General features: G+C 61.0%; 38 protein-coding genes. 10 read left to right on the top strand and 28 right to left on the bottom strand.

Annotated features, from left to right (window positions below):
• Nucleotides 1-489: 489 nt before the first annotated feature.
• Nucleotides 490-1431 (bottom strand): transporter, encoded by a 942-nt coding sequence (locus QMX97_RS18165; RefSeq protein WP_106803421.1) that lies wholly within the window; start codon nucleotides 1429-1431, stop codon nucleotides 490-492.
• 204 nt (nucleotides 1432-1635) lie between these two features.
• Here QMX97_RS18165 and QMX97_RS18160 point away from each other — a divergent pair, with 204 nt between their 5' ends.
• Nucleotides 1636-2673: an AraC family transcriptional regulator gene (locus tag QMX97_RS18160; RefSeq protein ID WP_282397346.1), complete on the top strand. Its 1038-nt coding sequence runs from the start codon at nucleotides 1636-1638 to the stop codon at nucleotides 2671-2673.
• 90 nt (nucleotides 2674-2763) lie between these two features.
• Here the strand turns inward: QMX97_RS18160 and nuoN are convergent, their stop codons facing one another.
• The 23 genes from nuoN to QMX97_RS18045 form a co-directional block, all read right to left on the bottom strand.
• Entirely contained in the window at nucleotides 2764-4227 is a 1464-nt protein-coding gene (gene nuoN, locus QMX97_RS18155; RefSeq protein WP_003192122.1) for an NADH-quinone oxidoreductase subunit NuoN, read from the bottom strand.
• Between the two features lie 7 nt (nucleotides 4228-4234).
• Complete coding sequence (gene nuoM, locus QMX97_RS18150) at nucleotides 4235-5767, bottom strand: NADH-quinone oxidoreductase subunit M (protein WP_065907529.1); 1533 nt, start codon at nucleotides 5765-5767, stop codon at nucleotides 4235-4237.
• A gap of 39 nt (nucleotides 5768-5806) precedes the next feature.
• Nucleotides 5807-7660, bottom strand: a complete 1854-nt coding sequence (nuoL, locus tag QMX97_RS18145; protein ID WP_065907528.1) for an NADH-quinone oxidoreductase subunit L — start codon at nucleotides 7658-7660, stop codon at nucleotides 5807-5809.
• On the bottom strand, nucleotides 7657-7965 hold the full coding sequence (nuoK, locus tag QMX97_RS18140) for an NADH-quinone oxidoreductase subunit NuoK (protein ID WP_003219560.1): 309 nt from the start codon (nucleotides 7963-7965) through the stop codon (nucleotides 7657-7659). The genes nuoL and nuoK overlap by 4 nt, the downstream gene beginning before the upstream one ends.
• A 2-nt stretch (nucleotides 7966-7967) precedes the next feature.
• A complete protein-coding gene (nuoJ, locus tag QMX97_RS18135; protein ID WP_065907526.1) occupies nucleotides 7968-8471 on the bottom strand; it encodes an NADH-quinone oxidoreductase subunit J in 504 nt (167 codons plus the stop codon).
• A gap of 9 nt (nucleotides 8472-8480) precedes the next feature.
• Nucleotides 8481-9029, bottom strand: a complete 549-nt coding sequence (nuoI, locus tag QMX97_RS18130) for an NADH-quinone oxidoreductase subunit NuoI (protein ID WP_003174725.1) — start codon at nucleotides 9027-9029, stop codon at nucleotides 8481-8483.
• A gap of 11 nt (nucleotides 9030-9040) precedes the next feature.
• Nucleotides 9041-10048 carry an NADH-quinone oxidoreductase subunit NuoH gene (gene nuoH, locus QMX97_RS18125; protein WP_003219563.1) on the bottom strand — a complete coding sequence of 336 codons (1008 nt, stop codon included), beginning with the start codon at nucleotides 10046-10048 and terminating at the stop codon, nucleotides 9041-9043.
• Nucleotides 10045-12759 (bottom strand): NADH-quinone oxidoreductase subunit NuoG, encoded by a 2715-nt coding sequence (nuoG, locus tag QMX97_RS18120; RefSeq protein WP_213553244.1) that lies wholly within the window; start codon nucleotides 12757-12759, stop codon nucleotides 10045-10047. The genes nuoH and nuoG overlap by 4 nt, the downstream gene beginning before the upstream one ends.
• Nucleotides 12760-12893: 134 nt before the next feature.
• Nucleotides 12894-14249, bottom strand: a complete 1356-nt coding sequence (gene nuoF / locus QMX97_RS18115; RefSeq protein WP_099587018.1) for an NADH-quinone oxidoreductase subunit NuoF — start codon at nucleotides 14247-14249, stop codon at nucleotides 12894-12896.
• Nucleotides 14246-14743 carry an NADH-quinone oxidoreductase subunit NuoE gene (gene nuoE / locus QMX97_RS18110; protein WP_003174721.1) on the bottom strand — a complete coding sequence of 166 codons (498 nt, stop codon included), beginning with the start codon at nucleotides 14741-14743 and terminating at the stop codon, nucleotides 14246-14248. The genes nuoF and nuoE overlap by 4 nt, the downstream gene beginning before the upstream one ends.
• 2 nt (nucleotides 14744-14745) lie before the next feature.
• Nucleotides 14746-16530 (bottom strand): NADH-quinone oxidoreductase subunit C/D, encoded by a 1785-nt coding sequence (nuoC, locus tag QMX97_RS18105; protein ID WP_025858969.1) that lies wholly within the window; start codon nucleotides 16528-16530, stop codon nucleotides 14746-14748.
• 72 nt (nucleotides 16531-16602) lie between these two features.
• A complete protein-coding gene (locus QMX97_RS18100) occupies nucleotides 16603-17277 on the bottom strand; it encodes an NADH-quinone oxidoreductase subunit B (protein WP_003174719.1) in 675 nt (224 codons plus the stop codon).
• Between the two features lie 10 nt (nucleotides 17278-17287).
• Entirely contained in the window at nucleotides 17288-17701 is a 414-nt protein-coding gene (locus tag QMX97_RS18095; RefSeq protein WP_003219575.1) for an NADH-quinone oxidoreductase subunit A, read from the bottom strand.
• Nucleotides 17702-18677: 976 nt separating this feature from the next.
• A complete protein-coding gene (aceA, locus tag QMX97_RS18090; RefSeq protein WP_025858968.1) occupies nucleotides 18678-20003 on the bottom strand; it encodes an isocitrate lyase in 1326 nt (441 codons plus the stop codon).
• 491 nt (nucleotides 20004-20494) lie between these two features.
• A complete protein-coding gene (locus QMX97_RS18085; protein ID WP_120448970.1) occupies nucleotides 20495-21232 on the bottom strand; it encodes a secretin N-terminal domain-containing protein in 738 nt (245 codons plus the stop codon).
• A gap of 230 nt (nucleotides 21233-21462) precedes the next feature.
• Nucleotides 21463-21885 carry a GNAT family N-acetyltransferase gene (locus QMX97_RS18080; RefSeq protein WP_065907519.1) on the bottom strand — a complete coding sequence of 141 codons (423 nt, stop codon included), beginning with the start codon at nucleotides 21883-21885 and terminating at the stop codon, nucleotides 21463-21465.
• Nucleotides 21878-23044: a cupin domain-containing protein gene (locus tag QMX97_RS18075; protein ID WP_065907517.1), complete on the bottom strand. Its 1167-nt coding sequence runs from the start codon at nucleotides 23042-23044 to the stop codon at nucleotides 21878-21880. The genes QMX97_RS18080 and QMX97_RS18075 overlap by 8 nt, the downstream gene beginning before the upstream one ends.
• Nucleotides 23045-23128: 84 nt before the next feature.
• Nucleotides 23129-24499 (bottom strand): adenylosuccinate lyase, encoded by a 1371-nt coding sequence (gene purB, locus QMX97_RS18070; protein WP_106803427.1) that lies wholly within the window; start codon nucleotides 24497-24499, stop codon nucleotides 23129-23131.
• Between the two features lie 124 nt (nucleotides 24500-24623).
• The gene (gene hflD, locus QMX97_RS18065) at nucleotides 24624-25247 is read right to left on the bottom strand and encodes a high frequency lysogenization protein HflD (protein WP_058425015.1); all 624 of its coding nucleotides are present in this window, start codon (nucleotides 25245-25247) and stop codon (nucleotides 24624-24626) included.
• Nucleotides 25244-26368: a tRNA 2-thiouridine(34) synthase MnmA gene (gene mnmA, locus QMX97_RS18060; protein WP_106803428.1), complete on the bottom strand. Its 1125-nt coding sequence runs from the start codon at nucleotides 26366-26368 to the stop codon at nucleotides 25244-25246. The genes hflD and mnmA overlap by 4 nt, the downstream gene beginning before the upstream one ends.
• Before the next feature lie 59 nt (nucleotides 26369-26427).
• Nucleotides 26428-26874 (bottom strand): NUDIX hydrolase, encoded by a 447-nt coding sequence (locus QMX97_RS18055; protein WP_065907512.1) that lies wholly within the window; start codon nucleotides 26872-26874, stop codon nucleotides 26428-26430.
• Between the two features lie 70 nt (nucleotides 26875-26944).
• Nucleotides 26945-28162, bottom strand: coding sequence for a serine hydrolase domain-containing protein (locus QMX97_RS18050; protein ID WP_282397345.1), 1218 nt, complete (start codon nucleotides 28160-28162; stop codon nucleotides 26945-26947).
• Between the two features lie 162 nt (nucleotides 28163-28324).
• Nucleotides 28325-30550 (bottom strand): NADP-dependent isocitrate dehydrogenase, encoded by a 2226-nt coding sequence (locus QMX97_RS18045; protein ID WP_262132162.1) that lies wholly within the window; start codon nucleotides 30548-30550, stop codon nucleotides 28325-28327.
• 493 nt (nucleotides 30551-31043) lie between these two features.
• On the opposite strand from QMX97_RS18045, the gene icd reads away from it, so the two are divergent.
• The gene (gene icd, locus QMX97_RS18040) at nucleotides 31044-32300 is read left to right on the top strand and encodes an NADP-dependent isocitrate dehydrogenase (protein WP_106805637.1); all 1257 of its coding nucleotides are present in this window, start codon (nucleotides 31044-31046) and stop codon (nucleotides 32298-32300) included.
• Nucleotides 32301-32381: 81 nt separating this feature from the next.
• Here icd and cspD read toward each other — a convergent pair whose 3' ends face one another.
• The gene (gene cspD / locus QMX97_RS18035) at nucleotides 32382-32645 is read right to left on the bottom strand and encodes a cold shock domain-containing protein CspD (protein ID WP_282397344.1); all 264 of its coding nucleotides are present in this window, start codon (nucleotides 32643-32645) and stop codon (nucleotides 32382-32384) included.
• Nucleotides 32646-32864: 219 nt separating this feature from the next.
• On the opposite strand from cspD, the gene clpS reads away from it, so the two are divergent.
• Both clpS and clpA read left to right on the top strand, forming a co-directional pair.
• On the top strand, nucleotides 32865-33233 hold the full coding sequence (gene clpS, locus QMX97_RS18030; RefSeq protein WP_010567912.1) for an ATP-dependent Clp protease adapter ClpS: 369 nt from the start codon (nucleotides 32865-32867) through the stop codon (nucleotides 33231-33233).
• A 29-nt stretch (nucleotides 33234-33262) separates the two neighbouring features.
• Nucleotides 33263-35533, top strand: a complete 2271-nt coding sequence (gene clpA, locus QMX97_RS18025) for an ATP-dependent Clp protease ATP-binding subunit ClpA (protein ID WP_065907505.1) — start codon at nucleotides 33263-33265, stop codon at nucleotides 35531-35533.
• A gap of 772 nt (nucleotides 35534-36305) precedes the next feature.
• Here the strand turns inward: clpA and infA are convergent.
• From infA to aat, 3 genes are all read right to left on the bottom strand, one after another.
• Nucleotides 36306-36524, bottom strand: a complete 219-nt coding sequence (infA, locus tag QMX97_RS18020) for a translation initiation factor IF-1 (RefSeq protein WP_002553999.1) — start codon at nucleotides 36522-36524, stop codon at nucleotides 36306-36308.
• Between the two features lie 100 nt (nucleotides 36525-36624).
• A complete protein-coding gene (locus QMX97_RS18015; RefSeq protein WP_065907503.1) occupies nucleotides 36625-37332 on the bottom strand; it encodes an arginyltransferase in 708 nt (235 codons plus the stop codon).
• Between the two features lie 55 nt (nucleotides 37333-37387).
• Nucleotides 37388-38068, bottom strand: a complete 681-nt coding sequence (gene aat, locus QMX97_RS18010; protein ID WP_065907502.1) for a leucyl/phenylalanyl-tRNA--protein transferase — start codon at nucleotides 38066-38068, stop codon at nucleotides 37388-37390.
• 496 nt (nucleotides 38069-38564) lie between these two features.
• Here aat and QMX97_RS18005 point away from each other — a divergent pair, with 496 nt between their 5' ends.
• Genes QMX97_RS18005 through cysG form a run of 6 tightly spaced genes read left to right on the top strand, consistent with a single transcriptional unit; the run spans nucleotide 38565 to nucleotide 46067 of the window.
• Nucleotides 38565-40973 (top strand): DNA translocase FtsK, encoded by a 2409-nt coding sequence (locus tag QMX97_RS18005; protein ID WP_065907501.1) that lies wholly within the window; start codon nucleotides 38565-38567, stop codon nucleotides 40971-40973.
• Between the two features lie 54 nt (nucleotides 40974-41027).
• On the top strand, nucleotides 41028-41651 hold the full coding sequence (lolA, locus tag QMX97_RS18000; protein ID WP_065907498.1) for an outer membrane lipoprotein chaperone LolA: 624 nt from the start codon (nucleotides 41028-41030) through the stop codon (nucleotides 41649-41651).
• A gap of 27 nt (nucleotides 41652-41678) precedes the next feature.
• Nucleotides 41679-43001 (top strand): replication-associated recombination protein A, encoded by a 1323-nt coding sequence (locus QMX97_RS17995; RefSeq protein WP_065907495.1) that lies wholly within the window; start codon nucleotides 41679-41681, stop codon nucleotides 42999-43001.
• Nucleotides 43001-43375, top strand: coding sequence for a fluoride efflux transporter CrcB (gene crcB, locus QMX97_RS17990; protein WP_065907493.1), 375 nt, complete (start codon nucleotides 43001-43003; stop codon nucleotides 43373-43375). Before QMX97_RS17995 ends, crcB begins: the two co-directional genes overlap by 1 nt.
• A 16-nt stretch (nucleotides 43376-43391) precedes the next feature.
• The gene (gene serS, locus QMX97_RS17985; protein ID WP_065907488.1) at nucleotides 43392-44672 is read left to right on the top strand and encodes a serine--tRNA ligase; all 1281 of its coding nucleotides are present in this window, start codon (nucleotides 43392-43394) and stop codon (nucleotides 44670-44672) included.
• Complete coding sequence (cysG, locus tag QMX97_RS17980) at nucleotides 44673-46067, top strand: siroheme synthase CysG (RefSeq protein ID WP_065907487.1); 1395 nt, start codon at nucleotides 44673-44675, stop codon at nucleotides 46065-46067.
• The last annotated feature ends 368 nt before the right edge of the window (nucleotides 46068-46435 follow it).

Raw genomic sequence — 46435 nt, 5'->3', positions numbered from 1 at the left:
GCGGCCTTAAAGCCGACCTGAGTGGTTAGATCAAAAGCGGATACGTGTGGGAGCTGGCTTGCCTGCGATGGTCGTTAACGATGACGCGGAAACATCAGAATGTACGCGGCGCACACGCGTTTTTCGCGTTCAAGCCGGCTCCTACAGAGATCAAAAAGCGTACCTACGATGCGAAGCGAGTCGCTTTTGACTTTGATCTTGATCTAGGCGCCCCATTAAACACGCTGGCCGAACGCAGGTTTGAATCCGTGGGTAACCCGGCAGGACGCCGGGTTAGCCGCACTGGGCCAAGGATGGCCCATTGCGGCGGCCCACGGATTCAAGCCGGAGTGAGGGCACACCGAGCCTAGGCGAGGTGCCGAGTGTTGGGGCAAGAGCGTTTTGGTTACTTTTGCGCTGTTCAAAAGTGACCCGCTGTAAGAGCGGAACCATACGCAGCCATTACCCAAATAACGGATATGTACACCACCACCCCCCCCAAAAAAAGCCTCACAAAGCAAACGGAATCGTCACCTTGGCCCACAACATATCCCCCTCCGGCCGATTCTCCACATCAAACTCCTTGGCCCACCGCACCTCTGCGCTGGCGTACTTGAGAAAGGTGAAATACACCGCCGGGCCGATCGCAAAAACCTGTCCGCGCACCCCGTCGTTCACCTCCTCGCCAAAGATATTCACCACAGTGTGCCCGTACTGCTTATCGTCGGTAGTCTGCTTGAGGTAGTAACCATTCACCCCCAGGCTCAGGTTGTCAGTGACCTTGTAGCTGGCCGAATAATCGAAGTGAAAAATCTGCCCGGAGCGGTAGTCGGTGTCGTGATTTTCCTTGTTGAAGCTGTAAGTAGCCTTGATCGACAGTTCAGTGCGGTCGTCAGGCATCCAGGTCGCCGAGACCAACGGTTTATAGGTGTAGAAATTGTTGCTGGTGTTGGCCAAACGCGAGGCGTCGTATTCGCCGGTGGGCAGGGTGATCTCCACGGCGGTGGCCAAGGTCAGGCGGGGGCCCATGTCCCACAGGATGATCGGCGCCACGGTGGTGTCGCCCATGCTTTCGCGCTGGTCCGACATACCGAACAGCGCCACCTGTTGCTTGAGGTAGGGCTGGGCAATGTAGCCGCCCAGGCGCCCGCCGAAAATGCGCACCGGGCTCAGGTAGTCCAGGCGCGGGATGATCGCGTCGGACTTGATGCGCACGTCCGGCACCTTGCCGCCCAGGGAGCTGATGTCCAATTTCCGCGCTTCGTAGTGGTTGTAGTACAGGTTGAAGGCGAACATATGGTCCGGCAGGTTGTTCACATCCAGGGGCAGGATGTAGAAGCCGTCAGTGCCGGGGCCGATGTTGTCGACGCCGCCTTCGGTGGCCAGGGCCGGCAGGCTGATCAGGCTCAACAGGGCGAACGGCAGTGGGTGAAACGCACGGGTGGGGTTCATGTCTGGCCTCTTTATTATTGTTAGGGCACCGCTGGCCCATAGAAATAAGCCCTGGACGCCCGGCAGGGCAGGGTTTTGGCGGCCAGATAGGGGGACTTTGCCGGACAGTTTTCACTCATGGTGCAGCGGCTCTTGCAAGCGCCTATGATTAACAGGATGTTTCCAAAACAAGAACTGAAGCACTCAGTCAGGAACCCGTGAGCCATGCAAAGGAAAGCCGTAGACCCGCACTTTGAGTTGGCGCTTGTGTCGCCGTTCCTGTTGCAGACGCTCGGGCAGGTGGTGGCGCAGAAAGGCGCCAATGCCGAGGCCCTGTGCCGTGGCCTGGGGTTCACCCTGGCCGACCTGGATGACCCGGCCCAACGCATTTCCTATCGCCAGGCCGTGGCGATGATCCAGCGTGCGCTGAGGGTGTTGCCCGACCAGGGCCTGGGGTTGTGGGTGGGCCATCAGAATGTGCTCGGCACCCTCGGCTTGCTCGGCCACGTGATTTCCCTGTGCAAGACCTTGCGCGATGCGTTTGCCATCGGCGAGCGCCATCAGCACACCTCCGGGGGCATCGCCACCACCCGCACGCATGAAGGGCCCCACGAGGTGTTTATCGACGTCGAGTGCCTGCTGCCGTATGCCGAGGTCCAGGTGTTTGCCGCCGAGGAATTCTTCGCCAGCCTGATGGTGTATGGCCGCGCACTCGTGGGGGCTGAATTCATGCCGCTGCGCGTGGAGTTCGTGCATGCCGCACCGCCTTATGCGGCGCAGTACCCGCAGCTGTTTGGCGCCGATGTGCGTTTCGGCTGCCTGCACAACCGCATGGTGCTGGCGCCCCATTGGCTGGATGTGCGCTTGCCCAATCACCATGCCCTGGCGCTGCGCCAGGCCCTGGAGTTGCTGGAGTTGGAGAGTGCCCAGCTGCACCAGAAGATGGACCTTATCCAGGCGGTGGAGCGCGCAATTTCCCGCGACTTGCAGGGCAGCCACTTGGAGAAGGTTGCGAGTGACCTGAACATGAGCGGGCGCACCCTGCGTCGGCGCCTGACCGAACACGGGCTGACCTTCGAGGCCTTGCTGGAGCAGGTTCGTCGCGCCCGGACCATGGGGCTGCTGGGCAATCCGGGATTGTCTATCGAGCGCATCACCGAGGAAGTCGGCTACAGCGATGTGCGCAGTTTTCGGCGGGCGTTCAAGCGCTGGACGGGGGTGAGCCCCAGTGCGTTTCGCGGTGAAGGGGGAGGGGCGGCGTAGTCGGTCGCGTAAGCTTTGCCTGGTGATTGCCCAGAACGCAAAAACGGCACCCGAAGGTGCCGTTTCTGTTGACTGCATCCTGCTAAGCGATCAAACGCCCAGTACCGCGTGCTGCACCAGGGTGAGCAACGGTTGTGGGTACACGCCCAGGAAGAACGCGAGCAGGGCGATGGCCAGCAGCATCACGCCGCCTGCCTTCTGTTCCCAATGCAGCTCGGCGTCCACGCGGCGCAGGTTTGGCTCGATCAGGTACAGGGTGACCATCACGCGCAGGTAGTAGAACACGCCGATGGCGCTGCCCAGCACCAGCGAGGCAACCAGCCACCATTCGTGGGCTTCGACACCGGTAGCGACAATGTAGAACTTGCCGATGAAACCTGCAGTCAGCGGGATACCGGCCAGGGACAACATCATCACAGTCAGTACGGCGGTCAGGTACGGACGGCGCCAGAACAGGCCGCGGTATTCGTACAGGGCGTCGGCGTCACGGCCTTTGTACGGCGAGGACATCAGGGTAATCACGCCGAACGCGCCGAGGCTGGTGATCACGTAGGTGACCAGGTACACGCCGATGGCTTCCACGGCCAGGCCTTTGCTCGCCACCAGGGCGATCAGCAGGTAGCCGAAGTGGGCGATGGACGAGTAACCGAGCAGACGCTTGAGGTTATTCTGGGTCAGGGCCAGCAGGTTACCGAACAGGATCGACGCGATGGCGATCACGGTCAGCACGTTGCTCAGCACCCCGGTGTTGGCCGCTGGCGAGATCTGGAACAGACGCACCATCACCGCAAACACCGCCACTTTCGACGCGGTCGCCAGGAACGCGGCCACCGGCGCCGGGGCGCCTTCGTACACGTCCGGGGTCCACAGGTGGAACGGCACCAGCGACAGCTTGAACGCCAGGCCGATCAGCATCATCGCCAGGCCCAACTGGGCAATCGGCGCCGGGCTGTTGGTGGCGGCCAGGGCGTGGCCGATACCGGTGAAGCTCAGGCTGCCGGCTTCGGCGTAGAGCAGGGCCATGCCGAACAACAGGAACGCGGAACCGGCCGCCGACAGCACCATGTACTTGATGCCGGCTTCCAGGGAGCGCTTGTTGAAGAAGGCGTAGGCCACCAGGCCGTAGGTCGGGATCGACAGCAGTTCCAGGCCGATGAACAAGCCAGCCAGGTGCTGCGCGCTGACCAGCACGATACCGCCGGCCGCAGCCAGCAGGATCAGCAGGTACAGCTCTTCCTTGTTGCCTGGGTAGCCGGTGCCGCCCTCGCCGAGGTAGGCGTGGGCGAGGGTGACGCAGGCCAGTGTCGCCACCAGGATCAACGCGATATACAGCAGCGCGAAGTCATCGACCATCATCAGCGGGGTGACCGCCAGTGGCGCGACCTTGAGGGCCGGGATGATCGACAGCAGGGCCAGGTTCAAACCGGCACAGGACAGCAGGAACGTTTGCGAGTGATTGCGGCGCCAGGCGATCGCCAGCATCACCACCACGATGGTGAGGCTGGTGATCAGCAGCGGCGCAAGCGCGATAAAGTGTTGGATCGTGAATTCCATAGCGCTCTTACCGGGCCGAAGCGAGTTGAGAGAAGGCGGTGCCGAACCACTGCTGCACGCCATGCATCGTTGCGGCAGAAGTGTCCAGGAACGGTTGCGGGTACACGCCGATGTAGATCAGCAATACCGCAAGGCCGAGCACCATGATCAGTTCGCGAGCATCCATCCCTTGCAGGACGGTGTCGGACTTGGCCGGGCCGAAGTACGCGCGGTGGATCATGATCAGCGAGTAGACCGAACCGAACACCAGGCCGGACGTCGCGATGGCACTGATCCAAGGCGTCTGGACGAACGACCCCATCAGGATCAGGAACTCGCCGATGAAGTTACCGGTACCCGGCAAGCCCAGGGACGCGGCGGCGAAGAACAGGCTGATCGCCGGCAGGTATGCGATGCGCGACCACACGCCACCCATTTCACGCATGTCACGGGTGTGCAGGCGCTCGTACAGCTGGCCACTCAGGATAAACAGGGCAGCGGCAGAAACACCGTGGGCCAACATCTGGATCACCGCGCCTTGCAGCGCCAGTTGGCTGCCGGAGTAGATGCCGATCAGTACGAAGCCCATGTGGGAAACGGACGAGAAGGCAATCAGGCGCTTGATGTCGGTTTGTGCGAAGGCCAGGAAGGCACCGTAGAAGATCCCGATCAGACCCAGGGTCATGGCGATCGGCGCAAACTCGGCCGAGGCATTCGGGAACAGCGGCAGGGCGAAACGCAGCAGGCCATAAGCAGCGGTCTTCAGCAGGATACCGGCCAAGTCCACAGAACCTGCGGTTGGCGCCTGGGCGTGCGCATCCGGCAGCCAGGAGTGGAACGGCACCACCGGCAGCTTCACCGCGAACGCGATGAAGAAGCCCAGCATCAGGATGTACTCGGTGGTCAGCGACATCTTGGTTTTCAACAGGTCGGCGTAGTTGAAGGTAATCACGCCGGTGTTGTTGAAGTTGACCAGTACCAGGCCCAGGATCGCCACCAACATGATCAGGCCGGAAGCCTGGGTGAAGATGAAGAACTTGGTCGCCGCGTAGATCCGGGTTTTCTTGCCGTCCGAAGAACTGTGACCCCAGAGCGCGATGAGGAAGTACATCGGCACCAGCATCATTTCCCAGAAGAAGAAGAACATGAACAGGTCGAGGGCGAGGAACACGCCAACCACACCGCCCAGGATCCACATCAGGTTCAGGTGGAAGAAGCCCACGTGACGCTGAATCTCTTTCCAGGAGCAGAGTACCGAGAGGATACCCAGCAGGCCGGTCAGCAGGATCATCAACAGCGACAGGCCGTCGAGGGCCAGGTGCACGTTGATGCCGAAGCGCTGGATCCAGACGTGCTTGAACTCAAGCGCCCAGGTCGGATCGGCGCCAGGCGCCGGAGCAAATGAATAGTCGCCGTGGGCCCACAGCCAGAGGCCGAGAGCGAGTTCCAGGGACATGGTCAGCAACGCAATCCAGCGGGGGAGGGTGGCGCCGAAGCGTTCACCCATCCAGCAGAGCAGGCCGCCGATAAAGGGGATCAGGATTAGCCAGGGCAGAATCATGACGGGCTCGTTTCCTTTCGCAAGTTCGCAAAGTTCATATCAGACCGCTACCACAACAATGGCGCCGATCACCAGGACGGCACCAGCCGCCATGGAAGCTGCATACCAACGCAATTGGCCAGTCTCGCTGCGGCTCAGGGCAGTGTGACCACCCTTGGCGGCGCGCGGGATCAAACCGATGGTCTGGTCGAGCGGGTCTTTGCGCAGTACATGGCTGATGGCGAGGTAGGGCTTGACGAACAGTTTGTCGTAGATCCAGTCGAAGCCCCAGGCGGCGAACCACCAGGCCGAAAGGAAGCGGCCAATGCCACTGTTGGCAACGGCCGTGACGAAGCGGCGCTTGCCGAGGAACAGCAGGGCCGCCAGCAGGATACCGGCGATGGCGATGGCGCCCGAGGCGATCTCCAGGCTGTGCTTGGCGGCACCGCCGGCATGGCCAGCGCTTTCCGGCAGGACGCCGGCCAGTGGCGGAGTGATCATGGCGCCGATGAAGGTCGACAGGATGATCAGCACCGACAGTGGCAACCAGTGGGAGATGCCGTGGCCTGCGTGTGCTTCGGTCTTGGCTTCACCGTGGAAGGTGATGAAGATCAGGCGGAAGGTGTACAGCGAGGTCATGAAGGCACCGACCAGGCCTGCGTACAGCAGGTTCTGGTTACCGCTGGCAAAGGCTTCCCAGAGGATTTCGTCTTTCGAGTAGAAACCTGCGGTCACCAGTGGCAGGGCTGCGAGTGCGGCACCACCGACGATGAAGCTGGCGTAGGCCAGTGGCAGTTTCTTCCACAGGCCGCCCATCTTGAAGATGTTCTGCTCGTGGTGGCAGGCAACGATCACCGCACCGGAAGCAAGGAACAGCAGGGCTTTAAAGAAGGCGTGGGTCATCAGGTGGAAGATCGCCGCGTCCCAGGCGCCGACGCCCAGGGCCAGGAACATGTAGCCGATCTGGCTCATGGTCGAGTAGGCGAGGATCCGCTTGATGTCGGTCTGCACCAGCGCGGCGAAGCCGGCCAGTACCAGGGTCACGCCGCCGACCAGGCCCACCAGGTGCAGGATTTCCGGCGCCAGGGTGAACAGGCCATGGGTACGTGCGATCAGGTAGACACCGGCGGTCACCATGGTTGCCGCGTGAATCAGTGCGGAAACCGGGGTAGGACCGGCCATGGCATCCGCCAGCCAGGTTTGCAGCGGCAGTTGCGCCGATTTACCCACGGCGCCGCCCAGCAGCATCAGGGTCGCCAGGGTGATCCAGAAGTCGCCGACCTGGAATTTCTGCGGTGCCAGCACCAGCAGTTCCTGGATGTTCAGCGTGCCCACTTGTTGGAACAGGATGAACAGGCCGATGGCCATGAACACGTCGCCGATCCGGGTCACGATAAAGGCCTTGAGTGCCGCGTTACCGTTGTTGCGGTTGCTGTAGTAGAAACCGATCAACAGGTACGAGCACAGGCCCACGCCTTCCCAGCCGAAGTACAGGAACAACAGGTTATCGCCGAGCACCAGGAACAGCATGCTGGCGATAAACAGGTTGGTGTACGAGAAGAAGCGCGAGTAACCGGCTTCACCGCGCATGTACCAGGACGCGAACAGGTGGATCAGGAAGCCCACGCCGACGACCACGCCGAGCATGGTGATCGACAGGCCATCGATGTAGAGGGCGAAGTTGGGCTTGAAGCCCTCCACCGACATCCACTGCCACAGCACCAGGGTGTAGTGGCCGCCTTCCGGCGGTGCCACGTTGAATTGCCAGATGACGTAGGCGGCGACAATCGCCGACAGGCCAATGGAACCCACGCCGATCAGGGCAGACAGGTTTTCCGACCAGCGTCCACGGGAGAACGACAGCAGCAGGAAACCGATCAGGGGAAATACGAAAGTCAGAAAGATCATGTTCATCCGCGCATCTCACTGGCAGCGTCGATATCAAGCGTGTGGAAGCGACGATACAGCTGCAGCAGGATCGCCAGGCCGATACTGGCCTCGGCGGCTGCCAGGCTGATCACCAGGATGAACATCACTTGTCCATCCGGCTGGCCCCAACGGCTACCGGCCACGATGAATGCCAGTGCAGCGGCGTTCATCATGATTTCCAGGCTCATCAACACGAACAGAATGTTACGGCGGACCATCAGGCCGACCAGGCCAAGGCAGAACAGGATGCCGGCGACCGCCAGACCATGCTCCAAAGGGATAGCAGGCATCGTCATTGCTCCTTGGCTTCGTTGCGGCCCAAGTGGAAGGCAGTGATGGCTGCAGCGAGCAGCAGCATCGAAGCCAGTTCGACCACCAGCAGGTACGGGCCGAACAGGCTGACGCCCACGGCTTTCGCGTCCACGGTGGTGTGGCCGATGGCCTGGCCGCTCTGGTGAGCGAACAGCACATACAGCAGTTCAGCCAGCAGCAGGGCTGCCAGGATCACCGGGCCGAGCCAGATGCCGGGCTTGAGCCAGACGCGCTCCTGGGCGACCGAGGCCGGCCCCAGGTTGAGCATCATCACCACAAACACGAACAGCACCATGATGGCGCCGGCGTAGGCAATCACTTCCAGTACACCGGCGAACGGTGCGCCGAGGCTGAAGAAGGTCATGGCCACGGCAATCAGCGAAATGATCAGGTAGAGCAGGGCGTGCACGGGGTTGGTGTTGGTGATCACGCGAAGCGTGGACACCACTGCAATACCCGATGCGAAATAGAAAGCGAATTCCATCTTTCTTCCTTAAGGCAGCAAGCTCTTCACGTTGATCGGCTCGGCTTCGTTTTGTGCGGCGCCTTTCGGCTTACCGGCAACGGCCATACCCGCAACACGATAGAAGTTGTAATCAGGGTTTTTACCGGGACCAGAGATCAGCAGATCTTCTTTCTCGTACACCAGGTCCTGACGTTTGAACTCGGCCATCTCGAAATCCGGTGTCAGCTGGATTGCGGTGGTCGGGCAAGCTTCCTCGCAGAGGCCGCAGAAAATGCAGCGCGAGAAGTTGATGCGGAAGAAGTCCGGGTACCAGCGACCGTCTTCGGTTTCAGCTTTCTGCAGGGAGATGCAACCCACCGGGCACGCCACGGCGCACAGGTTGCAGGCTACGCAACGCTCCTCGCCATCGGGGTCACGGGTCAGCACGATGCGGCCGCGATAGCGCGGCGGCAGGTACACCGCTTCTTCCGGGTATTGCAGGGTGTCGCGTTTGCGGAAGCCATGGCCGAAAACCATCACCAGGCTTCGCAACTGGGTACCGGTACCCTTAACGATGTCGCCAATATATTTGAACATGGGTCAAATCCTCACTGAACCGCGCCGGCTGGCGTGTTCAACAACACAACGGCAGCCGTCACCAGCAAATTGATCAGGGTCAGCGGCAGGCAGAAACGCCAGCTGAAATCCATCACCTGGTCATACCGTGGACGCGGGATGGAAGCGCGCAGCAGGATAAACAACATGATGAAGAACGCGGTCTTCAGGAAGAACCAGAAGAACGCCAACTGCGGCAGGATGCCGAACGGACCGTGCCAGCCGCCGAAGAACAGCGTGACCAGCAGGGCCGAGATCAAGATGATGCCGATGTATTCACCGACGAAGAACATGCCCCATTTCATGCCGGCGTATTCAATGTGGTAACCGTCGGCCAGTTCCTGTTCCGCTTCCGGCTGGTCGAACGGGTGACGGTGAGTCACGGCCACACCAGCGATGAAGAAAGTACAGAAGCCGAAGAACTGCGGAATGATGAACCACAGGTTCTGCGCCTGGTACTCGACGATGTCGCGCATGTTGAACGAGCCGACCTGCACCACGATGCCCATCAGCGCGAGGCCCATGAACACTTCGTAGGAGACGGTCTGGGCCGAGGCCCGCAAGCTGCCCAGCAGGGCGAACTTGTTGTTGCTCGACCAACCGGCGAACAGCACCGCGTAGACCGACAGGCCGGCCATGGCGAAGAAGAACAGCAAGCCGATGTTCAGGTCCGCGACGCCCCAGGTCGGGGTGATCGGGATGATCGCGAAGGCGATCAGCAAGGCGCTCATGGCCACGACGGGTGCCAGGGTGAAGATCACCTTGTCGGCAAACGGCGGGGTCCAGTCTTCCTTGAAGAACATTTTCAGCATGTCGGCGGCGATCTGGAACATACCGAACGGGCCAACGCGGTTCGGACCATAACGGTCCTGCCACCAGCCCAACAGGCGACGTTCGACGAAGCTGAGCAGGGCGCCCGCGACGACCACGGCCAACAGGATCACGATGGCCTTGACGACCGCGATGATCACGTCGATCACTTCAGGGGTGAACCAGGTCATTGCGCTGCCTCCTGCAGACCGTCAACGGTTTTGCCAAAGATCGCCGCTGGAATACCGGCGAAGCCTTTGGGCAGTGCAACCAGGCCGGCACCCAACTCTTCGTTGATGCGCAGCGGCAGGCGCAGGGTCTGGCCAGCCACGTTGAGGCTGAGCAGGGCGCCGTCGTTGACGCCCAGGCGGTCGGCTTCGGACTTGGCCACGGACACATAGGCGGCTGGAATGCGTTCTTGTACCGGCGCGGCTTTGGAAGAGGTTTCTTCACTGCCGAACAGGTGGAAGAACGGCACAACCTGCCAGGTGCCCTGGGCCGGGTTGAACGGACGCGGTACCGCGGCGAACCAGTTCAGCGAATCACCTGTGCTTTCGATCAGGCGGGTGCCCGGGTCGCCAGCACGGATGTGACCACCGACTTCGTCCTGGAACTTGTTCCAGGCCTGCGGCGAGTTCCAGCCCGGCGACCAGGCAAATGGCACTTGCTGACGCGGCTCGACCGAACCCGAGTAACCTTCCATGGAGAAGGCAAACGCGGTGTCCGGGTCTTGCGGGGTACGCGGCTCGTGCACGCTGATATCAGCACGCATGGCGGTACGACCGGAGTAACGCAGCGGTTCGCGGGCCAGTTTCAAGCCCTTGATGCGGAACGAGGCGGACGGTGCAGCATCGACGATACGTGCCAGCTGCGGTGCGCTTGCGGCGGCGGCAGCGGTGACGTGGTCGAGCTGGGTCCAGTCGATCGGCTGGTTCAGCAGGGTCGCGCGCAGGGCATGCAGCCAGCGCCAGCCTTCGTGAACCAGGATGCTGGCGTCCATGTACTTCGGATCGAACACCTGGAAGAAGCGCTGGGCGCGGCCTTCCTGGCTGACCAGGGTACCGTCGCCTTCGGCGAAGGTGGCGGCTGGCAGGACCAGGTCGGCACGTTCGCTGGTGGCGGTCTTCTGGTGGTCGGCAACGATCAGCACCTTGGCGGCGTCGAGCGCAGCATCAACCTTGGCGGCATCGGTGCGGGTGTACAGGTCGTTTTCCAGCACCACGATGGCGTCGGCGTTGCCGTCGATCACGGTTTGCAGCGCCGCGTCCAGCGATTCGCCACCGAGCATGGCCAGGCCAAGGCTGTTGGCTTCCGGCACGACGAGGCTGATGGAACCGTTCTTGTCGCGTAGCTTCAGGGCCTTGGCGATGTTGGCAGCCGCCTCGATCAGCGCCTTGGAACCCAGCGAGGTACCGGCAATGATCAACGGACGCTTGGCCGCGAGCAGGGCGTCGGCGATGCGCTGGGCCAGTTCGACGGCTTCAGTGTCCAGGCCGTCGACGGCAGGCGCGCTGGCGTCAAGGGCGTGGGCCACGGCGAAACCGATGCGGGCCAGGTCGTCGGGGGCTGCGTGTACGCATTCTTCGGCGATGTCGTCGAGCTTGGTTTCAGCCAGGCTGGCGATAAACAGTGGGTTCAGCGCGTGCTGGCCGATGTTTTTCACGGCGGCGTCGAGCCACGGCTGTACGCGCATGGCCTCGGCCATGTCTTCAGCCTTGCCCTTGACCGACTGGCGCAGCGACAGGGCGATGCGAGCAGCGGTCTGGGTCAGGTCTTCACCGAGCACGAAGATGGCGTCGTGGTCTTCGATGTCGCGCATGTTCGGCACGGGCAGCGGGCTGTCGTTCAGCACTTGCAGCACCAGGCGGATGCGCTCCAGTTCACCGGCTTCGATACCGGAGTAGAAGTGCTCGGCACCGACCAGCTCGCGCAACGCGTAGTTGCTTTCAAGGCTGGCGCGTGGCGAACCGATACCGACGATGTTGCGCCCGCGCAGCAGGTCGGCGGCTTTATCCAGCGCCGCGTCCAGGCTCAGCTTGGCGCCACCGGCCAGCAGCGGCTGGCGTGGGCGGTCTTCGCGGTTGACGTAGCCATAGCCGAAGCGGCCACGGTCACACAGGAAGTACTGGTTGACCGAACCGTTGAAGCGGTTTTCGATCCGACGCAGTTCGCCGTAGCGCTCGCCCGGGGAGATGTTGCAACCGCTGGAGCAGCCATGGCAGATGCTCGGCGAGAACTGCATGTCCCACTTACGGTTGTAGCGCTCGGAGTGAGTCTTGTCGGTGAACACACCGGTCGGGCAGACCTCGGTGAGGTTGCCGGAGAACTCGCTTTCGAGCACGCCGTCTTCAACGCGACCGAAGTACACGTTGTCGTGGGCGCCGAAGACGCCCAGGTCGGTGCCGCCGGCGTAGTCTTTATAGAAGCGCACGCAGCGATAGCAGGCGATGCAGCGGTTCATCTCGTGGGAAATGAACGGGCCGAGGTCCTGGTTCTGGTGGGTACGCTTGGTGAAGCGATAACGACGCTCGTTGTGGCCGGTCATCACCGTCATGTCTTGCAGGTGGCAGTGACCGCCTTCCTCACAGACCGGGCAGTCGTGGGGGTGGTTGGTCATCAGCCATTCGACAACGCTGGCGCGGAACGCCTTGGATTCATCATCGTCGATGGAAATCCAGGTGTTGTCGGTGGCTGGGGTCATGCAGGACATGACGATACGACCACGGGTGTCGTTCTCGTCGGTGTATTGCTTGACCGCACACTGGCGACAGGCACCGACGCTACCAAGCGCGGGGTGCCAGCAGAAATAAGGGATGTCGAGGCCTAGTGACAGACACGCCTGTAACAGGTTGTCCGCCCCATCGACTTCGAGCGCTTTGCCGTCTACGTGGATAGTGGCCATGGTTCAAAGTTCTTCGTTGGCCCGTTGTCAGCGGGCGTGGCTAATGGAATCTTGTTATTCATGTGCATCTACACAGCCTTGACGGCGTCAGCACATGAGAAAGCGAAGGGCACGGACCCTTCGCTCTTTAAGCGTTACGCGCCGACTACGATCGGCCTCGCCAGAGGCGGGACGGCGGCGCTGGTAGGCGCGATGCCGGCTTCGAACTCCGAGCGGAAGTATTTGATTGCGCTGCCCAATGGCTCCACGGCGCCCGGTGCGTGAGCACAGAAGGTCTTGCCTGGGCCGAGGAAACCGACCAGACCCAGCAGGGTCTCGATGTCACCCTCGCGGCCTTCGCCGTTTTCCAGGGCCATCAGCAGCTTGACGCTCCACGGCAGACCGTCGCGGCATGGGGTGCAGAAACCGCACGATTCACGGGCAAAGAACTGCTCCATGTTGCGCAGCAGCGAGACCATGTTCACGGTGTTGTCCACCGCCATCGCCAGGCCGGTACCCATCCGGGTGCCGACCTTGCCGATGCCGCCGGCATACATCTGTGCGTCGAGGTGCTCGGGCAACAGGAAGCCGGTACCGGCACCGCCTGGCTGCCAGGCTTTCAAGGTGTAGCCGTCGCGCATGCCGCCGGCGTAGTCCTCGAACAGCTCGCGGGCGGTCACGCCGAAAGGCAGCTCCCACAGGCCCGGGTTCTTGACCTTGCCGGAGAAGCCCATGAGCTTGGTGCCCATGTCTTCGCTGCCTTCGCGGGCCAACGATTTGTACCAGTCGACGCCGTCGGCGATGATCGCCGGCACGTTGCACAGGGTCTCGACGTTGTTCACGCAGGTCGGCTTGCCCCACACGCCCACGGCGGCAGGGAAGGGCGGCTTGGAGCGCGGGTTGGCGCGGCGGCCTTCGAGGGAGTTGATCAGTGCGGTTTCTTCACCGCAGATGTAACGCCCGGCGCCGGTGTGCACGAACAGTTCGAAGTCAAAACCCGAACCGAGGATGTTCTTGCCCAGCAGGCCTGCGGCCTTGGCTTCTGCCACGGCACGGTTGAGGTGCTTGGCGGCGGTGGTGTATTCGCCACGCAGGAAGATGTAGCCGCGGTAGGTTTTCAGCGCGCGGGCGCTGATCAGCATGCCTTCGATCAGCAGATGGGGCAGTTGCTCCATCAACATGCGGTCTTTCCAGGTGTTCGGCTCCATTTCATCCGCGTTGCACAGCAGGTAGCGGATGTTGATGGATTCGTCCTTGGGCATCAGGCCCCACTTCACGCCCGTGGGGAAGCCTGCACCGCCGCGACCTTTGAGGCCGGCGTCTTTCACGGTCTGGACGATATCGTCCTGGGCCATGTCGGCGAAGGCTTTGCGCGCAGCGGCGTAGCCGTTCTTGGCCTGGTACTCGTCGAGCCATACCGGCTCGGCATCGTCACGCAGGCGCCAGGTCAGTGGGTGGGTCTCAGGCGAACGCTTGATCAGGTTGGCCGGGCCGAAAGATGTAAGGGTCATGGGTAGCCCTCGAGCAATTGGGTCACGCCAGCAGGCTGCACGTCACCGAATGTGTCGTCGTCGATCATCAACGCCGGCGCCTTGTCGCAGTTGCCCAGGCAGCACACCGGCAGCAGCGTGAAGCGGCCGTCCGGGGTGGTTTGGCCAAGGCCGATGCCCAGCTTGTTCTGGATTTCGCTGACCACCGACTCGTGGCCACCGATGTAGCAGACCATGCTGTCGCACACGCGAATGATGTGGCGGCCCACGGGCTGGCGGAAGATCTGGCTGTAGAACGTTGCCACACCTTCAACATCACTGGCCGGGATGCCGAGGATCTCGCCAATGGCGTAGAGGGCGCCGTCCGGCACCCAGCCACGTTCCTTCTGGACGATCTTCAGGGCTTCGATCGACGCCGCGCGCGGGTCTTCGTAGTGATGCAGCTCGTGCTCGATGGCCGAGCGCTCGGTTTCACTGAGGGTGAAACGGTCTGTCTGGATAAGCGTGCTGTTCATGCTTAGCGGTCCACGTCGGCCATAACGAAATCGATACTACCCAGGTACGCAATCAAGTCCGCGACCATCTCGCCTTTGATCACCGAAGGGATCTGCTGCAAGTGCGCGAAGCTTGGGGTACGAATCCGGGTGCGGTAGCTCATGGTGCCGCCATCGCTCGTCAGGTAATAACTGTTGATACCCTTGGTCGCTTCGATCATCTGGAAGGATTCGTTGGCCGGCATCACCGGGCCCCACGAAACTTGCAGGAAGTGCGTGATCAGGGTTTCGATGTGCTGCAGCGTGCGCTCTTTCGGCGGCGGCGTGGTCAGCGGGTGATCCGCCTTATACGGGCCGGCCGGCATGTTGCGCATGCACTGCTCGATGATCTTCAGGCTCTGGCGCATTTCTTCGACGCGCACGATGCAACGGTCGTAGGCATCGCCATTGGCCGCCAGCGGGACTTCGAATTCGAAGTTCTCGTAGCCGGAGTACGGGCGCGCTTTACGCAGGTCGAAATCGCAACCGGTGGAACGCAGGCCAGCACCGGTGACGCCCCATTCCAGGGCTTCCTTGGTGTTGTACTGGGCAACGCCGATGGTGCGGCCCTTGAGGATGCTGTTGTCCAGCGCGGCTTTCTGGTACTCGTCCAGACGCTTGGGCATCCAGTCGATGAATTCCTTGACCAGGCGTTCCCAGCCGTTAGGCAGGTCATGGGCGACACCGCCGATGCGGTACCAGGCCGGGTGCAGGCGGAAACCGGTGATGGCCTCGATGACCTTGTAGGCGCGCTGACGGTCGGTGAAGGTGAAGAACACCGGGGTCATGGCGCCGACGTCCTGGATATAGGTACCCAGGAACAGCAGGTGGCTGGTGATCCGGAAGAACTCGGCCATCATGATGCGGATGGTGTCGACGCGGTCCGGGACCTTGATGCCGGCCAGCTTCTCGACCGAGAGCACGTACGGCAGGTTGTTCATCACGCCGCCGAGGTAGTCGATACGGTCGGTGTACGGGATGAAGCTGTGCCAGGACTGACGCTCGGCCATCTTCTCGGCACCACGGTGGTGGTAGCCGATGTCCGGCACGCAGTCGACGATTTCTTCGCCGTCCAGTTGCAGGATGATGCGGAACGCACCGTGAGCCGAAGGGTGGTTCGGGCCCAGGTTGAGGAACATGTAGTCCTCGTTGGTGCCGGAGCGCTTCATGCCCCAGTCTTCCGGACGGAAGCGCGCAGCCTCTTCTTCAAGCTGTTGCTTGGCGAGGTTGAGGCTGAACGGGTCGAATTCGGTGGCGCGCGCAGGGAAGTCCTTGCGCAGCGGGTGACCTTCCCAGGTCGGCGGCATCATGATGCGCGTCAGGTGCGGGTGGCCCGGGAAGTCGATCCCGAACATGTCCCAGACTTCACGCTCGTACCAGCTGGCGTTCGGCCAGATACCGGTCACGGTCGGTACGCTCAGGTCGCTTTCGGACAGGGCGACCTTGATCATCACGTCGCTGTTACGTTCGATCGACAGCAGGTGATAGAACACGGTGAAGTCGGCGCCGCTCGGCAGCCCCTGGCGCTTGGTGCGCAGACGCTCGTCCACGCCATGCAGGTCATAGAGCATGACGTACGGCTTGGGCAGGTTGCGCAGGAAGGTCAGGACTTCGACAAGCTTGGCACGCGCCACCCACAGCACCGGCATACCGGTGCGTGTGGCCTGGGCGGTGAAGGCGTCAGGGCCAAAACGGTTATTGAGTTCGACGACCACATCCTGGTCGTCTGCCTTATAAGGCGGGATGTACAGAGCACTGCCTGTAGTCATGGTTTTTTATCGCTTTCGGTCAACGTAAAGAATGAAGCCAGGTTTTCGTTCTATAAAAGAAGCGGGGCTGGATCAGACTTCGTCGGGGCTGCGCAGGTTGGTGACTGCGATTCGCTGTTCGCGGCGCTGTTCCTTTTGCGAAGGCATCTCGGCGCGGTACACGCCTTGATCGCCGACGACCCAGGAAAGCGGGCGACGCTCCTTGCCAATCGACTCCTGCAACAGCATCAAGCCTTGCAGGAAAGCTTCAGGGCGAGGCGGGCAGCCAGGCACGTAGACGTCCACGGGCAGGAACTTGTCCACCCCCTGAACCACGGAGTAGATGTCGTACATGCCACCGGAGTTGGCGCACGAACCCATGGAGATAACCCACTTCGGCTCGAGCATTTGCTCGTAGAGACGCTGAATGATCGGCGCCATCTTGATGAAGCAGGTTCCGGCGATAACCATGAAATCCGCCTGGCGCGGCGATGCCCGGATAACTTCCGCGCCAAAGCGCGCGATGTCGTGGGGCGCCGTGAAGGCGGTGGTCATTTCCACGTAGCAGCACGAAAGACCGAAGTTGTACGGCCACAGGGAGTTTTTACGCCCCCAGTTGACCGCGCCACTCAGCACGTCTTCCAGCTTGCCCATGTAGATGTTTTTGTGGACTTGGTCTTCTAACGGGTCGGAAACGGTTTCCCGTTCGCCGATGGGGTACTGCTCGTTAGGAGCATCCGGGTCGATCCTGGTGAGATTGTATTGCATCGCCAAAGCCTCATTGTTTCAGCTTCGCTTGCCGCTTACGACGAGCTTCCGGAGCCCAGTCAAGGGCGCCCACTCGGAATAGGTAGACAAGGCCTGCCAACAGAATTGCTATGAAAACGAGGGCTTCGACGAATCCGGTCCAGCCGCTTTCGCGGACGGACACAGACCAGGCAAAGAGAAAGAGGGCTTCGATGTCGAAGATCACGAAGAGCATCGCGACCAGATAGAATTTGGCTGAGAGCCGCAAGCGGGCGCCACCTGTAGGGAGCATGCCGGACTCGAACGGTTCGTTTTTGCTGCGGCCCCAGGCTTTTGACCCGAGGAGGCTGGAGACGCCGAGCATGAAGGCGCAGAGGCCGACAACACCGAGGAGGAAAATGGCAAAGCCCCAGTTGTGGGCCATGAGTCCTGTCGCTTCGGTCATGCTGGAAATCCTTAACAGAGAGCAAAGGTCTCTGAGCTCGAAAAAGTAACGATGCAGTGACGATATGTCGCACTGCAATCAATCGCGGTGATTTTATGGCTAAACACCGGGCAAGTAAAATTCCTATAGCGAAATTATTCGATGGAATAAGGACATAGTGCACCTTTGTGGGGCTGCAGCCCTTGCGGTGTGGGCATTAGCGGGCTTTTCACCAATTATGTTTTGTTTAACCTGTAACGAAGTTTTCATGCGCTAAATGATAATGAATATTGTTTGCGTGGGGTTTAAGCGATTGTTTCTCATGTGGCGGGGGAAGTTGCCGTTACTTGCTGGAGTGGTGCTAGTTGGTGGAGGGGATCTTTTAACTGATTTGAGTCGAGTAAATACCGCTCTGGATCAATGTTTTGCGCAAAATCCCCAGGTAGCCAGCATTCCCTGTGGGAGCCGGGCTTGCCCGCGAAGGCGGCCTGTCAGCTGATGCATTTGGTGCCTGACCCACCGCCTTCGCAGGCAAGCCAGCTCCCACATTCGATCTCCATACACCCGGGGACTTAGGCCTCATCCCCAATCCCCTGTGGGAGCGGGCTTGCCCGCGATGGCGATCCGTCAGTTGGTGCATTCGGCGACTGACCCAGCGCTTTCGCAGGCAAGCCAGCTCCCACATTCGATCTCCATGCACCCGGGGGCCTAGGCCTCATCCCCAATCCCCTGTGGGAGCGAGCTTGCTCGCGAATGCGGTGTGTCAGTTAATGCATTCGGCGACTGACCCAGCGCTTTCGCAGGCAAGCCAGCTCCCACATTGGATCTTCATACGCCCCGGGACCTAGGCCTCATCCCCAACTCCCTGTAGCCAGTTCCACCTTGGATTTTGGTGTTCTTTAAATAAAAAAAACGCCCCGAACCAGTCGGGGCGTGATTGTGGTGCGGCACTGCGGTTAGGTCTTCCTTGGGGCCGCAGTGGCCGTGTACGCGGTGCTTAGTGGAACTGCTCTTCTTCGGTCGAACCGGTCAGCGCGGTCACGGACGAGGTGCCGCCCTGGATCACGGTGGTCATGTCGTCGAAGTAGCCAGTGCCCACTTCCTGCTGGTGCGCCACGAAGGTGTAGCCCTTGGCGGCGTCAGCGAATTCCTGCTCCTGCAGCTTCACGTAGGCAGTCATGTCGTTGCGGGCGTAGTCGTGCGCCAGGTTGAACATGCTGTGCCACATGTTGTGAATGCCGGCCAGGGTAATGAACTGGTGCTTGTAGCCCATGGCGGACAGTTCGCGCTGGAACTTGGCGATGGTCGCGTCGTCCAGGTTCTTCTTCCAGTTAAAGGAAGGCGAGCAGTTGTAGGACAGCAGTTGGTCCGGGTATTCCTTCTTGATCGCTTCGGCAAAGCGGCGCGCTTCGTCCAGATCCGGCTTGGCGGTTTCGCACCAGATCAGGTCGGCGTACGGCGCGTAGGCCAGGCCACGGGCGATGGCCTGGTCGAGACCGGCGCGCACCTTGTAGAAGCCTTCCTGGGTGCGTTCGCCTGTCACGAACGGCTGGTCGTACGGGTCGCAGTCCGAGGTCAGCAGGTCAGCGGCGTTGGCGTCGGTACGGGCCAGGATGATGGTCGGGGTGCCGGCAACGTCAGCAGCCAGGCGAGCAGCGGTCAGCTTCTGTACAGCTTCCTGGGTAGGAACCAGTACCTTGCCGCCCATGTGGCCGCATTTCTTCACCGAGGCCAGTTGGTCTTCGAAGTGCACGCCGGCAGCGCCTGCCTCGATCATGCTCTTCATCAGTTCGTAGGCGTTCAGCACACCACCGAAACCGGCTTCGGCGTCAGCCACGATCGGCGCGAAGTAGTCGATGTAGCCTTCGTCGCCCGGGCCTTTACCGGCTTTCCACTGGATCTGGTCGGCGCGGCGGAACGAGTTGTTGATGCGCTTGACCACGGTTGGCACGGAGTCCACCGGGTACAGCGATTGGTCGGGGTACATGGATTCAGCGGAGTTGTTGTCCGCTGCCACTTGCCAGCCGGACAGGTAGATCGCCTGGATACCGGCTTTTACCTGTTGGACTGCCTGGCCGCCAGTGAGGGCGCCCATGCAGTTGACGAAATCTTTGTCGGGACGGAAGGACGGCTTGGCGCCCTGGGTGACCAGGTTCCACAGCTTCTCGGCGCCGAGTTTTGCAAAGGTGTGCTCAGGTTGAACCGAGCCACGCAGGCGGACGACGTCAGCAGCGGAATAAGCGCGGGTCACGCCTTTCCAGCGTGGGTTTTCAGCCCAATCTTTTTCAAGGGCTGCAATTTGCTGTTCGCGTGTCAGTGCCATGGGGAAAAACCTCGTCGCGTCTTGTTTGAAGTATCCGTTTGCCAGCCATGCATTCATTGCGTGGGCAGGGCTGCTCGCTGATCAGAAGCGTAGGCGCTCAAGACAGGTTCGACGGAGAAGGCGACGGGATGAACGATGGGGCTCAAGGGAGAGTTGAGCAGGTAAGGGCGAACTGCGAACGGTCTTCGGGCGTCGTGGGCCTTTGTACGATCCAACAGCGTGTTGCCGGGTTACCTGGTTAGCTTCCGTCCCTCGGGACAACTTCGTTCCAGTCGCAACCTCGTCAAACACACCTTGTGGGCGGTACAGACACGAATCGGCTCAGGTGGGTAGCTTAGAGCGGCGATCCGAAGGCCCTTGCCAGGGCCCCTGATTAGCGGGAGCGAGGCCATCATGCCCATGCTTTTTTGGATCGTCAAATGTTTTGTAGTGCTTTTTTTCAAGCACTACATCTTTAGTCTAATACGACTCATCAGTCAGTTTTTGGTGCTTCAGTTCAGGGTGTCGACCTTGACCCGTACAGTCAGGTCATCGCGGCCTTGGGTAGAGTAGCTGCGGGTTGTAGAGGATTTGTCGGCCTGGGTCTCGCGATTGATGCCGGCCAGTGGAATCCATTCGCCAAGGCGGCCGCTGATGGTTGTGTCGGTGCTTTGCACGTTCACTACATCGGGACGTTCCTGGCTCATGCGGTCACGGTTGGTACTGATCGCCAGGTGCACGGTCTCGCCGGTAACGCTGGCGGTGACATAGAAACCCTGGGTGACATTGCGGTACTGGGTCTGATTTTGCGGGCGGCCGTAGGCATCCGGCTGGGTGGTGGTCAGGGGGACGCTCTGGCCGACCTGGATCAGCGCGGGCACACCCTCGCTCGCCTGGATCTGCTGGATGCCACCGTCGCGGCTGGCAGTGCCGTAGCTGATGATGCGGGTCTGGCTGTCACCGCTGTTCTGCTGGTTGTTTTCATTGCTGTCGACCGTGATCAGCAGGCGCTTGGCCGGCGTGTCCAGCTGCGCGAGCAGAGCGCGCAGGTCCTGGATCTTGCCGGGGTCGGCGTTAACGATAAGCTGGTTGCCGTAGGCGCTGACGGTGCCGTCCTTGCCGATGAAATTCTGTGCCACCGGCAGCAGGTCGGCGCTGGTGCGGTTGCTGAGGTTGACGACTTCGGTGTCGGCCATGGCCGAACAGCTGGCAGCCAGGAGGAGGGCGGTGAGCAGGGTGCGTAGGGACATGTCCGTTATCTCTGCGAGTCATTTAGGCGTGATAGTGCCAGTTTGTCGGCCTGGCAGGGCGCAAGTTGAATCGTAGACGGCAAAATGCCCTGGCAAGGGAGGGCATTGTTGGCGTTGCTGAAATAGCTATCGGGGGCAAGCCCCCTCCCATACTTGACCGCATTTCAAAATATGTACTCGGTCAAATGTGGGAGCTGGCTTGCCGGCGATAGCAGCGGCGCGGTATTGGATCAGTCCCCGCGCACCATATCCACATGCGGAATCCCGACTTCGAGGAACTCGTCACTGACGATCTTGAAGCCCAGGCGCTCGTAGAATGGTGCCGCATACACCTGTGCGCTGAGAAATTGCCGGGTCTGGCCGCGTTGCTCGGCCGCGCCAATCACCGCTTCCATCAGCTTGTCGCCGACCTTCAGGCCGCGCCAGTCCTTGAGTACCGACACGCGGCCGATCTCGCCGCTGGGCAGCAGGCGCGCAGTACCGATCGGAAAGTCGCCTTCGAAGGCTAGGAAATGCACTGCGTCTGCGTCGTCCGCATCCCATTCCAGCTCAGGTGGGACCGATTGTTCAGCGACAAAGACCGCTTCACGAATGCGCCGAATCTCGGCGATATCCTTTTGCCAGTCCGCGACACTTACGTGAATCTTATTCATCGGCAAACCCCAGGCTTCCTTGCTTGACCAGCTCGCACAGCAGGTCGCGGCCATCTTCGTCGGCCAGCCATTCGCCAAGGTTCTCGCTGTGCAGCGCATCGGCAGAGCACACCAGCTTCAGCAGCTCACGCAATTTGCCCGGCAGGTAACGGCTCTGGCCGCTGGCGAACAGCAGCACGTCGTCGTCGACTTCGGACCAGGCCAGGCGCGCGCTCGGGTTGCGCACCAGGATCGCGCCGTCTTGCAGGCTGGTGACGAAGTCGTCTTCGCCCAGCTCTTCGCCGGCTACCAGTTCCGGGTAGCGCGGTTCGGTCATGAACTGGCCGAACCAGGTCAGCAGCATGCGCTCGTCGCTCATGTGCTCGGCCAGCAGGCTCTTGAGGCGGTCGAGTGCATCACTCTGGATCTGGTGCGGATCGCTGACCGGCTGGGCATCGGCGTCGGTGTAGCGCTCTTCGTCGGTCAGGTACTGGCTGAGGAAGTCGGTGAAGTGGGTCAGCACTTCAGCTGCGCTCGGCGCGCGGAAGCCGACCGAGTAGGTCATGCAGTCATCTTCGGCAATGCCGAAATGCGCCAGGCGCGGCGGCAGGTAGAGCATGTCGCCCGGTTCCAGGACCCATTCGGCGCTCTCTTCGAATTCGGCCAGGATGCGCAGGTCAGCGTGTTGCAGTAGCGGGCTTTCGGCGTTGCACATCTGGCCGATCTTCCAGTTGCGCTTGCCCTGGGCCTGCAGCAGGAACACATCGTAGTTGTCGAAGTGCGGACCGACACTGCCGCCCGGTGCGGCGAAGCTGATCATCACGTCGTCGATGCGCCAGCTGGGCAGGAAGCGGAAGTGTTCGAGCAATTCGGCGACTTCCGGCACGAACTGGTCGACGGCCTGTACCAACAGGGTCCACTCGCGCTCGGGCAGGGTGCTGAAAGCGTCTTCGGCGAACGGGCCGCGACGCAGTTCCCACGGGCGCTCGCCGTGCTCGATCACCAGGCGCGATTCGACTTCTTCTTCCAGCGCGAGGCCTGCGAGTTCGTCGGCGTCGATCGGGCTTTCGAAGTCAGGGATGGCCTGGCGGATCAGCAGTGGTTTTTTCTGCCAGTAGTCGCGCAGGAATTCCCGTGCCGTGATGCCGCCCAGAAGTTGAAGAGGGATATCAGGATTCATGTGTAACCTATTGAAAAAAAGCACTTTTCAGACTGGAATAAAAACGCCCGGCGCGGCCGGGCGTCTCAAAGGGTCGTGCGTGGATCAGATGCGCTTGGCTTGCTCTACAGCGTTACCGATGTAGTTGGCCGGGGTCAGCAGTTTCAGCTCGGCCTTGGCCGCGGCTGGCATGTCCAGGCCATCGATGAAAGTCTGCAACGCCTCGGGGCTGATACCCTTGCCGCGCGTCAATTCTTTCAGCTTCTCGTAGGGGTTTTCGATGTTGTAGCGACGCATCACGGTCTGGATCGGCTCGGCCAATACTTCCCAGCACGCGTCCAGGTCAGCGGCGATCTTCTGCTCGTTGAGCTCGAGCTTGCTGATGCCCTTGAGGCTGGCTTCGTACGCGATCACGCTGTGGGCAAAGCCCACGCCGAGGTTACGCAGTACGGTGGAGTCGGTCAGGTCGCGCTGCCAGCGGGAGATCGGCAACTTGCTGGCCAGGTGCTGGAACAGCGCGTTGGCGATGCCGAGGTTGCCTTCGGAGTTTTCGAAGTCGATCGGGTTGACCTTGTGCGGCATGGTCGACGAACCGATTTCACCGGCAATGGTGCGCTGCTTGAAGTAGCCCAGGGAAATGTAGCCCCAGATATCGCGATCGAAGTCGATCAGGATGGTGTTGAAGCGCGCGATGGCGTCGAACAGCTCGGCGATGTAGTCGTGCGGTTCGATCTGTGTGGTGTACGGGTTGAAGCCCAGGCCCAGTTCGTCTTCGATGAAGGCGCGGGCGTTGGCTTCCCAGTCGATCTCGGGGTAGGCCGACAGGTGGGCGTTGTAGTTGCCGACAGCGCCGTTGATCTTGCCCAGCAGCGGGACGGCAGCCACTTGAGCGATCTGACGCTCCAGGCGGTACACCACGTTGGCCAGTTCTTTACCCAGGGTGGTCGGCGACGCCGGCTGGCCGTGGGTGCGCGACAGCATTGGCACGTCGGCGAAACGGATGGCCAGTTCGCGGATGGCGTTGGCGGTCTGGCGCATCAGCGGCAGCATCACGTCATCACGGCCTTCGCGCAGCATCAGGGCGTGGGACAGGTTGTTGATGTCCTCGCTGGTGCAGGCAAAGTGGATGAACTCGCTGACCTGGGCCAATTCCGGCAGCTTGGCCGCTTGCTCCTTGAGCAAGTATTCGATGGCCTTGACGTCGTGGTTGGTGGTGCGCTCGATCTCTTTCACACGCTCGGCGTGCTCCAGGGAGAAGTTTTCCGCCAGGGTGTCGAGCACAGCGTTGGCTTCGGCGGAGAACGCCGGCACTTCGCTGATGGCGGGGTGAGCGGCCAGGCGCTGGAGCCAGCGCACTTCAACCAGTACACGAGCACGGATCAGGCCGTATTCGCTGAAAATAGGGCGCAGGGCCTGGGTTTTGCCGGCGTAGCGGCCGTCAACAGGGGAAACCGCAGTGAGCGAAGAAAGCTGCATGGGGTGTTCTCGGACAGTCGGGCAACGAAATGGGGCGCGTATCATACATGAAAAAATCCGCCGGTCCGTTGCCAACTGACCGGCGTATTACGCGTGAGGCTATAAAAAACGTGGCTGTTGCGACTTATTCGTTGCGCATCAACGGGTAAAGCTCTTTGAGCAATTTGCGTCGGCTGATCACCAGTTGCCAACGATGACCGCCCAACTGGCGCCACAACCGTGCCGAACGAATACCGGCCAGGAGCAGGGCGCGGATTTTCGAGGCGTTGTTCGGTTGCTGCAGGTTGCGCATGTCGCCGTGCACCTGAATCCGTTGGCGCAAGGTGCTCAAGGTGTCCTGGTACAGCGCACCGCAGGCGGCAATCACGTTTTCGTGAGCCGGGCCGAAGTGCTCTACCTGGGATTGGATCTGCGGCAGGCGCTTGCCGATGACTTCCAGCATGTCTTCACGCTTGGCCAGTTGGCGCTCCAGGCCGAGCATCGACAGGGCGTAGCGCAGCGGCTCGCGCTGCAAGGTGCTCGGGTCGCGTTCCAGGGCGCCGATCAGCGCGCGGTAACCTTCGCGCAGCGCCAGGTCGTCGCCGCCATACACTTCCAGTGTGTCCTTGGGGTCGCGGATCAGCAGGCTGCCGAGCATGCAGGTCAGGCCTGCCTCGGTGACCTGGCCGGTCTTGGCGATCTTGTCGACCAGCACTGCGGCGAGGAATACCCCGCCGAGGGCGGTCAATTGCTCCTGGGTCGGGCTCATGCCGGGTTGCTCCAGGGCTCGGCGACTTCAATCACGCCGCCGCCGAGGCAAATCTCGCCGTCATAGAACACCACGGACTGGCCCGGCGTGACCGCGCGTTGCGGGTCATCGAAGGTGGCGCGGTAGCCGCTGGCGGTTTTTTCCAGGGTGCAGGGCTGGTCGCTCTGGCGATAGCGCACTTTGGCGGTCAGGCGGCGCGGAGTGCTCAGGTCGATCGGGTTGACCCAGTAGATCTCCGACGCCAGCAGCGCGCCGGAGAACAGCAACGGGTGCTCATTGCCCTGGCCGACGATCAGCACGTTGTGCTCGAGGTCCTTGACCAGCACGTACCACGGCTCTTCGCCGGCGTCTTTCAAACCGCCGATGCCCAGGCCCTGGCGCTGGCCGATGGTGTGGTACATCAGGCCATGGTGGCGGCCGATCACTTCGCCTTCGGTGGTCTTGATCTCGCCGGGTTGCGCGGGCAGGTACTGCTTGAGGAAGTCGCTGAAGCGGCGCTCGCCGATAAAGCAGATACCAGTGGAGTCCTTCTTCTTGGCAGTGGCCAGGCCGTGTTTCTCGGCAATCTTGCGGACTTCGGGTTTTTCCAGCTCGCCCACCGGGAACAGGGTCTTGGCGATCTGTTCGCCGCCGACGGCGTGCAGGAAATAGCTCTGGTCCTTGTTCGGGTCCAGGCCCTTGAGCAGTTCGGTGCGGCCATCAACGTCGCGGCGGCGCACATAGTGGCCGGTGGCGATCAGGTCGGCGCCGAGCATCATGGCGTAGTCGAGGAACGCCTTGAACTTGATCTCGCGGTTGCACAGGATGTCCGGGTTCGGCGTGCGGCCGGCCTTGTATTCGGCCAGGAAGTGCTCGAACACATTGTCCCAGTACTCGGCGGCGAAGTTGGCGGTGTGCAGCTTGATGCCAATCTTGTCGCAGACGGCCTGGGCATCCGCCAGGTCGTCCATGGCGGTGCAGTATTCCGTTCCATCGTCTTCTTCCCAGTTCTTCATGAACAGGCCTTCCACCTCATAACCCTGCTCCATGAGCAGAACGGCGGAAACGGAAGAATCCACGCCGCCGGACATGCCGACGATGACGCGCTTCTTTTGTGTGTCAGAAGGGGCTGGATCACGCATAGGATTTCAACGGGTGTCTTGAAAAAGGACGCGATTCTAGCAGGCCTGGGCCCGCAAGGCTAAAGAGAAGGGCGGATCAGTTCGAGGCTGTGGCACTGGCCGGCCAAATAATCATCGATACAGCGGATGATCAGCTCGCTGCGCCAGTCATTGCGCACGGCCATCAGTTCATCGCGGGTCATCCAGCGGGCGCGCAGGATACCTTCGTCGAGTTGATAGTCGGGATGATGTTTCAGCGCCTTGGCGATAAAACATACCCGCTGATAGGTCACGCCGTTGCTGGGGGCGGTGTACAGGTAGATGCCGACGATGCCGGTGGCTTCCACGTCCCAGCCGGTTTCCTCGAGGGTTTCGCGCACCGCGGCTTCGGTCAGGGTTTCGTGTGGGTCGAGGTGGCCGGCAGGCTGGTTGAGCACGGCGCGGCCGCCCTTGAGTTCCTCGACCATCAGGAAGCGGCCGTTGTCTTCTACGAGGGTGGCGACGGTGATGTGGGGTTGCCAGGTCATGGAGGGCTCTCAAGCGATCAGTGGGGCAGGCGCCCATCATACAGGGGCGCCCGCCGGCTGTTGCGCTCGGTTACCGGGCGGCCTTGGTGATGGCGTCGAAGGCGACCATGTCGTCAATGACTTCACCGCCGGTGGCTTTGGTCTGCGCTTGCCACACGACGATCACCACGTTTTGCGTAGGGTTTATGTAGATGAACTGGCCGAAAATGCCGGCAGCCGTGAAGGCTTTGTCGGCTTTGGACTCGGCAGTCCAGGCCGGCCACCACATGGAGGCAAAGTCGCCGTAGGCGGCATCGGTGCCGGTGGTGGCGCTGGCAAAGCTCATCCAGCCTTTGGGCAGTACTTGCTTATCGCCGGCTTTGCCGCCACTGAGTACGAACTGTCCGAAGCGCCCGTAATCTTCCAGTGTTGCGCTGATGCCGCTGCCGCCCACTTCGTTGCCGTTCGGGCCGTCGAGCCACCAGTTCGCATCGGTCTGCATGCCATACGGCGCCCAGATTTTCTCGCTGAGGTAGTTCGCCAGGGGCTTGCCCACGGCGGCGCTGACCAGTTGGCCCAGCACTTGTGTCTCGCCGGTGCTGTAGTTGGTGCGGGTGCCAGGCGGCGCGGCGCTGGGCAGGCTCGCCATGAACTTGAGGGCGGAGCCGGGCACTTGTCCGGTCTGCAGCTTGAGCATCATGCGTCGATCCGACGTCGGGTCGGCGTATTTCTCACTCCATTTGACCCCCGAACGCATCGCCAGCACCTGGCGCACGGTGGCCTGGTCGTAGCCGCTGCCGGCCAGTGCAGGCAAATACTCGGTCACTTTGTCATCCAGGCTCTTGATCGAACCGTCCTGCAAGGCCGCGCCGACGAGGGTCGATGTAATCGACTTGGCCACCGACATCGACATCCAGCGGGTTTCGGCGGTATTGCCTTTTTCGTAGCGTTCAGTAACGACTTGGCCGTCCTTGATCACCAGCAGGCCTGTTACCCGGTTGAGGGTGACGTAGTCATCAAGACTATAGCGTTTGCCTTCGTAATCGAACGCAACCGGTCCCAGCGCCCGGCTGCTGTGCGGCAGTGGGAAAGGGTGGCCGCCGGCCTTGATGGTGCGCACCGGAAACAAGCGGTCGATATTGCGAAAGGTGCTGACCGCAGCGTCGGCACTGAGTTTGCCGTCGTACATGGTCTGCACGTCGCCAATCGGTTCCTGTGCATGCGGGTAGGGTGGCGAGCGGCTCGCGCAGGCGGTCAGCAGGGCGATTGCCGAGGCCCAGGCCAGCGCCTGGAAGTGAATTCTTTGCATAAAAACTTCCTTATTTGTTGTTTTCTGGAGTGGCTTGAGCAAAAACACAAAGCAAGTCCTGCGCCCACTTGCGGAAAAAAGCGCAAAAAAAATCCGGAACCCTTTCGGGTTCCGGATTTTGCTGTGGTGTGACGATCAATCAAGCATCGTCACATCAGCGCATCACACCAGTGCAGCAATCGCCGCATTGAGGGTGTTGCTTGGACGCATGGCCTTGCTGGTCAGCTCAGGGTTCGGCGCGTAGTAGCCGCCGATGTCCACTGGCTTGCCCTGCACGGCGTTGAGCTCGGCAACGATGGTTGCTTCGTTCGCGGTCAGGGTCTTGGCCAGTTCGCCGAACTGCGCTTGCAGTGCAGTGTCTTCGGTCTGGGCGGCCAGGGCTTGAGCCCAGTACAGCGCCAGGTAGAAGTGGCTGCCGCGGTTGTCGATGTTGCCGACTTTGCGCGATGGCGACTTGTTGTTGTCGAGGAACTGGCCAGTCGCCTGGTCCAGGGTTTTCGACAGCACCAGGGCTTTCGGGTTGTTGTACGTGACGCCCAGGTGTTCCAGGGAAGCGGCCAGGGCCAGGAACTCGCCCAGGGAATCCCAGCGCAGGAAGTTTTCTTCCAGCAGCTGCTGCACGTGCTTGGGAGCCGAACCGCCGGCGCCGGTTTCGAACAGGCCGCCACCGTTCATCAGCGGCACGATCGAGAGCATCTTGGCGCTGGTGCCCAGTTCCATGATCGGGAACAGGTCGGTCAGGTAGTCACGCAGTACGTTACCGGTCACCGAGATGGTGTCCAGGCCCTTGCGGGTGCGCTCCAGGGTGAACTTCATCGCGTCGACCGGCGACATGATGCGGATGTCCAGGCCTTCGGTGTTGTGGTCTTTCAGGTAGGCCTGAACTTTCTCGACCACGACGCCGTCGTGCGCGCGCTTCGGGTCCAGCCAGAAAATGGCTGGGGTGTTGCTGGCGCGGGCACGGTTGACGGCCAGTTTGACCCAATCCTGGATCGGCGCGTCTTTGGTCTGGCACATGCGGAAGATGTCGCCGGCCTCGACGTTCTGTTCCATCAGCAGGTTGCCCTTGCTGTCGGTGACGCGGACGACGCCGTCAGCCTTGATCTGGAAGGTCTTGTCGTGGGAACCGTACTCTTCGGCTTTCTTCGCCATCAGGCCAACGTTTGGCACGCTGCCCATGGTGGTTGGGTCGAAAGCGCCATTGGCCTTGCAGTCTTCGATGACCGCTTGGTAGATGGTGGCGTAGCAGCGATCCGGGATCACGGCCTTGGTGTCGTGCAGCTGGCCGTCGGTGCCCCACATCTTGCCGGAGTCACGGATCATGGCTGGCATCGAGGCGTCGACGATGACGTCGCTCGGCACGTGCAGGTTGGTGATGCCTTTGTCGGAGTTGACCATCGCCAGGGAAGGGCGAGCGGCGTAGACCGCCTGGATGTCAGCTTCGATCTGTGCTTGCTGGTCGGCCGGCAGGGCCTTGATGCGAGCGTACAGGTCGCCGATGCCGTTGTTCAGGTTGAAGCCGATCTGCTCCAGCACGGTGGCGTGCTTGGCCAGCGCGTCTTTGTAGAACTCGGCAACGATCTGGCCGAACATGATCGGGTCGGAGACCTTCATCATGGTGGCTTTCAGGTGAACCGACAGCAGCACGCCTTGCTTCTTGGCGTCTTCGATTTCAGCGGCGATGAAGCTGCGCAGGGCGTTCTTGCTCAGTACGGCGCTGTCGATGATCTCGCCAGCCTGTACGGAAGTCTTTTCCTTGAGGACGGTCGCGGTACCGTCCTTGGCGATCAGCTCGATTTTGACAGCATCGGCGGCTTCGATCTGAACGGCTTTTTCGCTGCCGTAGAAGTCGCCGCTGCTCATGTGAGCCACGTGGGACTTGGAGTCGGCAGCCCAGGCGCCCATCTTGTGCGGGTGCTTGCGCGCGTAGTTCTTGACCGACAGCGGGGCGCGGCGGTCGGAGTTGCCTTCGCGCAGGACCGGGTTCACGGCGCTGCCCTTGACCTTGTCGTAACGTGCACGGGTTTCTTTTTCCGCGTCGGTGGTTACGGTTTCAGGGTAGTCCGGCAGGGCGTAGCCCTGGGCCTGCAGTTCCTTGATCGCAGCTTGCAGCTGAGGCGTCGAGGCACTGATGTTAGGCAGCTTGATGATGTTGGCTTCAGGCGTAACGGCCAGGTCGCCCAGTTCGGCGAGGTGGTCCGGGATGGCCTTGGTACCCAGTTGCTCAGGGAAGCTTGCGAGGATGCGCCCGGCGAGGGAGATGTCGCGGGTTTCCACGGCAATATCAGCGGAAGCGGTGAAGGCCTCTACGATAGGCAGCAGTGAATAGGTGGCGAGGGCTGGGGCTTCGTCGGTGAAGGTGTAGATGATCTTCGAGCGGGTGGGCATATTCGGATTAACTCTCTTCTTTGCTGAAAGCGTGCGCAGAAACTCGAGATGCGCCGGGTGGAGCGCGTTCGTTCAAAGTCATCCATGAGCGAAATGTCGAGGTTTCTTCGCGGTGATGTTGGGTTGCATCAGTCGAGCGTCAAGCGGGTGGACTATTGTATTAGTCCTGCTTTGTAGCGGAAGGCTGTGTTCTAGAGCGGTCCGCCGTCGTGACTCTTTGGTCAGCGGCGGCATTATACATAGGTCGCTATGCTTACGCCGAGCCTTCATACAAAAGGTGTGTCGTCCATTGGTCTAAAGGTCGCAGGGCCCAACGTGCTACCAAGGTCGCATGCAGTGCTCAAGATTGGCGATTTTGCCTTTGCTTTCAGGCTTGTAGGCGACAATTTATGCTGTTTTCGATGCAAATGAGCATGGCGTGAGGTTTCAGTCGCCATTTATCTGGAGTAGGCTCGAACGCAGCCAGATGTTCAATCCATAGATGGAGTTCAGCATGGGATACAAGAAGATTCAGGTTCCGGCAGTCGGCGACAAAATCACCGTCAATGCAGACCATTCTCTCAATGTTCCTGACCAACCGATCATCCCTTATATCGAAGGTGACGGTATTGGCGTCGACATCAGCCCGGTGATGATCAAGGTGGTCGACGCGGCTGTTGAAAAGGCCTACGGCGGCAAGCGCAAGATCTCCTGGATGGAGGTGTACGCCGGCGAGAAAGCCACTCAAGTCTACGACCAGGACACCTGGCTGCCCCAGGAAACCCTGGATGCGGTCAAGGATTACGTGGTGTCCATCAAGGGCCCGCTGACCACCCCGGTCGGTGGCGGCATCCGTTCGCTGAACGTGGCCCTGCGCCAACAACTCGATTTGTATGTGTGCCTGCGCCCGGTGCGCTGGTTCGAAGGCGTGCCGAGCCCGGTCAAGAAGCCAGGCGATGTGGACATGACCATCTTCCGTGAGAACTCCGAAGACATCTACGCCGGGATCGAGTGGAAAGCCGGCTCGCCCGAAGCGATCAAGGTGATCAAGTTCCTCAAGGAAGAAATGGGCGTGACCAAGATCCGTTTCGACCAGGATTGCGGCATCGGCGTCAAGCCGGTCTCGAAAGAGGGGACCCAGCGCCTGGCGCGTAAAGCCCTGCAATATGTGGTGGATAACGACCGCGATTCGCTGACCATCGTGCACAAAGGCAACATCATGAAGTTCACCGAGGGGGCCTTCAAGGAATGGGCCTACGAAGTGGCGGCGCAGGAATTCGGTGCAACCCTGCTCGATGGCGGTCCATGGATGCAGTTCAAGAACCCGAAAACCGGTAAGAATGTGGTGGTCAAGGATGCGATTGCCGACGCCATGCTCCAGCAGATCCTGCTGCGCCCGGCCGAATATGACGTGATTGCGACACTCAACCTGAACGGCGACTACCTGTCCGACGCGCTGGCGGCAGAGGTGGGCGGTATCGGCATTGCGCCGGGGGCCAACCTGTCCGACACCGTGGCCATGTTCGAGGCGACCCACGGCACCGCGCCCAAGTATGCGGGCAAGGACCAGGTCAATCCGGGTTCATTGATCCTGTCGGCGGAGATGATGTTGCGCCACATGGGCTGGATCGAGGCGGCTGACCTGATTATCAAGGGCACCAATGGCGCGATTTCGGCCAAGACCGTGACCTATGACTTCGAGCGCCTGATGGACGGCGCGAAGTTGGTGTCGTCGTCGGGCTTTGGTGATGCGCTGATTTCGCATATGTAAGGCGCAGGCATAAAAAAACCGGCCGTCCCAATCTTGATGGGGTGGCCGGTTTTTTATTGCGTTTGCGCGCTCGACGGCGGATCAGGCCGTTTGCTTCTTTTCGTTATGAGCGGTCGACCCCGCGGTGGGTTCAGGTGCCTTGGCGACGATTTCCACGGCATGCAACCCTTTCGGTCCTTGAATGATTTCGAAACTTACAGGTTGGCCCGCTTTCAGCGTCTTGTACCCTTCCATCTTGATCGCTGAAAAATGCGCAAAGAGATCTTCGGACTTACCGTCCTCTACGACGAAACCGTAGCCTTTGGCATTGTTGAACCACTTGACCTTACCACTTGCCATGCCCATATCCCTCTGCACCAGACTCCATCACTGGAGTATCATCCAGTTTATCCGTCCTAACCCGAATAAATAAGGTTGACTGCGCGGACCTTTTTTACCCACTGTGGGTTCTATTGGTTGTAACACCGTTTTGCCGATAGTCAAGGCGACTGGCCGGTCAGTAGTTGAAATTCTGACAGGTCGCCCCCACCACTGTATTTGAACCACTGACGAACCTTTCTTTCCATGCATGCAATCAGCCAGATTCGACTAACATTCAATCAGGATCGACCGGATCACGAACACGATGACGACGGTTCTGCAGGCATTGCTGTTCAGGAGGCCAAGCCTGCTTTACAGGCGCCGCCGATGTACAAGGTGGTTTTGTTCAATGATGACTACACACCGATGGATTTCGTGGTCGAAGTACTCGAGGTGTTTTTTAACCTGAACCGCGAGTTGGCGACCAAGGTAATGCTGGCCGTTCACACAGAAGGACGGGCAGTATGTGGAGTGTTTACCCGCGACATCGCCGAGACAAAGGCCATGCAGGTCAACCAGTACGCCAGGGAAAGCCAGCATCCGCTACTCTGTGAAATCGAGAAGGACGGTTAACGCCGACCACTTGGGTATGAGGTGAAGCTATGTTAAACCGCGAGCTCGAAGTCACCCTCAATCTTGCCTTCAAGGAGGCCCGTTCGAAGCGTCATGAATTCATGACCGTCGAGCACCTGCTGCTGGCACTTTTGGATAACGAAGCTGCCGCCACCGTTCTACGTGCGTGCGGCGCCAACCTCGACAAACTCAAGCATGACCTGCAGGAGTTTATCGACTCCACCACGCCACTGATCCCCGTGCATGACGAGGACCGCGAGACCCAGCCAACCCTGGGCTTCCAGCGGGTATTGCAGCGTGCTGTTTTCCACGTACAGAGCTCCGGTAAGCGTGAAGTCACAGGCGCCAACGTGCTGGTGGCAATTTTCAGCGAGCAGGAAAGCCAGGCAGTGTTCCTGCTCAAGCAGCAGAGCGTTGCCCGTATTGATGTCGTCAACTACATCGCCCACGGTATCTCCAAGGTGCCTGGGCACGGCGATCATTCCGAGGGTGAACAGGATATGCAGGACGACGAGGGCGGTGAGTCTTCTTCTTCGGGCAATCCACTGGATGCCTATGCCAGTAACCTCAATGAGCTGGCGCGCCAGGGGCGGATCGATCCGCTGGTGGGGCGTGAGCTTGAGGTCGAGCGTGTAGCGCAGATCCTCGCGCGTCGTCGCAAGAACAACCCGTTGCTGGTGGGTGAGGCCGGCGTGGGTAAAACCGCGATTGCCGAGGGCCTGGCCAAGCGCATTGTCGACAATCAGGTGCCTGACCTGCTGGCCAACAGTGTCGTCTACTCCCTTGACCTGGGCGCCTTGCTCGCCGGGACCAAGTACCGTGGCGATTTCGAGAAGCGCTTCAAGGCGTTGCTCGGTGAGCTGAAGAAACGTCCGCAGGCGATCCTGTTCATTGATGAAATCCACACCATCATTGGTGCCGGTGCGGCATCCGGTGGGGTAATGGACGCCTCGAACCTGCTCAAGCCGCTGCTGTCTTCGGGTGATATCCGCTGCATCGGTTCGACCACGTTCCAGGAATTTCGTGGCATTTTCGAGAAAGACCGCGCCTTGGCGCGTCGCTTCCAGAAAGTCGACGTGTCCGAGCCTTCGGTTGAAGACACCATTGGCATCCTGCGCGGGCTCAAGGGGCGTTTCGAAGCGCACCATGGCATCGAGTACACCGATGAAGCCCTGCGTTCGGCCGCTGAACTGGCGTCGCGCTACATCAATGACCGGCACATGCCGGACAAGGCCATCGACGTGATCGACGAGGCGGGTGCCTACCAGCGCCTGCAGCCGGTCGAGAAGCGTGTGAAACGCATCGACGTACCTCAGGTCGAGGACATCGTGGCGAAGATCGCGCGGATTCCGCCAAAACACGTCACCAGTTCCGACAAGGAACTGCTGCGTAATCTGGAGCGTGACCTCAAGCTAACCGTGTTCGGCCAGGATGCGGCCATCGACTCGCTGTCCACCGCGATCAAGTTGTCGCGTGCGGGCCTCAAGTCGCCGGACAAGCCTGTGGGTTCGTTCCTGTTCGCTGGTCCTACCGGCGTCGGCAAGACCGAGGCGGCACGGCAGTTGGCCAAGGCCATGGGCATTGAGCTGGTGCGTTTCGACATGTCCGAATACATGGAGCGTCACACTGTGTCGCGCCTGATCGGTGCGCCTCCGGGCTATGTCGGGTTCGACCAGGGCGGCCTGTTGACCGAAGCGATCACCAAGCAGCCGCATTGCGTATTGCTGCTCGATGAAATCGAGAAGGCGCACCCGGAAGTCTTCAACCTGCTGCTGCAGGTGATGGACCACGGCACCCTGACCGACAACAACGGGCGCAAGGCGGATTTCCGCAACGTGATCGTGATCATGACCACCAACGCCGGTGCCGAAACGGCCGCGCGGGCTTCGATCGGCTTCAGCCATCAGGATCACTCTTCCGATGCCATGGAAGTGATCAAGAAGAGCTTTACGCCGGAGTTCCGCAACCGTTTGGACACCATTATCCAGTTTGGTCGCCTCAGCCATGAGGTTATCAAGAGCGTGGTGGACAAGTTCCTCACCGAGCTTCAGGCGCAGTTGGAAGACAAGCGCGTGCAGCTGGACGTGACGGACGCGGCACGCAACTGGCTGGCCGAAGGTGGTTACGACGCGGCAATGGGCGCTCGCCCGATGGCGCGTCTGATCCAGGACAAGATCAAGCGGCCATTGGCCGAGGAGATCCTGTTCGGCGAGCTGTCCGACCATGGCGGCGTGGTGCATATCGACCTGAAGGATGGCGAGCTGACCTTCGACTTCGAAACCACTGCGGAAATGGCCTGATCGTTGACTGCACTACAGCAAAGGCGCCGAAAGGCGCCTTTTTGCTGTCTTGATGTTGGTGGAGATCAAATGCAGTGGCTGGCTTGCTTGCGAAAGCGGTGGGTCAGCCACCGAATGCATCAACTGACGGATCGCCTTCGCGAGCAAGCCCGCTCCCACAGGGGATTGGGGTGGGCCTGAGACCCCGGGTGTACGCAGATCAAATGTGGGAGCTGGCTTGCCTGCGAAGGCGGTGGGTCAGCCAGCGAATGCATCAACTGGCGGATCGCCTTCGCGGGCAAGCCCGCTCCCACAGGGGATTGGAGTGGGCCTGAGAGCCCGGGTGTACGCAGATCAAATGTGGGAGCTGGCTTGCCTGCGAAAGCGGTGGATCAGCCAGCGAATGCATCAACTGGCGGATCGCCTTCGCGGGCAAGCCCGCTCCCACAGGGGGTTGGGGTGGTGCCTATACCCCGGGTGTATGCAGATCAAATGTGGGAGCTGGCTTGCCTGCGAAAGCGGTGGGTCAGTCGCCGAATGCATCAGCTGACAGGCCGCCTTCGCGGGCAAGCCCGCTCCCACAGGGGATTGGGGTGGGGCCTGAGACCCCGGGTGTATGCAAATCAAATGTGGGAGCTGGCTTGCCTGCGAAAGCGGTGGGTCAGTCGCCGAAAGCATTAACTGACACACCGCCTTCGCGAGCAAGCCCGCTCCCACATGAGCCCTGCAGCGCTATATAAATAGCGCGCACACAAAAACGCCCGGCATAACCGGGCGTTTTGTATTGACTTGCTTAACGAGCGCGGTAAGTGATGCGCCCTTTGCTCAAGTCATAGGGCGTCAGCTCGACGCGCACTTTGTCACCGGTAAGAATACGAATGTAGTTCTTGCGCATCTTGCCGGAGATATGCGCGGTTACGACGTGCCCATTTTCCAACTCCACACGAAACATGGTGTTGGGCAGGGTGTCGACGACAGTGCCTTCCATTTCGAAGCTGTCTTCTTTCGACATGCAGTAAAGCCCTCGGTATCCAGTGAATGGCCCGGTGCAACTGCGCCAGGCAAAAGCGGCGTGCATTGTGCCCGAAAAAGGGTGTTTAAGCCAAGGGGTTCTAGTTAAGCGTGACCCATCTTTGATTAATCAGCAGTTCAATAGGCCGATATTGGGTCTTGTAGTTCATCTTTTTGCAGTTCTTGATCCAGTATCCGAGGTACACCGCCTCGAGTTCCAGGCGCATGGCTTCGCCAATTTGCCAGAGGATCGCGAAGCGCCCCAGGCTGCGGCGTTCTTCGGCTGGTTCGTAGAAGGTGTAGACCGCCGACAGGCCGTTAGGCAGCAAATCGGTCACGGCGACGGCCACCAGGCGACCGTCGAGGCGAAACTCGTAGAATCGCGAGAACGGCAGCTCACGCACCAGGAAGGTGGAAAACTGATCGCGGCTGGGCGGGAACATGTCGCCGTCAGCATGGCGTTGCTCGATGTAGCGCTGGTAAAGGTCGAAATATTCTTCGCTGAACCTCGGCTTGGCCGAGGTCACCGTCAGGTCGGCGTTGCGCTTGAGAATGCGTTTCTGGTTGCGGTCCGGTACAAACTGCGCCACAGGGATGCGCGCCGGGACGCAGGCATTGCAGTTCTGGCAATGGGGCCGGTACAGGTGGTCGCCGCTGCGCCGAAAGCCCATTTCCGAGAGATCGGCATACACATGCACGTCCATTGGCTGGCTGGGATCGAGGAACAGCGTGGTGGCCTGCTCGTCGGGCAGATAGCTGCAAGAGTGGGGTTGAGTGGCATAAAACTTCAAACGCGCCAACTCGGTCATGATCAACCCTCGGGTAAGCTTTGAAATAAGTGTAAGCCAGGTGCGCGCAAGTCGCCTAGGAAACCCACGGTCCAGTGTTGGGTTGATCCAGATGGTCGCGCAGCAGGCCCGCGAATTCGCTGCGAGGGATGGCGCGGGCGCCCAGGCTGTGCAGGTGATCGTTGGGCATCTGGCAGTCGATCAGCACAAATCCCCAGGCCTGCAGTTGCCGAGTCAGTGTGGCAAAGCCGAATTTCGAGGCGTTGTCGGCGCGACTGAACATGGATTCGCCGAAGAACAATTGGCCCATCGCCAGGCCATACAGGCCGCCTACCAGTTCACCGTCGTCCCATACCTCCACCGAGTGCGCGTAGCCGCGCGTGTGCAACTCGAGGTAGGCGCTCTGGATGCCCTCGGTGATCCAGGTGCCATCGGCGTAGGCGCGCGGCGCGGCGCAGGCCTGGATGACGGCGGCGAAATCCTGGTCGAATGTCACGCTGTAGCGCTGCTGGCGCAACAATTTGCCCAGGCTGCGCGAGACGTGCAGTTCGTCGGGGAAGATCACCGTGCGCGGGTCGGGCGACCACCAGAGGATCGGCTGGCCCTCGGAGAACCACGGGAAGCAACCGTGGCGATAGGCCTGGACCAGGCGTTCGGCCGACAGGTCACCGCCGGCGGCGAGCAGGCCATTGGGTTCGCGCATGGCTTTGGCCAGTGGCGGAAATGTCAGGGTGTCGCGTTGTAACCAGGTCAGCATGGCATCCAGGCTTACGGAAGGGGAGGGGAGTGGCAGGAATGTCGCCTGCACCGAGAGCGTGATTATTGTCGACACAGCGCTGTGGGGCCAGCCCGAATCGGCCATCGGCGCGCATTAGCGTGAGCGCGTGTTTCTGCAACTCTGTGCCTGAGGCGTGGTCGTAATCGGGTCTGGCCGATGCAGGCCATTTGCCAAGCTTGCCTGGATTGGTAAAAACAGCTCATAAGCCTTTGTCAGCAAAGACAATGCATGCTCAAATTGAACATCTTGTGACACACAATTGGCTATGCTGCTTGAAGAGCGCCAAGTGGTGTGGCATCAGGGGCACAAACCCGTACAATGCGGCGATTGTGGCGTTATCGCCATTTCATCCAGCAATCGCCCAGTGTTAAAAGTAGATTCAACGACGTTCGTTCATTTTTCAGCTGCTCGGATTGGGCAGTATTTACAGTTATTCAACAGATGGACGCGCTAAAGGCGCAGGAAAAGACCCGTTTTGAAGAAATCCGCCGCAACACCCAAAGCAGCAGTCGTGCCGGCCTGGCGCCAGCACCTGCACTACCGACTCAAGGAAGGAGCGCTGATCGCTATCGGCGCGCTGTGCCTGTTCCTGATGATGGCCTTGCTCACGTATGGCAAGGACGATCCGGGCTGGAGCCACAACAGCAAGATCGAAGACGTGCAGAACTTCGGTGGACCTGCCGGCTCCTACAGCGCCGATATCCTGTTCATGGTGCTCGGTTACTTCGCGTATATCTTCCCCTTGCTGCTGGCGATCAAGACCTGGCAGATCTTCCGCCAGCGGCATGAGCCGTGGCAGTGGAGCGGCTGGCTGTTTTCCTGGCGCCTGATCGGCCTGGTGTTCCTGGTGTTGTCCGGCGCGGCGCTGGCGCATATCCACTTTCATGCGCCTACCGGCCTGCCGGCGGGCGCGGGCGGGGCGCTGGGCGAAAGCCTTGGCGACCTGGCGCGCAGGACCCTGAATATCCAGGGCAGCACCTTGATGTTCATCGCGCTGTTCCTGTTCGGCCTCACCGTGTTCACCGACCTGTCGTGGTTCAAGGTGATGGACGTGACCGGCAAGATCACCCTCGACCTGCTGGAGCTCTTCCAGGGCGCTGCCAACCGTTGGTGGGCGGCCCGGGTCGAGCGCAAGCGCATGGTCGCCCAGTTGCGTGAGGTCGATACCCGCGTCAACGAGGTGGTCGCCCCGAGTACGCCGGACCGCCGCGAGCAGGCCAAGGTCAAGGAGCGCCTGATCGAGCGCGAGCAGGCCCTGAGCAAGCACATGTCGGACCGCGAGAAGCAGGTGCCGCCGGTGATTGCTCCGGCACCGCCCAAGCCCGCCGAGCCAAGCCATCGCGTGCAGAAAGAGAAACAGGCGCCGTTGTTTGTCGACAGCGCCGTCGAAGGCACCTTGCCGCCGATCTCGATCCTCGATCCGGCCGAAAAGAAGCAACTCAACTATTCCCCCGAGTCCCTGGCGGCTGTCGGCCACCTATTGGAAATCAAACTCAAGGAGTTCGGCGTCGAAGTGTCGGTGGACTCGATCCACCCCGGCCCGGTGATTACCCGTTACGAAATCCAGCCGGCGGCAGGCGTCAAGGTCAGCCGTATCGCCAACCTGGCCAAGGACCTGGCGCGCTCCCTGGCCGTGACCAGCGTGCGCGTGGTCGAAGTGATTCCCGGCAAGACCACCGTAGGTATCGAGATTCCCAACGAGGACCGCCAGATCGTGCGCTTCTCCGAAGTACTCTCGACGCCGGAATACGACAACTTCAAATCGCCGGTCACCCTGGCCCTGGGTCATGACATCGGCGGCAAGCCGGTGATCACCGACCTGGCGAAAATGCCGCACTTGCTGGTTGCCGGTACGACCGGTTCGGGTAAGTCGGTGGGTGTGAACGCGATGATCCTGTCGATCCTGTTCAAGTCCGGCCCGGAAGACGCCAAGCTGATCATGATCGACCCGAAGATGCTCGAGCTGTCGATCTACGAAGGCATTCCGCACCTGCTGTGCCCGGTCGTCACCGACATGAAGGACGCCGCCAACGCCCTGCGCTGGAGCGTGGCCGAGATGGAGCGTCGCTACAAGCTGATGGCGAAGATGGGCGTGCGCAACCTGTCGGGCTTCAATGCCAAGGTCAAGGAAGCCCAGGACGCCGGCACGCCGCTGACCGACCCGCTGTACAAGCGCGAGAGCATCCACGACGAAGCGCCGCTGCTGAGCAAGCTGCCGACCATCGTGGTGGTGGTCGACGAATTCGCCGACATGATGATGATCGTCGGCAAGAAGGTCGAAGAACTGATCGCGCGTATCGCCCAGAAGGCGCGGGCGGCGGGTATTCACTTGATCCTCGCGACCCAGCGTCCGTCGGTGGATGTGATCACCGGCTTGATCAAGGCCAACATTCCGACGCGGATGGCGTTCCAGGTGTCGAGCAAGATCGACTCGCGGACCATCATCGACCAGGGTGGCGCCGAGCAGCTGCTCGGCCACGGTGACATGCTCTACATGCCGCCGGGCACCAGCTTGCCGATTCGGGTGCACGGCGCCTTCGTTTCCGATGACGAAGTGCACCGCGTGGTGGAAGCCTGGAAACTGCGTGGCGCTCCGGAATACAACGACGACATCCTCGCGGGCGTCGAGGAAGCCGGCAGCGGCTTCGACGGCGGCAGCAGCGGTGGCGACGACGATGCCGAGACCGACGCGCTGTACGACGAGGCCGTCGCGTTTGTGCTGGAAAGTCGCCGCGCCTCGATTTCCGCGGTGCAGCGCAAGCTGAAAATCGGCTACAACCGCGCCGCGCGCATGATCGAAGCCATGGAAATGGCTGGCGTCGTGACCGCAATGAACACCAACGGCTCGCGCGAAGTCATCGCCCCCGGGCAGATGCGCGACTGATCACGTGCCGCGTGGCAGCACGCGGCACGCCCTAACGACTCAATGAGGACTCCCATGCGTCTTATCCGCATGCTGTTGTTGCCAGCACTGGCCCTGACTGCTGTTTCGGCGCACGCCGACCCGGCCTCCGTGGCCAGCCTGACCAACCTGCTGGACAAATCCAAGACCCTGACCGCGCGCTTCTCCCAGCTGACCCTGGACGCGGGCGGCACCCAGTTGCAGGAAACCGCCGGCGAAATGGCCGTGCAGCGCCCTGGGCTGTTCTACTGGCACACCGAAGGCAAGGCGGAGCAGACCATCGTCTCCGACGGCCAGAAAGTCACGCTGTGGGACCCGGACCTGGAGCAGGCGACCATCAAGAAGCTGGACCCGCGCCTGAACCAGACGCCAGCGCTGCTGCTGTCGGGTGATGTGTCGAAAATCAACGAGAGTTTCGACATCACCTCCAAGCAAACCAGCAATGTGATCGAGTTCACCCTCAAGCCAAAATCCAAGGACACGCTGTTTGACACGCTGTCCCTGTCGTTTGGCAATGGCGTGATCAACAACATGCGGCTGGTCGACAGCGTCGGCCAGCGCACCGATATCCTGTTCTCCGGGGTCAAGGCCAATGAGCCGGTGCCGGCGTCCAAGTTCAAGTTCGACATCCCCAAGGGTGCCGACGTGATCCAGGAATAATCTGCCAAGAGGTTTCAAACGCTGCCCATGGACCTGTTTCGAAGTGACCCGATTGCTCAGCCACTGGCCGCGCGCTTGCGCTCGACCAACCTGGATGAGTATGTCGGGCAGGAACACCTGCTCGCTCGCGGCAAGCCTTTGCGCGAAGCCCTGGAGCAGGGTGCGCTGCACTCGATGATTTTCTGGGGGCCGCCAGGCGTGGGCAAGACCACCCTGGCGCGGCTGCTGGCAAAAGTCTCGGATGCGCACTTCGAAACGGTCTCGGCGGTACTGGCCGGGGTCAAGGAGATCCGCCAGGCGGTCGAGGTCGCCAAGCAGCAGGCCGGGCAATACGGCAAGCGCACCATCCTGTTTGTCGATGAAGTGCATCGCTTCAACAAGTCGCAGCAAGATGCGTTCTTGCCCTATGTCGAAGACGGCACGCTGATCTTTATCGGCGCCACCACCGAAAACCCTTCGTTCGAACTCAACAACGCCTTGCTGTCGCGGGCGCGGGTCTATGTGCTCAAGAGCCTGGACGAAGCGGCGATGCAAAAGCTGCTGCACCGCGCGTTGAACGAAGACAAGGGCCTGGGCAAGCGCCAACTGAGCGTCAGCGACGAAGGCTTCAAGATTTTGCTGACTGCCGCCGATGGCGATGGCCGGCGCTTTCTCAACCTGCTGGAAAACGCCTCCGACCTGGCCGAAGACGGCAGCGAAATTGGCGTCGACCTCCTGCAAAGCCTGCTCGGCGATACGCGTCGGCGCTTCGACAAGGGCGGCGAGGCTTTCTACGATCAGATCTCGGCGCTGCATAAATCCGTGCGCGGCTCCAACCCGGACGGCGCGTTGTACTGGTTTGCGCGGATGATCGACGGCGGCTGCGACCCGCTCTACCTGGCCCGCCGCGTGGTGCGCATGGCCAGCGAAGACATCGGCAACGCCGACCCGCGCGCCTTGAGCCTGTGCCTGGCCGCGTGGGACGTGCAGGAGCGCCTCGGCAGTCCCGAAGGCGAATTGGCCGTGGCCCAGGCCATTACCTACCTGGCCTGTGCGCCCAAGAGCAACGCGGTGTACATGGGCTTCAAGTCCGCGCTGCGCGCCGCTGCCGAGTACGGCTCCCTCGAAGTGCCGTTGCACCTGCGCAACGCGCCCACCAAGTTGATGAAACAACTGGGCTACGGCGACGAATACCGCTATGCCCACGATGAGCCGGATGCCTACGCGGCCGGTGAAGACTATTTCCCCGATGAGCTTGAGCCGCTGCCGCTCTATCAGCCGGTTCCGCGTGGCCTGGAGCTGAAGATCGGCGAAAAGCTCAATCACCTGGCCCAACTCGATCGCCTCAGCCCTAAACAGCGGAGAAAGTAGTGCTCAAGACGATTCTTGCCGTGTCCGCAGCCGGCATCGCTGGTACATTATTGCGTTTCGCCACCGGTAACTGGGTCAGCGCTAACTGGCCCAAGCATTTTTATGCGGCGACCCTGGCGGTCAACCTGGTGGGCTGTTTGATCATCGGGTTGTTGTACGGCTGGTTCCTGTTGCGTCCGGAAGTGCCGATTGAAATTCGCGCCGGCTTGATTGTCGGCTTTGTAGGCGGTCTGACGACCTTTTCATCCTTTTCACTGGACACGCTGCGACTGCTGGAAAGCGGGCAGGCCCTGGTCGCCTTCGGGTACCTGGGCATCAGCGTGTTCGGCGGGCTGCTCGCCACCTGGGCCGGCCTGTCCTTGACCAAACTTTGATAAACGAGAGACCGACATGCTCGATTCCAAACTGTTACGTAGCAACCTTCAGGACGTAGCGGACCGCCTGGCATCCCGTGGCTTTGCCTTGGATGTTGCGCGCATCGAAGCGCTGGAAGAACAGCGCAAGACCGTCCAGACCCGCACCGAAGCACTGCAGGCTGAGCGTAATGCGCGTTCCAAATCCATCGGTCAGGCCAAGCAGCGCGGCGAAGACATCGCGCCGCTGATGGCGGATGTCGAGCGCATGGGCACCGAGCTGTCCGACGGTAAAGTCGAGCTGGAAAAGATTCAGTCCGAGCTGGATTCGATCCTGCTGGGCATTCCCAATATTCCCCATGAGTCCGTACCGGTCGGCGAAGACGAAGACGGTAACGTCGAAGTGCGCCGCTGGGGCACGCCGACGACTTTTGATTTCGAGATCAAGGACCACGTCGCCCTGGGCGAACTGACCGGCGGCCTGGATTTCGAAACCGCCGCGAAGATGTCCGGCGCGCGCTTTGCCTTGCTGCGCGGCCCGATCGCACGCATGCATCGCGCCCTGGCGCAGTTCATGATCAACCTGCACACCGGCGAGCACGGCTACGAAGAGGCCTACACCCCGTACCTGGTGCAGGCACCGGCGCTGATGGGCACCAGCCAGTTGCCGAAGTTCGAGGAAGACCTGTTCAAGATCAGCCGCGATGGCGAAGCCGATCTGTACCTGATCCCGACCGCCGAAGTGTCGCTGACCAACATCGTCGCCGGCGAGATCCTCGACGCCAAGCAACTGCCGATCAAGTTTGTCGCCCACAGCCCGTGCTTCCGCAGTGAGGCGGGTGCATCGGGCCGTGACACCCGCGGCATGATCCGCCAACACCAGTTCGACAAGGTCGAGATGGTGCAGGTGGTCGAGCCGTCGACTTCCATGGAAGCCCTGGAAGGCCTGACCGCCAACGCCGAACGCGTCCTGCAACTGCTGGAGCTGCCGTACCGCGTGCTGGCGCTGTGCACCGGCGACATGGGTTTCAGTGCCGTGAAGACCTACGACCTCGAAGTGTGGGTGCCGAGCCAGGACAAATACCGCGAGATTTCGTCGTGCTCCAACTGTGGCGATTTCCAGGCCCGTCGCATGCAGGCGCGCTTCCGCAACCCGGAAACCGGCAAGCCGGAACTGGTCCACACCCTCAACGGTTCGGGCCTGGCGGTAGGCCGTACGTTGGTGGCCGTGCTGGAAAACTACCAGCAGGCTGACGGCTCGATCCGTGTGCCGGAAGTGCTCAAGCCGTACATGGCGGGCGTCGAGGTCATCCGCTAAATGGAGTTTCTGCCGCTGTTTCATAACCTGCGCGGCAGCCGTGTGTTGGTCGTCGGTGGCGGGGAGATTGCCTTGCGCAAATCCCGGCTGCTGGCCGACGCCGGTGCAGTGCTGCGGGTGGTTGCTCCCCAGATCGAAGACCAGCTGCGTGTGTTGGTGCTGGGCAGTGGCGGGGAATTGATTTTGCGCGGTTATCAGGAGGCCGATCTCGACGACTGCACCCTGATTATCGCCGCCACCGATGACGAGCCGCTGAACGCGCAAGTGTCCAGCGATGCCAAGCGTCGTTGCGTGCCGGTCAATGTGGTGGATGCGCCGGCCTTGTGCAGCGTGATCTTCCCGGCGATTGTCGACCGTTCACCGTTAGTGATCGCGGTGTCCAGCGGCGGCGATGCGCCGGTGCTGGCACGCTTGATCCGGGCCAAGCTGGAAACCTGGATTCCGTCCACCTACGGGCAACTGGCCGGGCTCGCCGCGCGTTTTCGCGCCCAGGTCAAAGGCCTGTACCCGGATGTGCAACAACGCCGTGCGTTCTGGGAAGAAGTGTTCCAGGGCCCGATTGCCGACCGTCAATTGGCCGGGCAGGGTGACGAGGCCGAGCGCCTGCTGATCGAAAAGGTCAACGGCGCGCCGCCGTATGCACCGGGCGAGGTGTACTTGGTGGGGGCAGGGCCGGGTGATCCGGACCTGCTGACCTTCCGCGCCTTGCGCCTGATGCAGCAGGCCGACGTGGTGCTGTACGACCGCCTGGTGGCCCCGGCGATTCTCGAACTGTGCCGCCGCGATGCCGAGCGTATTTATGTCGGCAAGCGTCGCGCCGATCACGCGGTCCCGCAGGACCAGATCAACCAGCAACTGGTGGACCTGGCCAAGCAGGGCAAACGTGTATTGCGGCTCAAGGGTGGCGACCCGTTCATTTTTGGCCGGGGTGGCGAAGAGATCGAGGAACTGGCGGCCCATGGCATTCCGTTCCAGGTGGTGCCTGGCATCACGGCGGCGAGCGGATGCGCGGCGTATGCCGGGATTCCGCTGACTCACCGTGACTATGCGCAGTCGGTGCGGTTTATCACCGGGCACCTGAAGGACGGCACTTCGGACCTGCCCTGGCATGACCTGGTGGGACCGTCGCAGACCCTGGTGTTCTACATGGGCTTGATTGGCTTGCCGATCATCTGCGAACAACTGATCAAGCATGGCCGCGCGGCGGACACCCCCGCTGCGTTGATCCAGCAGGGCACCACCTCCAACCAGCGCGTATTCACCGGCACCCTGGCGGACTTGCCGCGGATGGTGGCGGAGCATGAAGTGCATGCACCGACACTGGTGATCGTCGGCGAAGTGGTGGTGTTGCGCGAGAAGCTGAAGTGGTTTGAGGGCGCGCAGTCGCAGGTTTAGGCCTGTGTGATTGCCGGGCTTGTTGAGGCTGCGCAGTTGTTGTGGCCGGTGGGCTTTCTGAGGCCAGTGAGATTTCTGAGGTCGGGGAGATTTTTGTGGGCAGTGGAGATTTCTGAGGCCTGTGGGATTCCTATGGGCAGTGGAGATTCCTGTGGCCAGTGAGATTCCTGTGGTCAGTGGAAATTCCTGAGCCAGTGAGATTCCTGTGGTCAGTGGAGATTCCAGAGGTCAGTGGAGATTCCAGAGGCCAGTGATATTCCTGAGGTCAGTGGAGATTCCTGAGGCCAGTGAGATTCCTGTGATCAGTGGAGATTCCTGAGGCCAGTGAGCTTCCAGAGATCAGTGGAGATTCCTGAGGCCAGTTGAGG

The organism is Pseudomonas sp. PS01298 (assembly GCF_029959745.1).
In the GTDB taxonomy this organism is placed as follows: domain Bacteria; phylum Pseudomonadota; class Gammaproteobacteria; order Pseudomonadales; family Pseudomonadaceae; genus Aquipseudomonas; species Aquipseudomonas aylmerensis.
This window is presented reverse-complemented; position numbering and strand designations above follow the sequence as displayed.

Bases quoted from the DNA above. Each gene is read 5' to 3' on its own strand.
- nuoL (WP_065907528.1), bottom strand. From the start codon at position 7,660: ATGAACATGATCTTTCTGACTTTCGTATTTCCCCTGATCGGTTTCCTG.
- hflD (WP_058425015.1), bottom strand. From the start codon at position 25,247: ATGAGCCCGACCCAGGAGCAATTGACCGCCCTCGGCGGGGTATTCCTC.
- aceA (WP_025858968.1), bottom strand. From the start codon at position 20,003: ATGGCACTGACACGCGAACAGCAAATTGCAGCCCTTGAAAAAGATTGG.
- QMX97_RS18165 (WP_106803421.1), bottom strand. From the start codon at position 1,431: ATGAACCCCACCCGTGCGTTTCACCCACTGCCGTTCGCCCTGTTGAGC.
- QMX97_RS18075 (WP_065907517.1), bottom strand. From the start codon at position 23,044: ATGAATCCTGATATCCCTCTTCAACTTCTGGGCGGCATCACGGCACGG.
- QMX97_RS18100 (WP_003174719.1), bottom strand. From the start codon at position 17,277: ATGCAATACAATCTCACCAGGATCGACCCGGATGCTCCTAACGAGCAG.
- cysG (WP_065907487.1), top strand. From the start codon at position 44,673: ATGGAGTTTCTGCCGCTGTTTCATAACCTGCGCGGCAGCCGTGTGTTG.
- nuoH (WP_003219563.1), bottom strand. From the start codon at position 10,048: ATGACCTGGTTCACCCCTGAAGTGATCGACGTGATCATCGCGGTCGTC.
- nuoN (WP_003192122.1), bottom strand. From the start codon at position 4,227: ATGGAATTCACGATCCAACACTTTATCGCGCTTGCGCCGCTGCTGATC.
- mnmA (WP_106803428.1), bottom strand. From the start codon at position 26,368: ATGCGTGATCCAGCCCCTTCTGACACACAAAAGAAGCGCGTCATCGTC.
- QMX97_RS18095 (WP_003219575.1), bottom strand. From the start codon at position 17,701: ATGACCGAAGCGACAGGACTCATGGCCCACAACTGGGGCTTTGCCATT.
- QMX97_RS18050 (WP_282397345.1), bottom strand. From the start codon at position 28,162: ATGCAAAGAATTCACTTCCAGGCGCTGGCCTGGGCCTCGGCAATCGCC.
- nuoF (WP_099587018.1), bottom strand. From the start codon at position 14,249: ATGACCCTTACATCTTTCGGCCCGGCCAACCTGATCAAGCGTTCGCCT.
- nuoE (WP_003174721.1), bottom strand. From the start codon at position 14,743: ATGAACAGCACGCTTATCCAGACAGACCGTTTCACCCTCAGTGAAACC.
- purB (WP_106803427.1), bottom strand. From the start codon at position 24,499: ATGCAGCTTTCTTCGCTCACTGCGGTTTCCCCTGTTGACGGCCGCTAC.
- clpS (WP_010567912.1), top strand. From the start codon at position 32,865: ATGCATGCAATCAGCCAGATTCGACTAACATTCAATCAGGATCGACCG.
- QMX97_RS18055 (WP_065907512.1), bottom strand. From the start codon at position 26,874: ATGACCTGGCAACCCCACATCACCGTCGCCACCCTCGTAGAAGACAAC.
- infA (WP_002553999.1), bottom strand. From the start codon at position 36,524: ATGTCGAAAGAAGACAGCTTCGAAATGGAAGGCACTGTCGTCGACACC.
- QMX97_RS18080 (WP_065907519.1), bottom strand. From the start codon at position 21,885: ATGAATAAGATTCACGTAAGTGTCGCGGACTGGCAAAAGGATATCGCC.
- nuoM (WP_065907529.1), bottom strand. From the start codon at position 5,767: ATGATTCTGCCCTGGCTAATCCTGATCCCCTTTATCGGCGGCCTGCTC.
- nuoC (WP_025858969.1), bottom strand. From the start codon at position 16,530: ATGACTACAGGCAGTGCTCTGTACATCCCGCCTTATAAGGCAGACGAC.
- nuoJ (WP_065907526.1), bottom strand. From the start codon at position 8,471: ATGGAATTCGCTTTCTATTTCGCATCGGGTATTGCAGTGGTGTCCACG.
- QMX97_RS18160 (WP_282397346.1), top strand. From the start codon at position 1,636: ATGCAAAGGAAAGCCGTAGACCCGCACTTTGAGTTGGCGCTTGTGTCG.
- serS (WP_065907488.1), top strand. From the start codon at position 43,392: ATGCTCGATTCCAAACTGTTACGTAGCAACCTTCAGGACGTAGCGGAC.
- aat (WP_065907502.1), bottom strand. From the start codon at position 38,068: ATGCTGACCTGGTTACAACGCGACACCCTGACATTTCCGCCACTGGCC.
- QMX97_RS18045 (WP_262132162.1), bottom strand. From the start codon at position 30,550: ATGCCCACCCGCTCGAAGATCATCTACACCTTCACCGACGAAGCCCCA.
- nuoI (WP_003174725.1), bottom strand. From the start codon at position 9,029: ATGTTCAAATATATTGGCGACATCGTTAAGGGTACCGGTACCCAGTTG.
- nuoG (WP_213553244.1), bottom strand. From the start codon at position 12,759: ATGGCCACTATCCACGTAGACGGCAAAGCGCTCGAAGTCGATGGGGCG.
- QMX97_RS17995 (WP_065907495.1), top strand. From the start codon at position 41,679: ATGGACCTGTTTCGAAGTGACCCGATTGCTCAGCCACTGGCCGCGCGC.
- cspD (WP_282397344.1), bottom strand. From the start codon at position 32,645: ATGGGCATGGCAAGTGGTAAGGTCAAGTGGTTCAACAATGCCAAAGGC.
- clpA (WP_065907505.1), top strand. From the start codon at position 33,263: ATGTTAAACCGCGAGCTCGAAGTCACCCTCAATCTTGCCTTCAAGGAG.
- QMX97_RS18015 (WP_065907503.1), bottom strand. From the start codon at position 37,332: ATGACCGAGTTGGCGCGTTTGAAGTTTTATGCCACTCAACCCCACTCT.
- QMX97_RS18085 (WP_120448970.1), bottom strand. From the start codon at position 21,232: ATGTCCCTACGCACCCTGCTCACCGCCCTCCTCCTGGCTGCCAGCTGT.
- icd (WP_106805637.1), top strand. From the start codon at position 31,044: ATGGGATACAAGAAGATTCAGGTTCCGGCAGTCGGCGACAAAATCACC.
- lolA (WP_065907498.1), top strand. From the start codon at position 41,028: ATGCGTCTTATCCGCATGCTGTTGTTGCCAGCACTGGCCCTGACTGCT.
- nuoK (WP_003219560.1), bottom strand. From the start codon at position 7,965: ATGCCTGCTATCCCTTTGGAGCATGGTCTGGCGGTCGCCGGCATCCTG.